We start from the raw sequence: 56048 nt of genomic DNA, 5'->3' as shown, positions 1-56048 counted from the left end.
GGTCCCGTCGTCGGATCCTCCGTCCTGGACGATGATCTCGTCGCCGGCGTGCAGCTGTGCCAACGCACTGCGGGCGGCCTCCTCCACGAACCGTTCTGCGTTGAACGACGGGATGAGCACACTGAACGTGGCCGACGACACGTGTCTACCGATCCTGCGATGGTGCAGCGGACCGGTCGCGGACGATCGACTGCAACCAGGACTCGAACTGGTCTGCTGCACGCTCCCGATCGAGGACGACATCGACGTAGCGACGTGCGTTATCGCCGTATCGCCGGGAAGCAGCGGCGTCCCGGGCGACCTCGAGTACCGCGTCGGCCAGCAGAGCGGGTTGACCGGGGTCGACCCGTACCCCGGCCCCGGCCGCCGCCACCTCCTCGGCGGTGACGCTGTCGGCTGATGTCGCGGCCACCACGGGAGTACCGCTCTCGAAGTACGACGTGAGCTTGCTGGGCAGCGCCATCTCGCGTACGTCGGGGGCCTCGTTGACCAGCACCACGTCGGCCGCCTGCAAAGCCGCCTGGAAGTCCGGGCCCGGCAACGGGTCCCGGAAACTCAACGTCGGCACATCTCGACCCAGTCCCTCGAGTCGTGCACGCTGGTTTCCGTCACCGATCAGGACGAAATCGACCGGCGAACCGCGACCGTGGGACACCCGGGCGGCACTGACCAGGTTGTCGAGATCCTGTTTGGCCCCCATGTTCCCCGCGTGCACCGCGATGTATCTCCCGGCCGCATCCCAGCCGAGAACCGAGCGGGCCGCAGCACGCGAGGCGAACTCGGTCCGATGCGTGTGACACCAGTTCCTGATGATGGAGACCCGCTGCGGGTCGACCCGCAGCGACGACACGAGGATGCGCGCGAACCGCTCATGGATCGCCAGGACCCCGTCGGCGCGTCGAGCGGTGGCCGATTCGACGGATGCGATCAGTCGGGCGCCACGGGTGCCCACTGCGCCGGTCTCGATCCCCGCCCGGCTGTAGACATCCTGGATCCACAGTCCCAGCGCCGGTCGACGTCTGCGGAGCGTCAGCCGCCCGATGACCATCGCCGAGGAGAGCAGTGCCGGCGACACACAGACGACCGCATCTGCTGTTCGCGCCGTTCCGTTCAGGACTCGAAGGCACCGGATGCCGAACACGATCTCCATCCAGGCGCGCCCTCGCAGGGTCGGCACAGCGGGGACGGGATGCGACAGGCGGCGGACGGATACGCCCTCGACGACGGTCGAGCGCGCCGACGGATCATCCGCGGACACCTTCCACTGCGGGTAGTGCGGCAGGCCGGTGAGCACGTGGACATCGTGACCGCGTGCAACGAGAATCCGCGCAATGTCGGATGTGTACACCGCTATACCGGTCGGCTCCGGAAAATAATTGATACCGATGATCACGACCCTCATGGTTTTCCTCTGAGTCGATCAGGTCCGCGCTGCGCCGTAATTCGCTTTTCCCGTTGGCCCCATCGATTAACGATAATTCAATTCGAACGCCCGTGGCCGGGTTTGACGTTTGTGCCACCGGATCACACGGGTCGGCGGCGATGATGAGAACGTGAGGGTCGTCCAGGTGGTCACGATGGCGTCACCGGACGGTTCGTTCGGTGGCCCGATGCGCGTCGCGACCAATCTCGCGACCGAGTTGAGACGACGTGGGCACCAGGTCGTCATCGTCGCGGGACAGCGGGGGTACGACGAGACCCCGACGGCGCTGAGCGGTGTGCCCGCTCGACTCTTCGGTGTCCGACGCGTCCTGCCGATCTCGGGATTCGCGGGGCTGGCGTCGCCCGACATGCTGCGATGGTTTCGCGAGGCATCCCGGGATTTCGACGTGATGCACGTCCATCTCGCGCGGGATCTGATCACACTGCCGATGGCGAGACTCGCGATCGCCCGCGGACTACCCGTGGTGGCCCAGACCCACGGGATGATCCGGCCGCGACGCGACCTCGCCGCTCGCATCATCGACGCGGCGCTCACCAGACCGGTCCTGGCGCGCGCGGACGCGGTCACCTTCCTCACCGATCAGGAGAAGACAGATCTCGTCGGGGTGTCGCGGCCCGGGGTCCGGCTGAGTGAGCTGCGCAACGGCATCGTCATCGGACCCGCCGCGTCCGAGACGCGTCGGTCGTCACCCGAGGCGTTGTTCCTAGGACGGCTCCATCCGCGCAAGCGGGCACCGGTGTTCGTCGAAGCGGCTCTTCGACTTCTCGAGGACGGGGTCGACGCGAGGTTCGCGATCGTGGGGCCCGACGAGGGGGATCTCCCGCAGGTGCTCGCGGCGATCGGGCGGTCGCGCCACCACGGCGCGTTCTCCGTCGAGGGCGCGCTCGACCCGGACGACACCGGGGCACGGATGGCGAGGTCCGATGTGTTCGTCCTGCCATCTGTCGACGAGCCGTATCCGATGGCCGTCCTCGAGGCCATGGCGCTGGGGTTGCCGGTCGTGGTGACCGACACGTGCGGCCTCGCCGGATCGGTGTCCCAGGGCGCGGGGTACGTCGCCGATGACGGCGTCGAGAGCCTGACCGAGGCGATGCGCCGACTTCTGACCGGGGTCGACGAGAGGATCACCCTCGGCGAGAAGGCGCGTGAGATCGTGCGACGTGACCACGACATCGCTTCGGTCGCGACCACGCTCGAGCAGATGTACGTACACGCTGCGCGAGGCGGTACGGCCCGGTAGCCATGCCCTCAGCTGCGTCGAGCGAACACCACGGTGTTGTCGGCGCTCTCCGAGACCGACGAACTGAACGGTCCGCTACAGGTGACGAGGGCGAGATCCGACGTCGGCGCGTTGGCCGCGAGCACCGTCTGCAATGCCGTCTCGTCGTTCTTCGCGATACCACGCACGACGGTGGACACCTCGAACCCGAGACGGGCGGCACCGGATTCCGCATCGACGAGCACGACCGCCCCCGGTGTGAGCTCGCCGATCCGGTTGAACACCGCGTGGCCCCCACCGACCTGGCTGTGGCCGAGCAGAACGGCCATGCCGGGCGCTCCGACTCGCGGTCCGTCAGACCACCAGCCGGCCCGCGCGAGGTCGGGCGGCACCTCGAAAGCGGTCACGTCCCGACCGCCCAGGAACGGGTCCGGTTCGACGACTGTCCCGAGCGTGAGCACAGTGCTGTTGACCGCGATCCCGGGAATGTAGAGATGACCCGGGACGATCGGACGGTCCTCATCGGCCGGGACCACGGGCTTCCGGGTGTCGAGCTCCTTCGAGGCGGCGGCGCTGTCGCCGGCCGGAAACGGCCTCGACGACGGCGATGATTCATTCGAACAGGCCGCCGACGAGACCAACGCCACGGCGAGGCAGCCGAGTACACGGATGCGCCACCGACGATTCACGACGAACGTCGTGTCCGCCCACTCTTCGCCGCCGCGATCACCCCGATGCCGAGGACGCCCCCACCGGCGAGTGCGGCCACGGCTGCCAGAGCGATGTCACCACCGGGTTCATCGGCCGTCGGGCCGGCACCGGTACGCGCCTGCACAGGATAGGAACCGGGAGCGATCACGGTGGTGCCCGCGTTCATCCGGAACCCCGGCGCCACCGGGTCGACGATCCCGGGCGCCGGCACGGTCGCGATGGCCGGCACCTGCCCGATGGGTGGCAGTGGCGGGTACGGATCGGCGGCCGCCGACCCGGGTGAGCCGAGCCAACCCAGAGTGCAGATCCCAGCCACCAGCGTCGTGCGGGTGATCCATCTACGGGAGCCATGTGATGCCGTCACGAGTCGAGCCTTTCGAGATTTGTCTCGCGATTCACCATTCGCGAGCGGCGTTTGTTTCTCGTTCCCCGAAGTAATGAAATGAGACGCCCGAATCTCTTTCTTCATCGGTGCCGCCGACATATTCGTTACCGGCAACGGATTTATTCTATATCCGTCGTGGATCGGCAGATCTGCGAAATCAGGCACCGGTTTTCATACGACCCGGTGAATTCGCCCGATCACCGCGGATTCCGAGAACGAGCCGTGGAACGACCCGCATACTGACGAGCAACCCGACTCACCGAGCGGACGGGAGGAGCACGTGCCGTCAGTACGGTCACGAGGTCTTCGATGGCTGCGACGTCTGCTGGTGGCCGCCCTGTTGATCACGCTGTGCTTCGTGATCTGGTGCTCGATCGAGCTGGTCCGAGCACGCGCGGATCTGTCGTCGGCACGGGGCCATCTCATCGCGGCGCAGGCATCGATCAGCGGCGACAGCAGCCTCCTCGATCGCGAACTCGTCAGCGCGGGAGCCTCGGCACGCTCGGCCCGTCAATCCCTCGACCGCCCGCCGCTGCGGGGGCTGGCGCGACTGCCCTGGATCGGCGACCCGATCGACTCGACCAAGTCCATCGCCGATGTTCTCGACCAGGTCGCCAACACCGCGCTCCCCCCGGCGGCAGAGGCCGTCCGCACGCTGACCACGCGGCCTCTCCTGGACGCCGGGCGAATCGACGTGAATGCGATTCGCGGCTCACAGCCCGCTTTGGGTACGGCCGCGTCGGCAACCGCCGACGCACTGCGTCAGGCCCAACAGATCAGAGCCCGCACCTGGCTCGGCCCCGTCAACCGGGCGCGGTCGGAACTCGTCGACCAGTTGACCCGTCTGGATTCCACCTTGCGCAGCGCCCGCACCGCCACCGATCTCGCGCCGGGCATGCTGGGCGCTGATCGGAAGCGGACGTACCTCGTCGGTCTACAGAACAACGCCGAGGCGCGCGGGACGGGCGGACTGGTCGGTGGCCTCGTATTGTTCTCGACTGATCGCGGAAGGATCACCCTCGACAGGGTCGTGAAGGATCTGGCGTTGCCGCCCGGACGCGGACTGGATCTCGGCGCGGACTATCGGAACCTCTACGGCACGACCGATCCGACACAGATCTGGCAGAACTCGAATCAGAGCCCGCACTTCCCGTATGCGGCGCGGATCTGGCGGAGTCTTGCCCGGCAGCTCACCGGGGTCACGGCGGATGTGGTGATCGGCATCGACCCGCCCGGTCTCCGAAGCATCCTCTCGGCGACCGGGCCCATCACACTGGACGACGGAGAGACGGCCACCGCGGACAACATCGTGCAGCTCACCGAGTCCGCCGCGTATGCGCGTTTCGACACCGATCGATCCGGTCGGAAGACCTACCTCGCCGACATCGCGGAGGCGACGTTCGACCGCATCACCTCGGGTCGGTTCCAGATCAAGGCGCTGGCGGAGGCGTTCGGCGACGCGACGAAAAACGGACGCATCGCGATGTGGAGTCAGGTTCCCGCAGAGCAGGCCGAACTCGCGGCCACGGACCTCGGCCATGAGGTCCCATACGGCCCGGGACCGTACGCGAATGTCGTCGTCAACAACTCGTACGCGAGCAAACTCGACTACTACCTCAGCCGGGCGATCACCTACCGCCGCGGCGCGTGCGCCGACACCACCCAAGAGATCCTCGTCGACGTGACACTGCGCAGCGACGTGCCAGACACCCGACTGTCGCCGGAGGTGCTGGGCACGTTCCTACCGGGGGGTGGGACTCTTCCGCCTCGAAGCAACAAGCTCACGGTGTCGCTGTACTCGTCGTGGGGGTCCCAACTCACGGCTCTGACCGTGGACGGCGTCTCGGTGGGGCTGGGGCGAGGCACCGAGTTGGGTCACCCAGCGCACTACACGGTCGTGACCCTTCCTCCGGGGAAGCCGGTCACGGTGCAATTCGCGCTCACGGTGCCGAGGTCCGATGCCGACCTCGTGGTTCCCGTCCAGCCGCTGACCAATCCGGCCGATGTTCGCGTTCTCGGACAACCCTGCAGGTAGCCGGCGAATTCGGACGCCTCACCGCGATGCCTCCGCTGCCGTGAGTAGATCGTTACGCCTCGACCAGACGGTGTAACCCGAGTGATGCACCCCGCCGGTCTACTGGATGTCGAGCCGGTTCCCGACGATGCGAACCGTCGGTTCCCACGTCCCGCCGAATCTTTCGGAGCCCCCATGCCCAATCTGTTCTCGCCGTTCACGCTCAAAGGCGTCACCCTGCGCAATCGAATCGTCATGTCTCCCATGACCATGTACCAGTCAACCGACGGGAAGATGAACGACTTCCACGTCAGCTATCTCGGCGCCCGGGCCGCCGGCGGATTCGGACTGGTGTTCCCTGAGCAGGTCGCCATCACCCCCGACGGACGCACGTCGACCACCTGCTCCGGCATCTGGGACGACGACCAGATCGAGGGGCACAAGCGCGTCACCGACGCCATCAAGATGTTCGGCGGCGTCGCGGGGATACAGCTCGGTCACACCGGCCGCAAGGGCAGCGAGGTTCCCAAGTACAAGACCATCGACGGGTATCCCGGCGGTTCTCAGCTGCCGCCGGATCATGCGCAGGGCTGGACCTGTCGCGCTCCGTCGGCAATCCCCTACGGCGGCGATCACTCGTTCCCCGTCCACGAGCTCACCAGGGACGAGATCAAGGACCTCTACCGGAGCTATGCGGATGCAGCTCTGCGCGCGGTTGATGCCGGCTATGAATGGCTCGAGATGCACTACGCACATGGCTATCTCGGCGCCAGCTTCTTCTCGCCGCTGGCGAACCAGCGGACCGACGAGTACGGCGGCAGCCTGGAGAACCGAGCCCGGTTCCACCTCGAGGCCCTCGACGCGGTCCGTGCGGTGTGGCCCGAGGAGTTCCCACTCACCATGCGCCTGGGTTCTGACGACCTCAACCCCGACGGAACGCAATTCGAGGACGCGATCACCGCGATCGGTTGGATGACCGAGCACGGGCTCGATCTCGCCGACATCTCACTCGGCTTCAACACCGACGACATGCGCAACAACCCGATGGGAGATCAGGGCTTCATGCTCTCGCGGGCCGAGCGCCTGAAGAACGCGGTCGACATCCCGATAGCCACGAGCTGGAACCTGGGAGTGCCGGCGAAGGCGGACCAGGTGATCAAGGACGGCGTCATCGACCTGGCGTTCCTGGGCCGCCCGGCGTTGGCCAACCCGCACTGGCCGGTCTGGGCCGCGCGAGAACTGGGTTACGACAACCCCTTCGAACTCGTCCCCGACGACTGGCGGTGGTGGCTGGAGAACTTTCGCGGGCATGAACCGAGCATCGGTCTGCCGCCGGCGGCCGACACCCTGTCCCAGGAGGAGTCGGCGGCATGATCAGCCCGGGCGTCGGTCACCGGGGATGTCGTCCGACCAGGACGGCAACGTCACGGTGTCGATCCAGGGTGACGAGTCGTGCCCGAGTGCGGCGATGTCGGCGTCGACCATGATCCGTGCGAGCTCGTCGACAGCCACGGACGATTTCCAACCGAGAATACGTTCGGCCTCGCTCGCGTCGCCGATCAACGAGTCCACCTCGGTGGGACGTAGGTACCGCTCGTCGAAGCGAACATGCTCCTCCCAGTCGAGGTCGGCGTGCGCGAACGCAGCGACCACGAATTCCCGGACGGTGCAGGGAGTACCGGTGGCCAGCACATAATCCGAGGGTTCGTCGGCCTGCAACATCATCCATGCGCCCTCGACGTACTCCGGCGCGTATCCCCAGTCGCGGATCGCATCGAGGTTACCGAGGTACACGTGCTCCTGGCGCCCGGCTTTGATGCCCGCCACCGCTCGGGTGATCTTACGAGTCACGAAAGTCTCTCCACGGCGCGGGGATTCGTGGTTGAACAGGATCCCGTTGACCGCGTACATGCCATACGCCTCGCGGTGGTTACGGGTCATCCAGTAGCCGTACAGCTTTGCTGCGCCGTACGGCGAACGTGGATAGAACGGCGTCTGTTCGTTCTGCGGCGGCGGTGTCGCCCCGAACATCTCAGAACTCGAGGCCTGATAGAAGCGACATTCTTTCCCCGAGAGACGAGTGGCCTCGAGCATGCGTGTGACGCCCATCCCGGTTGCGTCACCGGTGTGTTCGGGTTCGTCGAAACTCACCCGTACATGGGACTGCGCCGCGAAGTTGTAGACCTCATCGGGCGAGATGTCCGAGAGCAGGGTGATCAATCGCGCGCTGTCTCCGAGGTCGCCGTAGTGCAGATGCAGCCGGGTTCGACTCTCGTGCGGGTCGACGTAGAGGTGCTCGATGCGGGCTCGGTTGAACGACGAGGTCCGTCGGATCAGACCATGCACCTCGTACCCCTTGCCGAGCAGGAACTCGGCCATGTACGAACCGTCTTGTCCGGTGATGCCGGTGATCAGCGCCGTGGGCATGCCCCAGAATAGGCCGGACCGGTGTTCCCGGTGCCGAAAACCGACCGCCAGGTCTCCGATCGGACGAGACAGGACTAGCGAGCGGGCTTACCCACCATCTCGGCATAGGCCGCGTACATGCGCCGACCGATCTCGCGTCCCGCCTCGGCGTTGAAATGTGGATCCTCGCCGCCGTTGAGCATGCCGTCGGGCGAGGGAACGAAACGTGCGTGCGGGTGCCGGTTCGGGGTGTCACGGTGCACGGCGTCGATCCCGGCCAGTTTGGGCGGACCGTGACGCATGTACTCGGGGCTGAGCTGTCCGAGGATGAACGGCACCGGGCCGTACCGGACCCTCAACGAGGCGATCAGCAGATCGAACTGCGCCTGATACTCGTCGGCGGGCGTCAACGGGCCGTCGGATTCCCCCTGATGCCACAGGATCGCCGACAACGGCTGACCACTGAACTCCAACGCCGAATCGATCTGGGCGCACGCGTACTTGAAGAGGTTCACCCGCACGTCGGAGTTCCCGGGATCCCACGAGTACCCGTTCTTCGGATAGAACGACGTGTCGCCACGTGCGGTCGGGACCAACAGCACCGGCTCGCCGGTTGCGTCGGCGAGCAGCGACCCGAACTCGGTCGCGAAACCGACACCGCTGGTGGGCACCTCATGGACGAGCGGGTCCACCGCGGCAAGTGGCTTACGTCCGCGATACCGCCCGCAGCCGGGCCACTGGTGCACACGAGGGTTCGGCGGCGTCGGCGTGGTGCCGCCGACCTCGATTCCGGCGCCCGCGGCATTCGACTGCCCCAGGATCGCGACCACCGTGTACGGCTCGGCGAAGGGCTCGACCGGCGTACCGGTCGCGATCGCCTTCTTCACCACCGTCTTCACGCGCATCAGCGCCCGCAGCTTCACGGGGAAGCTGCCGTGGACGACCCGATCTTCTTCGTACGTGCGCAGGACTGGATCGAACGGAGACGGCATCGGGACTCCCGTGACGGTCGAGGGGACGAGCGATCAGGCAATCATCCCTTTGAGAAGACGGATCTGCTCGACGTTCGCCGCGTGGTCGGCAGCCATCGGGGTGGCCAGCGCCATCGTCACGCCGCCGGCCTCGAACGCCTGCACGCGATCCTTGACCTCGCCGGCCGACCCGATCAGGGAGATCTGACGCACCAGGTCGTCGGGAACCGCGTTGGCGGCCTCGTCCTTCTTGCCGTCGAGGTAGAGGTCCTGGATCTCCTTGGCCTCGTCGACGTAGCCGTAGCGCACGGCGAGGTCGTTGTAGAAGTTCTTGCCCCGAGCGCCCATGCCGCCGACGTAGAGCGCGACCTGATGCGCCACCAACGCACGGGCGTTGTCCTTGGCGGTCTCGTCGTCGCTGATCAGCAGCGCAGTGGTCACCGAGATCTGCAGGTCCCCCAGCTCGGCCTCGCGCTTGGCCTTCCCGGCCTTGAGCGGCTCGCCGAACGCGGCGTCGACGTGATCGGGGTGGAAGAAGATCGGCTGCCACTCCTCGAACTTCTCCGCGGCCAACGCGACGTTCTTGGGACCGATCGCGGCCAACGCCATCGGGATGCGCTCGCGAACGGGGTGGTTGATGAGCTTGAGCGGCTTGCCGAGACCGGTGCCGCCGTCTTCCTTGGTGAGCGGGAGCTTGTAGTACTTGCCGTCGTATTCGAGGCGCTCACGGCGCCAGACCTTGCGGCAGATGTCGGCGTACTCGCGGGCCCGGCCGAGCGGGGCGTCGTACTTGACGCCGTGGAACCCCTCGATGACCTGCGGTCCGGACGCGCCGATGCCGAGCACGGCGCGGCCGCCGGAGATGTAGTCGAGACCGGCTGCGGTCATCGCGATGTTGGTGGGCGTGCGGGTGAACAGCGGCAGGATGCCGGTGGCTAGTTCGAGGGTGGTCGACTTCGCGGCGATGTAGCCGAGCTGGCTCACCGCGTCGTAGCTGTAGGCCTCGGGGACCGCGACCCGGTCGAGCCCGGCCTTCTCGAACTCCAGCAGATTGTTGATCGTCTCGCTGAAATCCCCGGCGTAGTTGATGCCCATACCGATCTTCATGCGCGAACCGCCCTTCCTCGACGTCGTCGTCGATGATGCCCGATCAAGTGATCGGGTCCGTCGCCGCCTCGACAATAACTCGACTTATGGTTCCGACCAAGAGTCGGGATGCGATACACAGGGACAGTGGAGATATTGAGCGCCCGAGTCCTTCTCCGGCCGACCGATGCCGAGACAACCCTGCGCTTCTATCGCGATCAGCTGGGGCTGGCGATTGCTCGCGAGTACGGAGCCGGGGTCGTGTTCTTCGCCGGCTCGACGCTGATCGAGGTCGCGTCGCACATGGCCGCCGACACGACCGGTCCCGGCACCGACGCGACGGGTCTGTGGTTACAGGTCCGCGACCTCGATGCCACCGAGGCCTCCCTGCGCGACGCCGGCGTGACCATCGCCCGCGAGGCCCGAACGGAGCCGTGGGGACTGCGCGAGATGCACGTACTCGACCCCGACGGACGAACGTTGATCTTCGTCGAGATCCCGGCGGGCCATCCCCTCCGGACCGACGTCCGTGACGTAACGAACGGGTGAGAATCGGACACCACGCCGAGGAGAGATGAACAGTCGGTAAACAGGGTCTGTAGATAGTCCAAAGGGCCAGGTGAAGCCGTGAGGAAAGGTCACGGACGCTTAGACATTTGCGGCTTCTTGACTCCACAATGATCGCCATGAGCGCAGAAATGTTGATCCTGGTGTTGCTGGTGGTCACAGCACTTGGCTTCGACTTCACGAACGGCTTCCACGACACGGGCAACGCAATGGCCACGTCCATCGCCACCGGGGCTCTCAAGCCCAAGGTCGCGGTGACCATCGCCGCGATCCTCAACCTCGTCGGAGCGTTCCTCTCCGTCCAGGTCGCGGCGACCATCACCAAGGACGTCCTCAAGATCCAGCAGACCAAGGGCCCCGGCGCGGGCGACCTGGTCTCCGGGCTCGACGGTCAGAAGGCGCTGGTGATCATCTTCGCCGGCCTGATCGGCGGCATCCTGTGGAACCTCTTCACCTGGCTGTTCGGTCTGCCCTCGAGCTCCTCGCACGCGCTGTTCGGTGGCCTCATCGGCTCCGGGCTCGCCGCCATCGGCACCTCCGGCGTCAACTGGGAGGGCATCACCCAGAAGATCATCATCCCGGCGCTGCTCGCCCCGGTGATCGCGCTGCTCGTCGCCGCGCTCGGCACCTGGCTGATCTACGCCATCACCTCCAAGATCGTCGACAGCAAGAAGGAGGGCGGGTTCCGCACAGGTCAGATCGCGACCGCCTCGCTCGTCTCGCTGGCACACGGCACCGGCGACGCGCAGAAGACCATGGGTGTCATCGCCCTCGCGCTGATCGCGACCGGCCACCTGTCCGCGGGCTCGGTCAGCGAAGGCCTGCCGATCTGGATCGTCTTCTCCTGCGCCATCGCCATCGCCGCGGGCACCTACCTCGGCGGCTGGCGCATCATCCGCACGCTGGGCAAGGGCCTGGTCGAGATCAAGGCGCCGCAGGGTCTGGCCGCCGAGGCCTCATCGGCCGCGATCATCCTCACCTCGAGTGCCGCAGGCATGGCGCTGTCGACCACCCACGTCGCCACCGGCTCGATCCTCGGATCGGGCGTCGGCAAGCCGGGCGCGTCGGTGCGCTGGGGTGTCGCGGGCCGCATGATCGTCGCCTGGGTCACCACCCTCCCCCTGGCCGGCCTGGTCGGTGCCGCCACCTTCTTCATCGCCAACTCCATCGGCGGAGCGGCCGGGGCCATCGTCATCTTCGTGATCCTGGTGGCGCTGTCGGGCTACATGTACTGGCGCGCACAGCAGCAGAAGGTCGACCACAACAACGTCAACGCCGACTGGGACGAGAAGTCCAACACGATGATCCCGGCGGAAATCGCCGCGGAGAGCCCGTCCACCGTCGGCACTCGCTGAGCTCCACCCCGTAACGGAACCGAGGAAACGTAGAAGATGGAAACCTTCGAAGCCATTCTCAAGGTGCTCGTCATCGGGCTGGTGCTCGGAGCCGGCCTCCCCGCGGTCTTCGCGATCGGGCTGCGGCTCTACGCGGCAGGCAGCGGCGGCATCGGTGACGACGGCTCGACCACCGCACCGAACCCGGCCCTCAAGGCCGCGGGCGCGTTCCTGTTCCTGCTGATCGCGGCGGTCATCGTGATCGGGATCCTCTGGATCACCCGCACCACGATCAACTACCACTTCGGCGTCAACCTGTTCCCGTTCGCGCCGGTGAAGTGACGCGTCGTGGCTGATACGAAAACCTTCGACGCGATCCTCGACTGGGTCCGCGCGGGCTACCCCGAGGGCGTGCCCCCGAAGGACTACTTCCCACTGCTGGCGCTGCTCAAGCGCTCGCTCGACGAGGAGCAGGTCACCCGGGCCATCCTCACCGTCTTCAAGGAGCACGGCACCGACAACCCGGTCACCGAGGACCAGATCCGCAGCGCGATCGCCAAGGTGATCGAACTGGAGCCGAACCCGGAGGAGATCAACCAGGTCGCCTCCCGGCTCGCGTCGGTCGGTTGGCCGCTCTCCTCACCCGCGACCTGAGACCATCGGCCCCGGCGGACGCAGAGCTCGCACCGGCCCGGATGTGCCAAAATCGACCGTACGGCGTGCAACATCGCGCTCCGTGAACAGTTCGCCAGTCCACGCACTCAGGGGAGGCAGCATGGACCGCCCACAACTCATGCGCTCGATCATGAACTGGTTGCGTGCCGGCTATCCCAACGGTGTCCCGACCAACGACTACGTCCCGCTCATGGCGCTGCTGCGCCGTCAGCTCTCCGACGACGAGGTCCACGAGATCTCCGACGCGTTGATCGCCGACGCCGCAGGCCGAGGCGAGACCGAACCCATCTCCCGCGTCGACGTCGGCGTCCTGATCACCAAGGTGACCGAGGAGCTGCCGTCCGAACCCGACATCGCCCGCGTGCGGGCCATCCTCGAGGACGCGGGGTGGACCTTCGAGGCCGGTCAGCGCGGCGGGACGTCGGACGCGTCCTGAGAACCCTCACCACCCTCCCGCTGCGGGCCGGTCCTGCGGTCCTAGACGCCACTGAGCAGCTGGTGGGCATTCTCGACGGGCGAGTCGCTGCCCTTCCCGTTCCAGCATCTGATCAAACCGAGACCGATCGGCTCGTCACAGCTCTCGGTGCCGGTGAACCGATCGACGACGCCGTGTCGCTGGTGGTCGCCACCTCTGGGACGACCGGGGTTCCCAAGGGCGCCATGCACACCCGCGAGACGCTGGCGGCCTCGGCCGCGGCGACCGAGTCCTTCCTCGGCGGTCCCGGTGGTTGGTTGCTGGCGCTGCCGCCGCACCACATCGCCGGACTCCAGGTGCTGCTGCGCAGTCTGCGTGCCGGACACACCCCGGTGATCTTCGACGTCGCGGGCGGATTCGACCCCGCCGATCTCGTCACCGGAATCGACGCGATGACCGGCCCCCGGCGTTACACCTCACTCGTTCCGACACAGCTGATCAAGACCCTCGACGACACCTCGGCCACCGCCGCGTTGTGCGAGGTCGACGCGGTGCTCGTCGGCGGCGCCGCGACCCCGCCCCTGCTGGCACGCCGGGCGGTCGACGCGGGCATCCCGATCGTCCGCACCTACGGCATGAGCGAGACCTGCGGGGGCTGCGTCTACGACGGCGTCGCCCTCGACGGAGTGCACATCGGTATCGACGACCCGAATCCCGACGGCATCGGGCGGGTGGTGCTCTCCGGTCCGGTGGTCGCGCTCGGTTACCGCAACCTGCCCGACCACCCGGCGTTCGCGACACCCGGCGAGTACCGCACCGACGACCTCGGTCGGCTCGATGCCGATGGCGTGCTCAGCATCGTCGGACGAGCCGACGAGGCCATCAGCACCGGCGGGTTGACCGTCGTTCCCCAGGTGGTCGAGGCGGCCATTCTCAGCGACCCGACGATCGCGGAGTGCGCCGTTCTCGGCCTACCCGACGAACGCCTCGGCGAGCGCGTCGTCGCGGTCGTGGTGCCCGCAGGCGGCGCCGTCGTCACGGCCGAACAGGTCCGCGCGGTCGCCGCCGAACAGCTCGACAGAACCGCGGTACCCCGAGAGGTGTTCATCGTCGGCGAACTGCCCCGCCGTGGGCCCGGGAAGGTCGACCGGGCCGCTCTGCGGCGCACCCTGTCCTGACCTGCAGTTCAGTCCACCCCGCCGGCCCGGATACGCAGCACCTCGTCGACCCGCCGGATGACGTGGTCCCGGTCGAATTCGTCGAGCACGGCGATGTCGCCGAACGGCTCGGTCGCGTGCTTGCTCACATCGGCGAAGGTGAGCGCGTCATTCGGTATGACCCCGGCCCGCATCCGGTCGTCGATCGCGTCGATGATCTCCGACGCGTGCTGTTCCACCTGATCTTGTTTCATAATTACCCCCGGCGGAGATGGTAGCCAAGGTGACGGCGCCTCGTCATATTGCCGACGACGCAGCGGCGTAGCTAAAATCTGACCGGCTCGTCGGTACCGGTTCGGGTGAGCCCGTCACCACCCCTGTCCACGAACGGCGCCGACCTTGATGCCCATCTCCGAACAGTTCTTCCACGCGTTGGTCATCCTGAACCTGCTGTTCGTCACCGCCGCGTGGTGCCTCGCCCGACCCAGCCTGCCCGCAGCCGCTGCGGTCACGGTGGTGGCCGTGCTGTGGTCACGCTTCAACGGCCCGATCGAGGGCCGGATCCTGTTCTCGTTCAACGTCGCGCACGGCGTCACCGAGTCGGACCTGCTGTCGGTGGTGGCGGTCCTGATCGCCGTGGTCGGCGTGTGGCGCGCCAGACGATCTCGCTGATCACCAGCGGTCGACGTGCAGGACCTCGTCGAGGGGTGCGCGCGGGGCGGGTTTGAAGGTCTCGCCGGTGTAGTACGCGGTCGGGATCAGGGCTCCCTGGGAGTAGCCGTCGGGGATGCCCAGGATCTCGGCGACCTCGGCCTCACGGGCGAGATGCAATGTCGTCCAGGCAGTTCCGAGTCCGCGGGCGCGGGCAGCCAGGGCATAGCTCCACACGGCGGGCAGCAACGACCCCCACAGTCCGGCCTGATTGCCCTGCGGCAGAGCGCCTCCCGTCTCGATGCACGGGATCAGCAGGACCGGGACGTCGCCCATCGTCTCGCCGAGGTACGCGGCACTCGCGCCCACACGCTGCTGCACCTTCGCGCGCTCGGGGTCGTCGGCGAACAGCGAGGACGCCGACGCACCTGACCCGAGGTACTTCTCGGTCACCTCGCCGTAGATCCGGCCGACGCGGCGTCGCTGCTCGGGATCGGTCACCACCACCCACTGCCAACCCTGCCGGTTCGATCCCGACGGCGCCTGCAGCGCGATCTCCAGGCACTCGCGGATCAGTTCCATCGGAACCGGCCGGTCGAGGTCCAGGCGCTTGCGCACGGTGCGGGTCGTGGTGAGCAGTTCGTCGACGGTGAGATCCGGGAGGGCCATGGCTCTCATGGTGCCACCGTGCCCGCCGTGTCGGTGTCGACGCTGTCCCCCGATCGTCGTATTGAACAACGTTCCCGCTGCTGGCAGCGTTGTCGTCCATGCGACATGGTGACTGTTCACAGTTGCGCACCGTCATCAGTACGTCTGAACGATAATTGCTCGGTGACGAAGCATGTGCGAATACTTCACGCCGAGATGGCTGAGTGAGCACCACCGCCGATCCGCCTCCGCAGTCGGAGAACACGTTCCGCATAGGAGTCGTCGATGATCACGAGACGTCCGTCATCGGGTTGTCGGCCATGATCTCCGGGACCGCCGATCTGACGTTCGCGGGCGGTGCGGGCACGGTCGACGAGCTGCTGGCGATCACCACCGACCTCGACCTGGCCGTCCTCGACCTCCGACTGGGCGACGGGACATCGCCACGCGGCAACGTCGAGAAGCTGCGGGCGCACGGCGTCGAGGCGCTGGTGTACACGTCTGCCGAAGAGGCGTTCCTGGTGCGCTCGGCGGCGGCCGCGGGGGTTCTGGGCGTGGTCCGCAAGTCCACCCGCGCCACCGAGGTCCTCGACGCGATCCGGGCGGCCGCTCGCGGCGAACAGGTCGCGACGATGGACTGGGCCGCGGCGATCGACGCGGACGCGGACTTCGTCGACGTCAATCTCAGTCCGCGACAACGCCAGGTGCTCGAGTTGTACGCCGCGGGCGAGCCCGCCGCGCGCGTCGCCTCGGTCACCGGCCTCTCCGGCGACACCGTCAACCAGTACCTCGGGCGCATCCGCCAGAAGTACGCCGCCGCGGGCCGACCGGCCCCCACCAAGACCGACCTCTACAAACGCGCGGTGGAGGACGGATGGCTACCGATGCCGCGCCGATTCCGGCACTGAGACGGCTGATCCCGGCTCCGTCGACGCGCGAGCCGGGTAACGCCGAGACCCGCATCCTGGGTCAGTTCGCGATCTTCCTCGGGGCCGGCTATCTCGCCTACCTGATCATCACGTCCGGGTACTTCGCCGCCGCGTTCGACGTGTCGGCGCTGTGGTGGTCGATACCCGCCACGGTCGGCGTGTTCGCGAGCGGCATCGCGATCGGGGTCGCCGGACTCATGCGGTCGGTGCACGCCATCCGTGTCACCACGACGGTGGCGCTGCTCGTCTTCCTCGTCGCGATCGCCGTGTGGCCGCTCGCCTGGAACGGCGGACTCATCGATGACCCCCACGGTCTGTGGTTCGTCCAGTTCAACGGTCTGCCCGCACTGGCCGCGGCGCTGGTCTGGCGGGTGCCGCGGTCGATGCTGTACCTGCTGGCGGTGGTCGTCGTGGCGGCGTTCGACAACTATCTCGTCCGCACGCCCGCCGTCTCCAGCCCACTGCTGACCGAGATGGCGTTCGCCTGGGGGTTCTGTCTCGTTCCCGTCGCCGCGGCACTGATGGGGTTTCGTACCGCACGACTGCTCGACCACACCCGCGAGCAGGCCTACGGGGTCGCGCGTGCCGCGGCCGCCGCACAGGCGGTGGCCACCGAACGCGCCCGGTTCAACGCGTTGACCCACGACGGCGTGATGGCGACGCTGCTCGCCGCGGCCCGGCAGGGGAACTCACCGGCGGTGATGGCGCAGGCCCAGTCCACCATCGACAACCTGCACCGGATCGACGCGGAGTTCGTCGTCGACGACGATCTCGACCCGCGCGCCTCGGCGGCGTTGATACGCAACAGCATCGCCGAGGTCGACCAGTCGATCCCGACGACCGTCGACGGCCTCGATCTCACCGCCGACACGGTCGGCTACCCACCGGAGGTCGTCCGGACCGTCGCCGCCGCGGCAGCCGAGGCGGCACGCAACACCGTTCGGCACGCGGCCGCGAGCACCGGTCGGCGCGCGCACGTCACCTTCTCCACCGAGGAGATCACGGTGACCGTGTCCGACGACGGCCCCGGTTTCGAACTCAGGTCGGTGCCCGCGCACCGCATGGGCATCGCCGTGAGCATCGTCGGCCGGATGTCCGGGCTGTCGGGCGGGACCGCCGACATCGTCTCCGCGCCCGGTAGCGGCACGGTCGTCACGCTGCGGTGGGTCGCCACGTGAGCAGCCGTGCAACCGACGAGTCGTTCGCCGTCTCGAGTGTCGACAGCGGCCCGCGTGACGTGCGCGCGCTGCTCGGGATGCACACCGTCGGCGCACGATTCGTTCTTGCGGCGTACGTCGCGTGCATGGCCTATGTCTGTCTCACCTCCACCGAGGGGATCTCGTCGATCTGGCCGCCCATCGTGGCGATCGTCGCGTTGGCCGGCGCCGCGATAGCCCTGATATCGGCACCCGGCGATCCCCTGCCGCTGCGATGGGCGACGCTCATCGCGGCGACGTGTCCGCTGACGGCCGGCCTCACCCTGTGGGTGACCCCGTCGCCGTTCGCGGTCAGCACCCAGGGCTGGGCGCACGGGGCGACGACGGTGCTGCTCTGCTTCCTGTGCGTGCGGGGGCGGACATTGTTCGCCTGGCTGGGCCTGCTGGGGAACCTGGCGGCGCACTCGGCGTGGTCGGTGGTCCACGGCACCGGACTGTTCGGCGGGGCGGCGACGGTGTTGATCGACGTCGGACCGGTCGCGATCGGCGCGGTGTTCGCACTGACCATCCGCCCGGCGGCCCGGAACGTCTTCGAACTACGTGCCGCGGGCGCGCAACAGGTGGCTGCGTTGGCAGCGCGAAACGCCGCGGCTGCCGAGCGCGACCAGCAACTCGCCGAACTCGACGGGCTCGCACGTCCGATGCTCGACCGGATCGCCTCCGGGGTCGAGCTGTCCGCCGACGAGCGGGCCACCTGCGAGTTGCTCGAGGCCCACCTGCGGGACCGACTGCGGGCTCCCGGCCTGGTCACCCCCGACATCGCCGACGCCGCCCGATCGGCCCGTGCCCGCGGCGTCGAGGTGATCCTCATCGACGACCGGGCCGCCGACCCACTCCCCGATCGCGCCCGCGCGGACATCAACGCCGAGATCGTCACGACGCTCGCACGAGCACGGAACGGCGACGTCCGGGTGCGGTTGCTGCCTGCGCATCGTGCGGCCGCGGCGTCGATCTACAGCCGCGGCGCCGACGGCACCGATCGGCGCGAGTTCGACCACACGGGTGCCGAGATGTCCACCGAGCGAACGGTCGTCGATGACTGACGCTTTCTGCAACTAACGGTGACACCAGCTCGGGGGACACCAGAAGTCGCGTCTGTCGCATTGTCGGACCCCCGCCCTACTGTCAGGTATGGCCGGATACGAGACGACGGCCCCTGCGACACGAGGCCCCCGATGACCACCCTGCTCGAACCCGTTACCCTGCCCGCCCGCCCCGATCTGAGCGCCCGTGAGGTGGAGGTCCTGCGCATGTGGGTCCTGTGTGACTCCAAGGACGAGGTCGGTTCGCGGCTGTTCATCGCGGGCACGACGGTCAACACCCACATCTCCCGCATCCGCGCCAAGTACGAGGTGGTCGGCCGCGCGGCCAACACAAAGGCCACGTTGCTCGCACGGGCCCTGCAGGACGGCTACGTCGACCTCGACGACCTCTGAGTCAGTTGACGCAGGGAACGCCCGAGGCCGACGTGGTCACGGGCGCACCCTGATCCGGGGTCGGATCCGTTCCCGTGACGGTCGTGTCCGCCGGCTGATCGGCCGACGGGTGCGCCGTTGCCGCCACCGGTGCGGGCGGGATGAGGCCGAACGCGGTCTGGACCTCGGTTTCGATGGCGGTGGGGTCGATGATGTTGACGTCCTGGCCGTCGATGGTGTCGTAGCGCACGACGGGCAGTGTGGTGAAACGGGTGTGTTGTCCGCTGATGTCGCCGATGCGGTGGGCGTAGTCGACGATGTTCCAGCCCGAGGACAGGGTGACGTCTTGTTGGGCGACCGAGACGAGTGCGTCGAGTTTGTTCAGATCGCCGAACACACCTGATGAGGACAACATGTGGGTGACCGAGAGCAGGAATGCCTGTTGTCGGTGGGTGCGGTCGAGGTCGCCGTTGTCGAGGCCGTGGCGCTGGCGGACGAACGCCAGGGCCTGTGCGGCGTCGAGGGTGTGTACGCCGGCGGCGAAGTGGGCCCCGGAGTAGTTGTCGGAGACGGGGTGGTTGAGGCAGACCTGGACTCCGCCCAACGCTTTGGTGATGTCGTAGAACCCGACGAGGCTGACCTCGGCGAACCGGTCGATGGGGACCCCGGTCAGGGCGCGGACGGTCTGCAGCGTCTCGGCGCGTCCGGCGTCACGGCTGCGTGATTCGAGGGTGGCCTGGTCGGTGACCCCGGCGTCGATGAGGTGTTGTTCGGTCTGGGCTTTCTTCAGTCCGTAGGCCTCTTTGATCTTGGCGTGGTCGTAGCCGTCTATCCCGACGACGGGCACGTAGTCGTCACGCGGGATGGAGAACGCGGTGATGTTCTTTCCGTCGGCGGGGACGTGGATCAGGATCAGGGTGTTGGTGTTGTAGCCGCCCTCCTGGCCGTCGCCGGCGTGGAGTTGGGTGAGGACGTCGGGCGGTAGGTCGTTGCCGTTGCGGTCTTTGCGGGAGTCGAGGCCGATGAGCAGGATGTTCTCCGCGGTCCCGGTCGAGCGTGGCGCACCGGCCAGGGCGTCGGAGGTGTGGAAGGCGTTCTGCACCGTCTGCGCCCCCGACCATGCCAAACCGGTCACGGTCAGCACTCCACACGCGGCCAGCGCGACTGCCGTCCGCCCCAGTGCCCTGGCACGTCGCGGGCGCCTGCGCTGCGGGTCCGGGCGGGCATGCTTGGCGTGCCTGCCGACCCCGGGCGCGATGATCCGGGTGGCCTCCAGATCACCTGCGAACCGCCGCGGACCCTGCCGGGTCGGTCGGCGCGCATGGTCGGGAGGCATCTACGGGTTCTCTGTCGTCGTGGTCGGGCGCCTGCTGGCGGTGCCCAATGTAGCCGAGCGACACCGACTCCGACATCTGCACAAATGCGAGATACGTTGCGAACACGGCCAATCGGACCGCGGCAGCGGCCACGGAGGGATCGGCGGGATCGGACCCACCGGACTCGGATGTCGTCCGATCAGACGACATCCGGTCGTTCGCCGTAACAACGAAGTGGTACTCCGCGATACCACCATCAGATCCGTCGAGGTTCCGACTCGGCTGACACCACCGACCATCAAGGAGCGTGATCTCGATGCACACACGGAAACGACTGACGACGTGGGCGGTGGCGGTGTTGTCACCGCTGATGATCGTGTCCACCCAGGCGGTGGGAACAGCCGCCGCAGACGAGTCATACGGCGAGTACACCCTCGGCGGACGAATCCTCGACGCCTAAAAGGTGGACGCCTCGGCCTTCCCGTCGGCGACGAATACCGCCAGGGCCCCAACGGTTCCCGCTACGCCCAGGATTTCCAGGGCGGACGACTGATCTGGCCCTGACCCGGCCGCACCCCATCACCATCGCGAACACCAAAGGATCAACAGCCATGAGAATTTCTCGGCGCATCATCACCAAGACGGTCGTGTCGTTGACCGCGGCCGCCGCCATCGCGACCACCACCTTCGGCGCAGGACACGCCGTGGCCGCACCGCAACATGTTGCGAGTCAATCGGTTTCGGTCAACATTCCGTCCCGATGGCTCTTCTTCGCCGACCCGTTCCCCTTCGGCGTCGAGAACATCACCGCCACTCGAACCGCTCCCGGCATCCTGACGTTCTCGTTGGGTCCGTACTGCGCGAGCGTCGACGACGCCATCCGGAGATCCCCGTTCCCCCGCTGCGCGGGCCAGATCGATCCCCCTGCGAATGTCGCGTGGATCAACCTGTCGACGGGCGCCAGGGGCACGGTCCAATTGACGGTATCCGGTGGCGACCCAGCGCCGCCGAGTGCCACCGTTCGCACCGGCACCGGACTCATCGCCATCGGCGGCGCGCTCGCGAACCTCGGCGCACCGGCCGTCGCCACCATCAACGCATAGACAGATCTCTTCACACATCCACCAGGAGGTAACAGACATGACCACATTCACTCGACTCACCGCGGCGGTCGTGCTGCCGCTCGCATCGCTCGCCGCCGCAGGCGCCATCACCGCCGGAACGGCGTCTGCCGCGAGCGGACTGCCCGATCTCTCGATCTCCACCGACCGCAGCACCTGCACCACGACCGTCACCAACAAGGGTCCGGTCACCGCGATCAACGCGGCGGTCTTCACCACCGCCTACGGCGGGCTCACGAGCTCCTCGGAGGACATCGCGCCCGGCGCATCACGAAAGATTCGCTACCTCGACTGCACCGGGTTCCCTGCGTTGACCTACACCTACGACACCAACGGCGACTCGAACCGCCTCAACAACATCACCCTGTTCTAGTGCGGCCGCCGGGCTGACGACAGGCGGTGTCAGCGCGGCGACAGGCGCTCGGCGCAGTGTTCGTCCCATGAACACAGCACCCGCCACCGATGCGCCGGCGATCGTCGCCCGCGGATTGGTCAAGCACTTCGGTTCCACCCGCGCGGTCGACGGTGTCGACCTGGTCGTACCCACCGGTTCGGTGTACGGCGTCCTGGGCCCCAACGGCGCAGGCAAGACCACCACGGTCCGCATGCTCGCCACCCTGCTCCGCCCAGACGCGGGCAGGGCCGAGATCTTCGGTCACGACGTCGTCGCCGAGCCCGTCGCGGTCCGGTCCCTCGTCGGGGTCACCGGCCAATACGCATCGGTCGACGAGGACCTCAGCGCCCGCGAGAACCTCATCGTCTTCGCCCGTCTCCTCGGCAAGAGCCGCGTCGAATCGCGCACCATCGCCTCGGATCTCCTCGAGGAGTTCGGTCTCGAGGAGGCGGCCACCCGTCCGCTGAACGAGTTCTCCGGCGGCATGCGCCGGCGTCTCGACCTCGCCGCCAGCCTGATCGCCGCTCCCCCGCTGCTCTTCCTCGACGAGCCGACCACCGGACTCGACCCGCGGACCCGTGCCCAGATGTGGGACACCATCCGCCGACTGGTCAGCCAGGGTTCGACGATCCTGCTCACCACCCAGTACCTCGACGAGGCGGATCAGCTCGCCGACCGCATCGCGGTCATCGACCGCGGCATCGTCATCGCCGACGGCACCGCCGACGAGCTGAAGGACTCGGTGGGCATCAACACCCTGGAGGTCCGCCCGGCCGACCGCACCGACACCGTCGCCACCCTGAGCATCGTCGAACGGGTCGTCGGCGAGAAGGGGACTCTGAGCCCCGAGGCCGGACGCGTCACCATCCCGCTCTCGCGGCCGGAACTCGTCTCCGAGGTCATGTCCGCGCTGATCGCGGAGAACATCGCCATCACCGAACTCACCGTCGCCAAGCCCAGCCTCGACGAGGTCTTCATGACCATCACCGGCAAGCCGGCCGGCGCCGACACCCCCTCCGAGAAGGAGCACGCAGCATGACCACCCTCACCATCGACAGCCCCACCGCCGAACATCCCATCGTGCGGGAGGTCCCCGCCTCGGTCGGCATCACCGACACCGTCAAGCAGTCGCTCACCATGGGCTATCGCGGGATGCTCAAGCTCCGCCACAACCCCGAGCAGCTCTTCGACGTGGTGTTCCAGCCGATCATCTTCACGCTGATGTTCACCTACATCTTCGGAGGCGCACTGGCCGGCAGTGTGTCGCAATACCTTCCGATCATCATCCCCGGAATCCTGGTGCAGTCGGTCATCACCACCTCGGTGGTCACCGGCACCCAACTCCGCGAGGACATGAACAAGGGCGTCTTCGACCGCTTCAAGTCACTGCCCATCGCACGAACCGCACCGCTGGCGGGCGCACTGCTCGCCGACGTCGTCCGCTACCTGATCGCCACGGTGATCACGTTCATCGTCGGTATCGCGATGGGCTGGCGTCCCGATCCGCTCGGCCTGATCGGCGCCATCGTCCTGGTCATCATCTGCAGCTTCGCGGTGTCCTGGATCTGGGCGCTCATGGGCATGCTCGTCAAGAAGGCCTCTGCGGTGCAGGGGTTCTCGCTGATGATCCTGTTCCCGCTCACCTTCGTGTCCAACGCGTTCGTGCAGCCGGAGACCATGCCGGGCTGGTTGCAGGCGTTCGTCAATGTCAACCCGGTGTCGAACCTGGTCACCGCGGTGCGCGAGTTGACCAACAACGGTCACGTCGGGATCCACGTCCTGTGGTCGCTGCTCGGGGCCGCAGTGCTGGTCGCGGTCTTCGCGCCGCTGACCGTGCGGGCCTACATGCGTGACGCCTAGGCCAGAGCCGCACGCATGGTCGGCAGGATGTTCTCGGCGGCGCGCCGTCGGGACATCCTGCCGATCTCGTCGTCGATACCGTCGACGACCTCGTCGGAGAGCCCACTCCGTGCCCGCGCGGTCGTGATCGACCGGTTCAGGATCGGGTAGTCCCGTCGGGCGCGGGCGCGAACACCGAGCGCGTGCAACCGCGCGGCGGCCACCGACCCCGGATCGTGGGCCGCGAGCGCCGTCGCGAATGCGACCGCACACGCACCGGTCTGCGGGATGTCCCGGTAGCCGGGAGGTTCGAACTGCGCGGCCACGAACTCGATGAGCATCGGGAGCCGCTCGCACGCCACGTCGGTCCGTCCGGTCGACGCCGCCATCGCCACCGCGGAACTGATGACGAGCAACGTCGACGGATCCGGCGACGCGGTCGCCGAGTCACCGAGAACGTGATGCAGGACGGTGGCCGCGAGCGCCCCCGCCCCCGCCACATCACCCTCGGCGAACGACACCTCGGCGTGCGCCATGAGCAACGACCCGACCGCCTCGGTACTCCCCGGCGGCACCGGCTGATCCGGGGTCCAGCCGTCGGACATGTCGGCCACGATCGCTCGGGCACGATCGATCTCGCCGACGCCCACGTGGCTGCAGGCGAGATAGATCCGGACCTGTGTCACCTCGTCCACCGCGCCGAGTTCGGCGAGGAGCGCGGCAGCCTTGCGGTAGCTCTCGACTGCCTCGGCGTAGCGAGCACACTGGCCGTGGATGTTGCCGATCTCCATCGAGCCGGTCGCGGTGATCCACAGGTCGCCTCGGTAGACGGCCAACGACTGCGCCTGCAGGGAGTCGCGGAGCGCGCCGTCGAGATCACCGACGTTCTCCCGAGCATTCGACCGCACCGACAGAGCGATCGCGCGCACCAGCACCACCGGCGACCGTGCACCACGTGCCAGGATGCGCAGACCGGCGAACGTGCTCCGCGACAACAGGATCCCACTGGCGAAATCCGCGGGCCGCGTCATCACCTCGGACGGGTGGTACACGGCGCGCAGTGCGGTCATCGCCCGTGCCGACAGTCGTATGTCCGGTCGGATCATCACGAGGTGACCGGCGACCATCAGCAGCGCCACCTGCCACAGTTCGCGCACGTCGTCGGGCAGGTCTCGCGGGGGTCGTCCGAGTAGGCCGAGGATCCTCGGCGCCCAGTTGCGGATCTCGACATGCAACCCGCGAGCCACCCAACTCGAGGTCATCACCGGGAACGTCGCGACCACGGCGGACACCGCGTCGGCGGGGCGGTCGGCGGGGTCGATCTCGGTACAGCGCCGCAGGATCCACACGATGTTGTCGTTGTCGGCGATCACCCGGGCCATCGCCGCAGCCTGCTCACCCCCGTCGTAGAGGGCACGGACATCGCCCGCCCAGCCGATGGCCCACCGGATCATCGCGGCGTCGACCTCGTCGGCCTCACCCGAGGCGACCAGCTGTTCCTCTCCGAACTCCCGCACCATCTCGAGCATGCGGTAGCGGATCCGTCCGTCGACCTCGGTCACCGTGAGCAGGGACTGGTTGACCAGTTGCTCGAGGAGGTCGTCGACCAGGGCGTGATGCCCGGCGCCGGCCACCACCTCACCCGCGGCGGCTACGGTGAACCCGCCCGGGAACCGGCACAGTCGGACCAGTGCGCGTCGCGCATCGTCGTCGAGGAGGTCCCAGCTCCATTCGATGACCGCGTGCAACGTCCGATGCCGCTGTGGCGCAGTGCGATCGCCGGTCCGCAGCAGAGCGAGACGCCCCCGGGCCAGATGCTCGGAGAGCAGCTGCGCGATGTCGGGCACACTCAGCGTCCGCACCCGGGCCGCGGCCAGTTCGATCGCCAACGGCAGACCGTCGAGGTCGCGGCAGAGGTCGGCGACCACCGCAGGATCGATGACCGCGTCGGGGCGGACCGATCGCGCCCGGGTGACGAACAGCTCGACGGCCGGGGAGTCGGCCACGTCGGTGGGCAGCGGCGCCAACCGGTGGATGACCTCTCCGGCCACCATCAGTGGCGCTCGTGACGTCGTCAGCACGGTCACATCGTCGACGGCGGCGATCAGCTCGGCCACCGCCCGCGCGCTGCCCTCGATGATCTGCTCGCAGTTGTCCAGCGCCAGAACCGCGTTGCGTCCCGCGAGGGTGTCTGCGAGCCGATCGTCGAGGTCGCCGACCGGGATGCGCGGTTGACCCGACGGCGTCAGTTCCGACTCGCCGACCCCCAGCGTCGCGGCGATGGCGGCGACGACATCGGCGTCGTTGCGTACCGAGGCCAACTCGACGACGTACAGCGTCCGCGCGGCAGCTGCGAGTCGACGACCCACCGCGTGCACCATCCGGGTCTTCCCCGCACCGCCGGGGCCCGTGATGGTGACGACCCGGTTCTGACCGAGCGCGACGAGGACCTCGTCGATGTCGGTGTCGCGGCCCAGCAGTTCGTTCGGTTCGGCCCGCAGCCCGACGGCCCGCCCGCGACGCGACGGGGCAGGCAACAGAACCTCCGCCGGCGCCACCGGGGCGTCGGCGGCGAGGAGCGCGCGATGGAGGGCCTCGATCTCGGCACCCGGATCCACCCCGAGTTCCGACGACAGCGTCCGGCGCAGGCGGGCATGCACCGCGAGCGCGTCGTTCGGGCGTCCAGCGGCCTGCAGTGCCCGCATCAGCAGCAGGTGGGCCGGTTCGTCCAACGGGTCGTGGTCGCACAGCGACTGCGCCACGCGCCGGGCGGTCTCGTGGTCACCGCTTGCGAGCGCCACCCGGCACCGCCGCTCGTCGAGGCGCCGACGAAGATCGTCACCGACCGCACGCACCTCGGCGGCCAGGTCGTCGTCGCCGAGGTCGTCGCCGGGGACACCACGCCAGAGTCGCGCGGCGTCGTCGAGTGAGCCCGCGGTGCCGTCGTCGATGAGGTTGCGGGCCCGGTCGACATCGACGGTGTGGCCGGTCAGATCGAGGCGGTACCCGGCCGACCCGGCGGCGATCATGCCCTCGGGCAACGCGTGACGCAGCCGGGAGATCTGGGTGTGCAGCGCCGACTGCGGCGACTTCGGCTGCGCGTCGCTCCACACCAGGTCGATCAGCACGCTGGCCGACCGGACGATGCCGGGCTGCAGCGTCAACGCCGCCAGCAGCCTCCGTGCGCGGGTCCCGGCGATCTCGACCATGCCGCCGCCCGTGTCGATCGCGACCGGACCCAGCAGTCCGATCGTCACCGCAGACGAGCCCCTCGCCATCACAACCCCTTCACGCGAACAGATCTACACACTAGTTGCGAGACCGTCTGAGCGGCCGCCGGAGCAGATGGGTAAGGATTGTCGACATGGCAACCCCGAAGCAGTGGTTCGACGGCGCGCGGCCGCGCACGTTCCCCAACGCGATCGCGCCCGTGCTCGCCGGAACGGGCGCCGCCGCCTGGTCGGGCGACGCGCTCTGGTGGAAGGCGCTGCTGGCGCTGGTGGTGTCGGTGTCGCTGATCGTCGGCGTGAACTACGCCAACGACTACTCCGACGGCATCCGCGGTACCGACGACGACCGGGTCGGGCCGATGCGACTGGTCGGGTCGAAGGCGGCATCGCCGCACTCGGTCCGCAACGCCGCGTTCACGGCGTTCGCGATCGCGGGTGTGTCCGGCGTGGTGCTGTCGCTGACCAGCGCGTGGTGGCTGATCCTGGTGGGCGCGGTGTGTATCGCCGGCGCCTGGTTCTACACCGGCGGCAAGAACCCCTACGGCTACGCCGGGTTCGGCGAGGTCGCGGTGTTCGTGTTCTTCGGCCTGGTGGGCGTCCTGGGAACCCAGTTCGTCCAGGCCGGAGGAGTCGACTGGGTCGGGGTCGTCTGCGCGGTCGCGGTCGGGTCGTACTCGAGCGCGGTGCTCGTCGCCAACAACCTGCGCGACATCCCGTCGGACACCGAGTCGGGCAAGACGACGCTCGCGGTCCGACTGGGCGACGAACGGACTCGTGATCTTCACCTCGCTCTGGTGGCCGTACCGTCGGTGCTGTCGGTGGTCCTGGTCGTCGCGACCCCGTGGGCCCTGCTCGGACTGCTCGCGGCGCCGTTGGCCTGGCGGGCCCACGCGCCGGTCCGGGGTGGCGCACAGGGACCCGCGCTGATCCCGGCGCTGGCGCAGACCGGGTTGGCGATGGTCGTCTGGGCGCTGGCCACCGCGGTGGGTCTGTTCATCGCCTGACCCGACGGCACCGTGGAGAACACTGCGCCCACGAGGATCCCCCGTGGGCGCAGCGTCGTTCATGAGAGATCAGGCGGTGGCGCTCAGGGCGTCGCGCAGCTTCTCCGACGTGGTGACCGATTCGATCAGTGCGCGTGAGCGCTTGTCGTCGGTCTTGAGGATGCCGAGCAGGACGTGTTCGGCGGTGAGCCGGTCGCTGCCGTTCTCGCGCGCGATCTGAACCGCGTTGGCGAGGGCCGCCTTGGCGTCGACCGAGAACCGGGGCCGGCCGAAGGGCCCGCCGCGTCCACGGGGTCCGCGCCGACCGCGACCGTGTTCCCAGGGTCCCTCGCCGAACTCGCCTGCGCCGAACGGGGGCCGGCCGAATTCGGGGCCGCCGTGGCCGTGCCGATGGCCCCGGTGTCCGCGCGGACCGAAGTCCTCGCCGCGCTCCGGTCCGCCCCGATGGCCGCGTTCGCCGTGTCCGCGTTCACCGCGTCCACGACGCTCGGGTCCGCGCTTGGACCACCCGTCGGTGATGTCGGTGCCGAAGGCGTTCTTGACGGCGGTGGCGACCTTGTCGAGGTCGATGCCGACCGACTTGAGGGCCTCGCGGTCCTCGTCCACCTGCGACGCGTCCGCGTCTTCGGCGTCGGTGTCGTCGGCGCGGACCTCACGTACGGTCTCGCGGGCGGCATCGAGCGTGAATCCCTCGGCGGTCAGCCGGGAGAAGATCGGGCTGCGGGCGTTGCACAGCATCCCGAGGATCAGGTGATCGTTGCCGAGTTGGGTGTGCCCGAGGTCGGCGGCCTCTTCCATGGCGAACGACAGTATGTGTCGGTTCTCGCGTGTGAATTGTTCGAACATGTTGTGTCTCTTCTCATGTGGTTTCGTGGTGGTGCTCACTTCTCGTGGGCGGTGTGGTCATTCCGGTCGTGCTCGCTCGCGGGCCGAGTGCTTCTGATGAACGGCCTGGCGGCTGATCTGCAGTACCTCTGCGATCGCCTGCCAGCTCCATCCCTGCTCGCGGGCACTGGCCACCTGAACCTCTTCGAGTCGGTCGGCCAGTGTGCGCAGGGCGCGGACCGCGACCAATCCCCGGGAGGGATCGGTACTCGCCGCAGCGGTGGTGATGTCGTTCTGGTCGATGTCCCCGTCGTCCTGCATGATGTCAGGTTAAGTTGACATCTGATTTGTGTCAACATTTATTGACGGCAGATATTCCGGCGGGGTGCGAACTAAGGCCCGACACACACGAATGAGGGCCCGACGCGGCGCGACAACGGCCCAACACGGGAGAACGAGGGCCCAACGCGCGGCGACCGAGCCCGGAGCGGGGCCCGCTACTCGTCGAGGATGGATTCGCTGATGTTCATGCGGGCCGCACGCGCGGCGGGCAGGAAGGCGCCGACGAAGCAGAGTCCGAACGCGACGACCACGTAGAGGATCGTCGAGTACTGCGGCGAGTAGCCGATGTCGACCGACGTGGTCACGCCGAGCACCTTGTCGCTGATGACGTGCAGCAGCTCGCCGCTGAGTACGCCGAGAACCGACCCGACGGCCGCGATCGCCGCGGCCTCGGCCAGCACCATCCGGGAGATGAAGGTCCGCGAGGCACCCATGGCGCGCAGCACCCCGAGCTCGCGCCGGCGCTCGATCACCGACAGCAACAGCGTGTTGAGCAGCGCGACCGCGGCGACCAGCGCCACGATCCACTGAATCGCGATGGTGAAGGCGCCGGACTGCTCGACCGACGCGCGGGTCGCGTCGAGGGTCTCCTCGCCGGTGTAGACGTAGACGGGCTGCGCCCCGGAGGCTTCACCGGTCGTCGAGGTCGCGGCGGCGTCGACCGCGGACCGGACCTGCGCCTCGTCGACCCCCGGCGCGTAGGTGACCTGCAGGAAGCTGTTGCCGGGGCGTTGGAACCACTGCGCCAGCAACGACTCCGACATCGCCGCCGTGCCCGAGTCGAGGGTCACGTAGTCGACGGCCTCGAGGATCTTCAGGGTGTGGAAACCGGTGGGTGTGGCCAGCCGGATCTCGTCACCGACGCCGGCGTCCAACGCCCGACCGAGCACCTTCGAGATGATGATGCCCTGGCCGTCGAGTACCTGCTGCACGACCTCGGGCGAGGCCTTCTTCACGTATGGCGCCTGGATGCCCGGCGCGAGGCCCTGCATCAGGATCCGGGCCTCACCGAGGTTGACCGTCGCCCACTGACCGCCGACGACGCGCTCGACACCAGGGACCGCCGCGACACGGTCGCGGATGGACGAGTCGAGGATCGGCCCGCTCGGGATGTTCTCGACCGGTTGTGACGAGACGTACAGATCGGGATCGGCGAGACCGTCGAGTGCACCGGACACCGACCCGACGAGATCGTTCATCGCGCCCGACGTCCCGATGCCGACCGACACGGCCACCGACACCGTCATCAGCGTCGCCCAGGCCCGGCGTGGGGTGCGCTCGGTGTTGACCGCGGCGAGCTTCCCGGGCCCTCCGAAGCGCGACGCCAGCGCGGTCACCGCGCGGACGAGCGGCTTGGTGATCGCGAAGAAGAACAGCAGCGACCCGATGCTCGAGACGACCGCGGCGCCGAACACCAGGCGGCCCTCCACCGTGTAGGCGATGACCCAGCCGGCCGCCACCAGCGCGACGCCACCGACGCCGGCCGCCCACTCGATCACACCGGGCCCGCGGTCGCGTGCGCTCAGCTCGCCCGGCACCATCGCCTCGATCGGCGAGAGCGCGAACACCGACCGCGCCGCGAGCACACTCGCCGCCACGCACGCCAGCATGCAGGCGAGGACCGCGACGGGCCCGACGTACCAGGGCAGGTGATAGGTCAGCGTCGCGCCGAAGCCCTCCGCCGACACCGACGGCAACCGCCCGATCAGATACCGCCCGGCCAGGATCCCGAACCCGATCCCGATCAGTCCGCCGACCAACCCGAACAGGGCCGCCTCGCCGATGAGGTCGCGCACCAGCGGCCCGCGGCGGCCGCCGATCGCCCGGACCATCGCCAGCATCTTGCGGCGCGACGCGACCGCCATGTTCATCGTGTTGAAGACCAGGAACGCCGCGATCACCAACGAGATGAGCGCGACCAGCAGCGTCGAGTCCCGGGTGACCGCGCTGGCCGTCTCCACCTGTTTCGCACGGAAGTCGGGGTTGTTGACCACGGCCCGTCCGTCGACGACCCGCTCGATGTCGGCGCGCAGGGTGTCGGTGTCGACGCCGGGTGCGGCCTTGACCAGGATCGAGTCCAGCCGCCCGCTCTGCTGCGTGATGCGTTGCGCGAGTGGCAGGAACGCGACGATGAACCGGCCGTTGTTGATGGGCGTGGCGGAATCGGAATCGACGACGCGGGTGACCTCGGCGTCGATCCCGTTGACGCTCACCCGCTGCCCGACGCGGTAGCCGAGCCCGGGACCGACCGCGATACCCGAGGTGAGATCGGACTGCGACACTCCCCCGCCACCGCCCGACTGCTCCGTGAGCACCGACCGGATCGCACCGCCGAGCCCGAGGATCGACAGGTCGGAACCGAGCACCGACACCTGCTCCCCGTCGATCGACACCGACGACTGCACGAGCGGGGCGACCGTGGCGGCCTGCGGGACCTCGCGCCGGATGGTGCCGACGAGCGACTCGTCGAGGCCGCTGTCGCCGATCGCGCTGACGTCGAGGTCGGCCGAACCGGACACGGTCGAGCTGAGTTGTCGCACCGAGGAACTGAGCGACCCATAGGTCCCCAGGACCGCGACGATCAGCATGGACGAGACGGTGATGACCATCAGCGAGGTGATCACCCGGAGCCGGTGGCTGCGCAGCTCGCGGAGGTTGAGTACCCGCAGCCGGGTCCACGCGGGCACGGGATCGAGGCGGGTGAGCGAGAGACGCGACGTCACGGCGTGTCGACGGCTTCTTCGATCCGCCCGTCGCGCACGGTGACCGAGCGGTCGGCGACCGATGCCGCGGCCCCGTCGTGGGTCACCATCACCACGAGCCGACCGGAATCGTCGTGGGCCAGGCCGCCGAGCAGGTCGAGGATGGCCTGCCCGGTGTGCGAGTCGAGGTTGCCGGTCGGTTCGTCGGCCAGCACGATGCGCGGGTTCATCACCAGCGACCGGGCGATGGCCACCCGTTGCATCTGACCGCCGGACAACTCCGAGGGACGGTGGTCGGCCCGGTTGCCGAGTCCGACCCTCTCGAGCAGGTCCACGGCGTCGGCCTTGGACCGCCGCAGTGGCGTGCTGTCGAGCAGCCGCGGCAGGGCGACGTTCTCCCACGCCGACATCGTCGGCACCAGGTTGAAGAACTGGAAGATGAAACCGACCTTGCGCCTACGGAACTCCGACTGCTGATCGTCGGTGAGTCGGCCGATGTCCTCGCCGTCGACGCGGATTGTGCCCGAGTCGGGGACGTCGAGCGCACCCACCACGTGCAGCAGCGTCGACTTGCCCGCCCCCGAGGGCCCGACGATGGACACGAACTGTCCGCCGTCGAGCGTCAGGTTGAGGTTGTCGAGCGCGCGCACCCGCTGCTCACCCATGCGGTACTCGCGAACCAGGTCGACGGCCTCGATCATCGGGCCGGCGGTCCTGCCGGGGTCGGACTGGGTCACCGGCGCCACCGACCGGTCGCGACGAACTCCTCGAGCACGGCCCGCGGGCCGGCGAGTCCCAGGCCCTGCGCGGCGACCCAGTCGTCGTCGAAGTAGGTGTCGGCGTAGCGGTCGCCGCCGTCGCAGAGCAGCGTGACGACGCTGCCGCCGCGGCCCTGGGCCACCATCTCGGCGATCAGCGTGAACGCGCCCCACACGTTGGTCCCGGTCGACGGGCCCACCCGACGGCCGAGGGTGTCGCCGACCAGACGCGCGGTCGCCACCGACGCCGCGTCGGGCACGGTGAGCATGGTGTCGATGACCTGGGAGACGAACGACGGCTCGACCCGTGGCCTGCCGATCCCCTCGATCCGCGACCCGACGGTCGAGACCGTGGCGCCGTCGCCGGAGGCGTAGGCGGGGGCGAAGGCGGAGTTCTCCGGGTCGACGACGCACAACCAGGTGGGGTGGCCGCGGTAGCGGATGTAGCGCCCGATGGTCGCCGAGGTGCCGCCGGTTCCGGCCCCGACCACGATCCAGGTGGGGACGGGGTGCGCCTCGAGGGCGAGCTGGCTGTAGACGGACTCGGCGATGTTGTTGTTGCCGCGCCAGTCGGTGGCCCGCTCGGCCATCGTGAACTGGTCGATGAAGTGCCCGCCGAGCTCGTCGGCCAGGCCGGCCGCGGCGGCGTAGACCTCGCCGGGGCGGTCGACGAAGTGGCACCGTCCGCCCTGTCGTTCGATGAGCGCCACCTTGGCCGAGGACGTGCTGCGCGGCATCACCGCGACGAACGTCACCCCGATCAGGGCCGCGAAGTACGCCTCGGACACCGCCGTGGAGCCCGACGACGCCTCGATCACCGGGGTGGTCTCGTTGATCCAGCCGTTGCACAGGGCGTAGAGGAACAGCGAGCGGGCGAGCCGATGTTTCAGCGAACCCGTGATGTGGGTGCTCTCGTCCTTGAGATAGAGATCGATGCCGGTCGGCGCACCGTCGGCGCCGACGAACCGCGCCCACTCCGGCAGCGGGAACCGCAGCAGATGGGTGTCGGCGCTACGGGTGGCGTCGGCCTCGATGAGGCGGATGGCGGTGTCCACCCACGCACGCGATCCCCGGTGGTCCACCAGCGCCGATGCGCCACCGCCGGCGGTCATGCTCCGCGCTCGGAGCCCGCACCGGGATCGGTTGGGCGCGTAGGCTTCCGACCACCGGACCGGGGGCCGTTCATGCCCTGCATACGCCCCTGCAGCGCGTCGCGCTTGGCCTGCCGGTCCGCGTCGACCTCGGCGATCGCCACGTTCAGATCGGTGCGCAGCCGCTTGAACGCCAGCATGCCCAGCGGCAGGGCGATGACGACGGCGAAGATGCCCGCGACCAGGATCGGGACGTCGACCCCGGCGAGGTGCCCGATGCCGTAGATCAGGGCCGCCACGACGACGAAGAGTCCGAGCCGCGCAGCGGTGTAGAGGGCCAGTCGGATGGCCAGTCGACGTCCGGGGCCGGCGGCGTTGTTCTCGCGTTCACTCACCCCGTCAGGGTACTTCCCGGGACCCGGACGACCGCGATGCCCGATTTTTACCATTGATTTACCAACAGCTGACCGTTCGAACACCTTGCAATCTCGGTGTAATCATGTTGGAGGGCAACGCCAGAGCGGCCACCGGCCGCACCGACCGAGCTCCTGCGATCGCGGTCCCACCCAGGGCCCGACACAGCACGAGGAGACAGAACATGACTGCCATCAACCACAACCCGATCTCTGCGATGACGTCGAGTGCGATGCCCATCACGCCCCGTGCCGCGAGCCAGCACACCCTGACGCCCGGACAGGTTGCCGCGATGTTCAACGTCAACCCCAAGACCGTGGCGCGCTGGGCGAGCTCGGGCCTGCTGGGCGCGATCCGCACCCCCGGCGGACACCGTCGCTTCCGCGAAGCCGATGTCGTCGCGCTGCTGAACCGCAAGACCGACTAGAACATCTCGCACGCAACCTCCCGTACCCTGAATTACCGGGTACATCTGGAGGTTGCTTGTGATCTATCTGTTCGCTCTCATCGGGGCGGTCGCCGTCGGCTACTTGGTCTGGAAGGCATTCGGCCCGCAGCCGCAGGACACCGTGACGCGCGGTCGCGGTCCCATCGGCCCCGACGACGACACCGACTTCCTGCTCGACCTCGACCGCACCGGACGACGCGGCCCTCGCCCCACCACGGGTGGTCCCACGACTCCCACCGACGACCCGACGCCCGACGCGAATCCCCACACACCGCGTCCTGAGGACGACTCGACCGGCGGCGCACCGCACCGTGACGACCCCCGCCCGGGTGCGTCCACGTAGGCAGATCATGCCGCCGCCCGCGTGATTCCCTCTTCGGCATCGCAAATACTTGCGATCGCCTGAATGCGGCATTCCGTTTGCTACCTCAAAAGGTAGAGTCGTCTCGTAACCGGTCTTCGCCTGGAGCAATCCGCGATCACGAAGTGCGGGTGCGCGAGTTCAATCTGCTGTAGGAGTCGGTCGTACGCGGTCGGCTTCGAGAAGTTTGGGGAGCACGAATGACCACGACGACCAATGTGAACACCGGACGTACTTTCGCGATCAGTCTCAACGAGTTGTTCGAGACTGTCCGGGACGAGAACGGTATTCCGTACACGGGCAAGAAAATCGCACTGAAGGCCAACCGCCTGGGCTACACGCTCAGCGACGCCTACATCTCGCAGCTGCGCACCGGGAAGGCCAAGACACCGTCGTTCCGCACGGTGGAGGCGATCTCGCGCGCGTTCGAGATCAGCGTCACCTACTTCCTGTCCGATCCGGACGAGGATCTCAAGCGCGTCGAGCAGCAGCGCGAGTACGTCGCGATGGCCGCCGAGACCGGCGCACACCTGGCCGCGTTCCGCCACGAAGAGCTGTCCGAGTCGACCATCGATGTGATCATCGAGTTGCTCAAGGTCGTCAAGAAGCAGCAGGCCGACCGCGCCAAGGACCAGGCGTAACCGCTACCCGTTCCACGGGGCGCGACAAACCCCAACTTGTCGTCGCACCCGGTTTTTAGTTTCTGGCACGAACGGCCGTCGAGCCCGTCCCCACCGTCGATGCACGGGTCATCGACCGGCGCGGATTACAGCCCCGCGTAGGAGTGCAGTCCCGACACCACCAGGTTGATGATGAACAGGTTGAACAGCATCGCGACGAAGCCGGCGATGTTGATCCAGGCGGCCGAGGTGTTGCGCCATCCTGCGGTTGCGCGGGCGTGCAGATACGCCGCATAGATGATCCAGGCGATGAACGACACCGTCTCCTTGGGGTCCCAGCCCCAGAAGCGACCCCACGCCGACTCGGCCCAGATGGCGCCACAGATGACACCGAGGCCGAACAGCGGGAACGCGAAGACGACGGTCTTGTAGGCCAGGCGGTCGAGGGCCTGGGCGCTGGGCAGGCGGTCGAGCACGCGACCCCACACGCCGGCGCCGGCCTCGGGGTAGCGCAGCTTGATCAGGTAGAGCGCGCTGGCCACACCGGAGACGAGGAACACCCCGGAGCCGACCGACACGATCGATACGTGGATGGCCAGCCAGTACGACTTGAGCGCGGGAACGACCGGCGCGGCCTGGGTGTAGAGCCAGCGACCGGCGATGAACATCAGCAGAGCGACGGGGACGAGGACGAACGACAGCAGCGGACGGTTCTCCGGACGACGCAGCACGACGATTCCCGCGATCACCCCGGCAACGCACGACAGGCTGATGAACTCGTACATGTTGCCCCAGGGCATGCGGTCGGTGGCCACTCCGCGGGTGACGATCGACCCGAGGTGCGCGATCGCCCCGAGGATCACCACCGGGAAGGCCATCTTCGCGATCCGGTCGCCGAAGCCGGTCCGCTCGCGCGCACCGACCTTGCCCGGCGTCCGGTCGATCGCCGCGGGCGGCGGCGTCGCACTGCCCGCGCCCGTCTTGACCAGGACGTTGCTGTTCTGCGCCTCGGCCGGGTTCACGGCACGCGAGCGCGTGGAGGCGAGTGCGGCCAGGAACATGATCATGGCCAGCACGTACAGCGTCAGCGTGGTGCCGAAGAGCAGGTCGGAGTACCGGGACACGTTCTCGTCGATGTTGTTCACTCCGCGGTCACCTCTCGCTGGTCGTGCGTCGTCCGGTTCGCGCTGGTTCGTCGATCTCCAGCAACCGCTTCACCAGGTCACCGAAGCCTTCGCCCCAGCCGGCCTGATCCGTGCGGGCCAGACCCGCCATCTCTACTACTGTATGTCGTTTGTCCCCGGGCCCGTCATCCGCCGGTGTGAGCCGGGCCCACACGCGGCGGCGCTTGATGAGCAGCGACACCAACAGCCCCACCAACATCGCGATCGCCGAGATCAACACGTACTGCTGCGCGGGGTCGTGCGACACCTGCAGCGACACCCACGGCTGGTACCCGTCGAAGCTGACCCTGGTGCCGTCATCGATCGTCGCGGTCTGACCGGGCGTCAGGTTGACCTGATCCTTCTGGATCAGCCGGCCCTGGTTGATCAGGTTCTGATCGAGCGAATAGACGTTCTGCGGTCGGCCGGTGTCGAGACCGGTGTCGCCCTTGTAGATGCGGATGGCGACGGCGGGATCGCGGGCGTCGGGGAACGACGACGACAGCAGGGTGTTGTTGCTGCCCGAGTACAGCGCCGTCGGCGCGAACAGGCCCTCCAGCGCGATCTGGTTCTTCCGGCGCACGTCCTCGTTGGGGTAGAGCCCGCCGGGGGTGTCGAAGCGCGCGGCACCCGACGACAGCAGGGTCACCGCCTCGTTCGGGGTGAACGGGACCGTCTGGGTTCGCTTCTCCCCGTTGGGGAACGTGACGGTGAAGGTGGGCGCGTATCCGTGGCCGAGGAGGTACACCCGGTCCCCGACGACGCGCAGCGGGTCGTTGACCTTCAGGGTGGCCGGCTTCGAGTCGCCGGTGTCGAGATCCGAGCCGGTCTGGTAGCGGACGTCGGCGGAGTACTGGTCGGCCTGACCGTTGGGCAGGTAGTCGGCCTTGAACGAGTCGACCTGCACGCAGAACGGCGCGAGCTGGGTGCCGTCGACGAGGTTGCCGCCGCGGAACGAGTCGTAGACCGCGGTGGAGGTGTTGCACAGGCCCTGGTCGCCGTCGGCGACGAGGATGCGGGTGCCCTCGTAGCCGTAGATCTTGCCCGCGGCGATCGAGACGAGCAGGGCGAGCAGCGCGAAGTGGAAGACCAGGTTGCCGAACTCGCGGAGGTACCCCTTCTCGGCCGAGATCTCGACGACCTCGCGGGTGGTCCCGTCGTCCTGGGTCTGGGTCACCGTCGAGCTGACCTTGCGCCAGCCGCGCAGGTTCCCCATCAGCCGCTGCCCGATCTCGTCCGGGGTGCCCGCGACCTCGTGGCGTTCGTGGCGCGGCAGGCGGGTCAGGTTGCGCGGGGTGGCGACCGGGCGGGCGCGCAGCGACTTGGCGTGCTCGATCATGCGCGGCGTCAGACAACCCACGAGCGAGATGAACAGCAGCACGTAGATGGCCGTGAACCAGATGCTCGAGAAGACCTCGAAGAAGCCGAGGCGGTCCATGATCCGCGCGGGCAGTCCGTGGTCGGCGATGTAGGCGGCGGTCTTCTGCTCGTTGAGCGACCGCTGCGGCAGCAGTGCCCCGGGCACCGCGGCCAGGGCGAGCAGGAACAGCAGCGCGAGCGCGGTGCGCATCGAGGTCAGCGACCGCCACGTGTTGCGGGCCGGCCACCACAGACGACGCTTCCACGTCGGCGCGGGTGGCGGCGTGGGGGCAGCGGGGCGGGTCATCGTGTCGGTCATATCGGCAATTCGGTGTCGGAGACGAAGGCATCGCGCACCCAGGTGATGAACTGGTCCCACAGGCCGGTGACCAGTGCGACGCCCACAGCGATGAGCAGGATTCCGCCGACGACCTGGATGGTGCGCGCGTTGCGTCGCATCCACCCGACCGCGCGCAACGCCGACGCCGACCCGAAGGCGAGCAGAACGAACGGCAGCCCGAGGCCGAGGCAGTAGGCGATGATCAGGATGACGCCGCGGAACGCCGTGGATCCCTCGGTGCCGCTGGCGGTGACGATGACCGCCGAGAGCGTCGGCCCGAGGCACGGTGTCCACCCGAGGGCGAAGACCGCACCGAGCAGGGGTGCGCCGACGAGGTTCGACACCAACCGCGGATGGAACCGCGCGTCGCGCTGCATGAACGGGATGAGTCCGATGAACACCAGGCCCATCGCGATGGTGACGACCCCGCCGATGCGTTGCAGCAGTTCACGATTGAGCACGAACGCCGAGGTGATACCGAAGACGGACGCGGTGGCCAGCACGAAGACGATGGTGAAGCCGAGGACGAACAGCAACGCTGCGCCGGCCACGCGGGCGCGACCGGTCAGCGACCGACGCGACCCGCCCGCTTCGCTCCCCGCGCGGACCGGCGGCGCCTCCGCGCCCACGAGTCCGGCCAGATACGAGAGATAGCCCGGCACGAGCGGGACCACGCACGGGGACGCGAACGACACCAGTCCGGCCAGGGCACAGGCGCCGAGCGCCAGCAGGATCGGACCCGAGAGCACCGTGGACTCGAACGTCGCCCCCACCGACGCGAGATCGATCGTGGAGGTCATGACGGCACGCGTGCCGTCGACGGCGCGGACTGCGCCGTGTACGGCTCGGCCGCGAGCCGCTTCACCAGCGGGTCGAGTTCCTCCGCCGAGACGGTCCGCAGGTAGACCGCGGCCGCGCGGTGATAGCGGTCGAGGACGACGGTGGTCGGGACGACCGAGGTCGGGGTCGTGAGTCGGACCAGGGTGCGGCCCGGGTAGTCGAAGATCGACGGGTACGCGAGGTTCTGGTTGGCGATGTAGTCCTTGGCGTCCTGGCGGTTGTCGCGGAAGTTGATGCCCAGGAACGCGACGCCGGCGTTCTTGTTCTCCTCGTAGACCTGCTCGAGGTCGGGCGCCTCGGCGCGACACGGGGCGCACCACTGTCCCCACACGTTGATCACGACGACCTGGCCGGTGAAGTCGGTCAGGCCGATCCGCGTGCCCGAGACCACCTCCTCGCCGCTGAGGTCGGCGACCTTCTTGCGCGAGGCGGGCGGGTCGTAGGTGATCTGGGTGTTGCCGCCGGGTGAGACGAACTGGAAGGTGTCGCCCTGCACCACCGCGTCGTCACCGGTGCCGCATCCGGCGACGATGACGAGCGCCGCCGACAGAGCTGTCACCAGGGCCGCGCGGGCTCGGGTGCTGCGACCGCGCGACGCGCGTCGCGTGAGGGTCGGGTGCGGGCGGGTGCTCATGAGGTCGGGTGTCAGGCCCCCGTGGCGCGGGGGTCCGAGGCGCCCGCGGGCTCGGAGTAGACGATGTCGACGAGGGCGTCACCGTCGTACATCAGGCTGGTGACCGACGCGAGCGAACACTGCCGACGCCGCGGGTCGTGCCAGAGGCGCTGGCCCTCCAGGAAGCGGCGCAGGGTGTACACCGGCAGCTGGTGGCTGACGCAGACCGCCTCGTGGCCCTTGGCGGTGTCGCGCGCCTTGGTGGCCACGGCCAGCATGCGGTGCGCGAGCTGGATGTAGGGCTCGCCCCACGACGGGGTGAAGGGGTCGCGCATCTTGGGCCAGTTCCGCGGCCGCCGCAGCGCACCGTCGCCCACCGAGACCTTGAGGCCCTCGAAGACGTTGTCGGCCTCGATGAGGCCGTCGGCGGTGATGATGTCGAGGCCGTGGGACCGCGCGATCGGGGTGGCCGTCTCCTGCGCGCGTTGCAGCGGCGACGCGAACACCGCGGTGATGTCGTGGTCGGCGAGGGACTCGGCGACCGTGGCCGCCTGGCGCGCGCCGGTGTCGGAGAGGTGGAAGTTCGGCAGGCGCCCGTAGAGGATTCCCTCGGGGTTGTGGACCTCGCCGTGCCGCATCATGTGCACGATCGTGCGCTGCATCAGTGGAGCTCCTCGGGACACATCAGTGAGCCTGGTCGGGCTCGGGTGCCGCAGCGGCCGCCTGCGCGGCTGCCGGCATGGCATCGGCGATGACATCGAAAGCATCCTCGTCCAGCGCAGCAGACACAAACCACGCCTCGAAGGCGCTGGGCGGCGGGTAGACGCCGCGCGAGAGCAGCGCATGGAAGAACGCCGGGAAACGCCAGGTCTCGCTGCTCTTGACACCGGCGTAGTCGGTGATGGCGGTCTCCGGGTCAGAGGTGAAGAACACACTGACGAGGCTGCCCGCGTACTGCACGCGGTGGCCGACGCCCGCGGTGGTCAGCGCGTCGCCGATGAGGTCGCCGATGCGGTGCGAGTTGGCGTCGAGGGCCGCGTAGACGGCGTCGTCGGCGGCGTTGAGGGTGGCCAGTCCGGCAGCGACCGCGACGGGGTTCCCCGACAGCGTCCCGGCCTGATAGACCGGCCCGGCGGGCGCGAGGCGCGCCATGACGTCGGCGCGGCCGCCGAACGCCGCGGCGGGCAGACCGCCGCTCATCACCTTCCCGAAGGTGTAGAGGTCGCCGGCGACACCGTCGATCCCGAACCACCCCGAACGCGTGACCCGGAATCCGGTCATCACCTCGTCGACGATGAGCAGGGCACCGTACTTCGAGGTGAGGTCGCGCAGCCCCTGATTGAAGCCGGGCAGCGGCGCGATCGCGCCCATGTTGCCCGCGGCGGCCTCGGTGATCACGCAGGCGATCTCGTCGGGATGCGCGGCGAACGCGGCCTCGAGTGCGGGCAGGTCGTTGTAGGGCAGGACCATCGTGTCGGCGGCCTGGGCGCCGGTGACGCCGGGCGAGGTCGGCAGGCCGAGGGTCGCGACTCCCGAGCCCGCGTCGGCCAGCAGCGCGTCGACGTGGCCGTGGTAACACCCGGAGAACTTCACGATCTTGGTGCGGCCGGTGAACCCGCGGGCCAGCCGGACCGCCGACATGGTCGCCTCGGTGCCGGAGTTGACGAGCCGGACCTGCTGCACCGGCGCGACGCGGCCGATGATGGCCTCAGCCAGATCGATCTCGGCCTCGGTCGGGGCGCCGAACGACAATCCGGTCGAGGCCGCCTTCTGTACCGCGGCGACGACCTCGGGGTGCGCGTGGCCCAGGATCATCGGGCCCCACGAGCTGATCAGGTCGATGTAGACGTTGTCGTCGGCGTCGGTCAGACGACATCCCTGTGCGCTGGTTATGAACCTCGGGGTGCCGCCGACCGACGAGAACGCCCGGACCGGCGAGTTGACGCCACCCGGGATGGCCTCGCAGGCGCGGTCGAAGAGTTCACCCGATCGTCGGGTCGAGAGGGCGGTACGGGGGTCGGTCACGGTGTCCAGTGTTCCAAACAATTCTGTGGGCTCCTCGCGGGGAGCACCCACCTGCGGTTTTACGGCCCGGACGGCGATGCGGGTGGCAAAACGGGTCCAGTCGGACACAATCTGAGGTGATCGGTGGTCGCGTCGCGCGACCGCCGGCCCGAGCCTTCAAACCGTGAGGGTTCGCCGCGGATTCACTTCGTCTCCGGGAGGCTGCAGGTGATCGATGCCGGTCGTCGCCTCGACGAGGTGCTGAGCAGTCCGATCGAGCCGCAGTTCCAACCCATCTTCGACCTCGACTCGATGACGGTCGTCGGGTACGAGGCACTCGCCCGCTGGCCGTCGGCACCCGATGTGAGTCCGGCCGACGTGTTCGACCACGCGCGGCTGCACGGACGGCTCGGGGATCTCGACTGGGCCTGTCGGCGCGCGGCCGTCGTGGGCGCGCTCGACGCCGGACTGACGCGGCCGATGAGCGTGTTCATCAACGTGGAGCCGACGACCCTGAGCTCGTCGCCCCGCTGGCCGTTCCCCGGGGAGCGGTTCCGGGAGATCACCGAACGCGATCTGCAGGTCGTCGTCGAGATCACCGAGCGCGACCTGCTCGTCGACCCCGCCTCGGTGCTGGCCGCGGTCGACTGGGCGCGTGACCGGGGGTGCGGCATCGCCCTCGACGACGTGGGACTCAACCCCGAATCCCTCGCTCTGCTGCCACTGGTGCTCCCCGACGTCGTCAAGCTCGACCGCCGGATCCTGGCCGATCCGCTGTCGCCCGAGTTCAACGAAACCGTCTCGGCTGTCGTCGATTACGCCTCCGCCACCGGTGCGTCGATCCTCGCCGAGGGGATCGAGAACGCCGAGGATCTCGGGGTGACGCGGACGGTCGGTGCGACCCTCGGTCAGGGCTACCTGCTCGGCCGACCCGGGCCCGCGCCGACGGGTCCGGTCGGGCCACCGGAGCATCTGGCCATCCCGCTGATCGAGGTCCTGACCGAGCCGTTGGCGAGTCCGGCGGACGTCCTGGAGCGGATGCCGCGGCAGATCACGACCTACGAGACCATCGCGAGCGTCCTGGACACGATCACGTCCTACGGCGAGGACCTCATCACGCCCGGGTGCATCGCGGTCGCGGTGCAGAACCAGTCGTCGTTCATCGACCGGTACGCGTTCCGGTACGAGGAGTTGGCGGCCAAACACACCCTCGTCGGGGTGGTGGGCGCACGCGACCTGAACGTGCCCGACGTGCGCCTTGCCCGACCGGCCGATCCCGGCTTCGACGACCAGTTCGCCGTCGCCATCCTGACCCAGACGACCGCGGCGGCCGTCGTGGCCCGCGACCTCGGCGACAGCGGGCCGCTGGCGCAGCGGCGCTACGCCTGGTATTTCACCCACTCACGCTCGGCGGTCCGCGACGTGGCGCGATGCCTGGTCAGTCGTCTCGCGCCTGCGAGTGCGCCTCCCCTCTGATCGATGACACGTACTCGCCGTCAGTAGTAGACCGGTCCCGGCACACCGCCGCCCGCGGCGATCGCGTCGCCGGTGATCGCGATGCTCCGCGGCGAGGCGAGGAACGCGACGACATCGGCCACCTCGGAGGCGTCGACGACCCGCCGGATCGAGTTGGTCGCCAGTTCCCGTTCGAGGTCGGCCACCGGGACCGACTCCCGGGCTGCGCGTTCGGCGAGCCGGGTCTCGAGTCGTTCGGTCCGGGTCAGGCCGGGGTGCACCACGGTGACGTTGATCCCCTTGGGCCCCAACTCATCCGCCAGATTCTTCGTCAGCGCGGACACACTCACGTTGCGCACCGTCTGGGCGATCGACTTCGCCTGCCGCGCACCGAGACCGCTGATGTTGATGATGCGGCCCCACCCCTGGTCGATGAGATGCGGCGACACCGCACGCGCCGTCCGCAGATAACCGAGCACCTTGATCTCGATCTCCTCGCGCACCACGTCGTCGGTGATCGAGTCGAAGTCCGTGGGCTTGCCCGAGCTCCACGGCGTCGCCGCCGAGTTGACGAGGATGTCGACGCCACCCAGTTCGGCGACGGTCCGCTCGACCAGGCGGTCGACCGACAGCTGGTCGCCGGTGTCGACGGGGATGGCGATCACGTGTCCCCCTGTGTCAGTTGTCAGCTCGGCCGCAGTGGCGGCGAGGGCCTCTTCGCCACGGGACGCGATGACGACGCTCGCACCCTCCGCCGCCAGAGCGCGGGCGATCGCGCGACCGATGCCTCGACTTCCGCCGGTGACGATCGCTCGCTTGCCGTCCAGTTGCAGGTCCATGTCTCTCCCGTCAGTCCACCGATGGTCGTCCGGATGACACTACGGACGCCCGTTCGGCGATCACACTGTGAAGTTGTCAAGGTGCAGGTGCGGTCCCGCGGGGCGGGTGCACGTTGTCGGTTGGTTTCGGTTGCGTCCCGCTGGTTCAGGCGGCGACGGGGTCGTCGAGTCGCAGGGTTCGTCGGTTGTAGGCGGGTAGCGGTCGTCGCTGGGCGTCGACGCACGCGGGTGGGATGAGCCAGGGATGGCGGTCAGGGCCCATGACGATGTCCCAGCCGGCATGGTGGACCGCGGTGTGGCAGGACCGGCAGAGCAGACAACCGTTGTCCACCGTGGTCGGGCCACCGTCGGCGTGATGGACGATGTGGTGGACGTCGCACCACGATGCTGGTGCCCCGCATTTGATGCAGCCACGGTCCCGCAGTAGCACGACCTTGCGGGCAGCCCCGGTGAACAACCGCTCTGGTGTAGTCACCGAGACCGGTGCTCCGTTGAGGTCGAGACCTACACCGGCCAGTCGCGCGTCGCAGGACAGGAGCTTTGCTGACAGGTCGCTGATGGGTCCCATCCACGACAACCACGCCGGACCCGCGATATCCGACGTTGCTGCGTCGGCAGCGATGGGGATGGTCAGCAGGATCTCAGTTCGGGCCGGCCCGTGCGAGGAGTCGGGTGACAGGCCTCGGGTGCCGCATTCGAGGAACTGGGAGAACGCATCGGCACGTCGTCGCGTGGCCGGTCGTGTGTCGTCGGACCCGTCGGGTTCGGGGCGTGGCCGGGATGCGGTGTCGAGTGCGGTGATCAGGCGCTCGCCGGTCAGTGCGTCGAGCTCGAAAGTCCCCCGGAGTCGTCCGTCGTCGCCGGCCCGCCAGTCGAGTTCGTTGAGGGACGAGTCCTCCGCGGGCGGCAATCGGTCCGGATCGTTGCCGCCATCGGAGTCGTCGGCCGTCAGCTCGATCGCGACCGCGCGTGCCCGCTCGACGATGTCTGCCGGTGTGGTGCCGGCGACCGCGTGGCCGATCAAACCGGCCTCCAACTCGTCGATCAAATCAGAGTCCACGGACTCCCCTGTCCGGCGCACAACGTGCTCGACACCCCGGGCGACCGCGTCGAGGTGCTCCGCCGATAACGACGCGTCACGACTGTGGCGCGCCACCCGCGCCAACACCTGCATCGCACGCCCGAGCCGGATGACCCGTGAAGTGACCGCAGGCGCCAACCCGTTCGCACACAACAACTCCCGTAGCGATATGCCGGATCGTTTCGCGGTACCCACACGCTCAGCCTGCGCGCTCAACCGCGCCAACACATCATCAGCCACTGCCCGCAGTGCGACCGCACCCCGGATCGCAGCCACGATCTCGTCATCGACATCAGCGACAACCGTTTCTCTGCAACCGTATTCATCGACCAACCTGTTGGCGATGTCGGTAAGCGTTCCCCCACTCATGCTTCCATCGTACACATGTTCGAACGGAGTGCAACGGTTGATTTTGGTGAATGTTGTTCAATATGAGTGTATTTCGATCCATTGGAGAGTCGGGCCGAGCACCCTACACGCGACCTCCGACACCAGAGCCGGCGTGGCCCGAGTTGTCCACAGGCCGTGCGACATCAAAGCAACGGATCGACCGCCGGTGTCCGCACCGAGGTGAGCACCGATCGTTTGCGCAGCGTGAAGCCAGCGATTCGTAGAGCCGGATCGCCGCGTGATTGTCGCCCCGGGCGTGCAGGAACGGGACCTCTCCGCGCGCCCGGATCCCTTGTCCCGTCGGCTCGGACGAGACGGGCGCTCAGACCGCGCCGACAGAACCTCGGATCGGTACACACCGCGCTGATCTCGCTACAGCCCTGCGGATGCATGCGCTCACCGGCCAGGCGACCAGCTCCTCATCGTGCCGGAACCCGAGATAGGTGCCCATCTCGACGGTGCGCACCCGGAACGGTCCGGGCTCCTTCCGCGCCACCAGGTCGAGCATCGCGGGTACGTCCTCGGGCCCCAGCACCACCACCGCGGGCTCCGGCGCGACCGCCAACCCCGAACCCTCGAGCTGTACCGAACCGAACTCCCCCAGCACCTCCCGGCCAACGGGTGGCGCATACGACCCGCGCAGCGCCACCTCGGCGTGTGCTCCACCCAGCGAGGACCGGATCGTCGAGCGGATGCATCGCGAGGTCACAACGGTGCGTTGCGCCGCCGCGGCGTCCGTCGTCAGCCCATACCCCTGCCGTCCACCGGGTCCAGCCAGGAGTCACCGACGCACGTCAGCCAGCGTTGCGATCAGCCTGATTTCCGACCGACTGCCAGGAATCACGCGGGCGGGCGGTCCCCGCTGAGCAGGATGAGCAGCAACTCGGCACGGGTGCGGGCGTCCGCGAGATCGACACCGAGCAATACCTCGATGCGAGAGATGCGATGCCGCAGCGTATGTCGATGGACACCCACGGTCGATGCGGCCGTCTCCCAGTGACCGTTCGCCTCGAGGTAGCCGCGCAGGGTGGCCACGAGATCCGCTCCCCCGCTCTCACGAACCGCGATGAGCGGGCGCAGCCGGACGTCGTGCAGCCCTCGCAGACCGTCCTGGACCGCGTCGATGGCGAGCACCGAGCCGGTGGTCTCCAGATCGACCACCTCGCCGTCGGTCGCGCTACGCGCTGCCTGGCGGGCCTGGCCGGCCGACGAGACCAGTCCGGCGAGATCGGTGACCGGCCCCAACCCGGCCCGCATCCGACTCCCTCCGGCGAGACCACGCACCACGGCGACGTCGTCGTCACCGCGCACCAGCACCACCACCTCCCGATCGCGCTGCAGCACGAAGACCGGTCGCCACCGCGCGGCAAGCTCGGCACCGATGGTCTCGACGGCATTCACTGCGACTGCGCTGGAGCGGAACTCGTACACGACGACCCGGACGAGTCCGGCGGTGTCCGCGGCACGTCCGAGGAGCACGGCTGCGGACGGTGACATCGTCCCGTGGAGCGCCAGGCCGAAGATCTCCGTCTGCAACGCGGCGCGATCGACGGCGACGTTGCCGGCCTCGGCGTGCTGCAGAGTCACCAGTGACGCGGCGTGCCCGACCAGGACACGGTGCACGTCACCGAGCGGGTCGGTACCGATCACCGCCAGATACCCGACGACCCCCACGCCGGCGTTGATGCGCTGCACGGTGATCGTGTGCTCGGCGGTGATCGTGACCCCCGTCGTCGACATCGGCCCATGAGCGATCAACGCTCGAACGTGGCGCAGCGCAGCCCGATCCCGTTCTGCACCGGCGTCGGCGGACGCGCGCGACGTCGTCGACACGACTTTGCCGTCGCTGTCGATGAACGCGACCGACCGGTCCAGTGCCGCGGACAGTTCCGCGACCAATGCGGGTACGCCACCGGTGATGATGGCGCGGGTCATGGCGGGCTGACTCCGGGTGGCGCGCGTGAACTGGGCGTAGCGCTCCTCGGCGAGACGATCGAGGAGCATCCGGGCGATGGCGGAGAACGGGATGGGCCGGGGCACCTCCAGCAGCGGCAGACCCAGTGCATCGGCGATCTCCACGAGGTCGGCGGGCACGGTGTCGTAGCCCAACCCGGTCCCGAACCCGAGGCCCGCGATCCCCACGTCGGCCAGACTGCGCAGGTAGTCCGTACGTCCGGCGGTGTCCGGCGGCAGCCGCATGCCGGTGGTGAGCAGGAGTTCACCGCCCGACAGCCACTGGGCGGCGTCGACCAACTCCGAGGTCAGCGCGCAATCGATCTCCCGATCGAGCCCCGCGACCCCGCCGCGACACCGCAACGAGAGCGACGGCTGGTCGAGCAGCCAACCGACAGTGGTTCCCACCGCTCTCACCCCCGCCGACGTGCGCGAACACCATGTCGAATGTCCATTGTGGACAGTCTGGCACGCGCGTGTGGACAAAGTGTCAGGGTCCGACGAAGCGGACCAGCAGAAAGACTGTTGAGCACGTCACATCACCGATGGAAGGCACGCGGCGCCATGACCTCCCCCACCGTCCTGCGGAACTACATCAACGGCGCCTTCGTCGAGTCCGAGTCCACCGAGACCATCGACATCGTCAACCCGGTGGACGAGTCGGTGGTGGCGTCCTCCCCCATCTCGACTGCATCCGACGTCGACGCCGCGATGGCCGCCGCGACGCAGGCGTTCGCGACCTGGGGCAAGACCACGCCCAAGACCCGTCAGACCGCACTGCTCAAGCTGGCCGACGCCATCGAGGCCAACTCGGATCGGATCGTCGCCGCGCAGGCACGCAACACCGGTCAGCCCGAGCAACAGATCGCCGACGAGGAGGTCACCGTCGGCGCCGACCAGATCCGCTTCTTCGCCGGCGCCGCCCGCCTGCTGGAGGGCAAGGCCGCCGGCCAGTACATGGAAGGGTTCACCTCCTACGTCCGCCGCGAGCCGGTCGGCGTCGTGGGGCAGGTGACGCCGTGGAACTACCCGCTGATGATGGCGCTGTGGAAGATCGGGCCCGCACTGGCGGCAGGCAACACCATCGTCCTCAAGCCCAGCGACACCACGCCGGAGAGCACGCTCGTGCTCGCCGAGATCAGCAAGGGCATCCTCCCGGACGGCGTCCTGAACGTGGTCCTGGGCAACGGTGAGACCGGCGCCGCGGTGGTCAGTCACCCGACACCGGCAATGGTCGCCATCACCGGATCGGTGCGCGCCGGGATCGCGGTCGCGGTCGCGGCCGCCCAACAGCTCAAGCGCGCACACCTCGAACTCGGCGGCAAGGCCCCCGCGGTCGTATTCGCCGACGCCGACCTGGGCAAGGCGGTCGAACCCATCGCCGACGCCGCGTTCTTCAACGCCGGTCAGGACTGCACCGCGGTCACCCGGATCCTCGTGCACAGCTCGATCCACGACGCGTTCGTCGAGAAGCTGGTCGCCTACACCGCCTCGGTCGATGTCCCGCCGCTCAACAACGTCAACCACTTCTCCAAGGTGACGTCGATCCTCGACTCCATCCCACCGCACGCGACGGTCGCCACCGGCGGCAAGCGCAAGGGCGACAAGGGCTTCTTCGTCGAGCCCACCGTCATCACCGGCGTCGCGCAGGACGACAAGCTGGTGCAGGAGGAGACCTTCGGCCCCGTGGTCACCGTGCAGTCCTTCGACGACGAGGCGCAGGCCATCACGATGGCCAACGACGTCAACTACGGCTTGGCATCGAGTGTCTGGACCACCGATCACGGCACAGCCAATCGTCTGTCGGCCGCACTGGATTTCGGCTGCGTATGGATCAACTGCCACATCCCGCTGGTGGCCGAGATGCCGCACGGCGGCTTCAAGAACTCCGGCTATGGCAAGGACCTGTCCTCCTACGGGGTGGAGGACTACACCCGACTCAAGCACGTGATGAGTTCGGACGAGTGACACCCCACATACCCCGCCTGCGCGGTCGTAACCCGGCCGCGCAGGCGTGTTTTCCTCCCCGAGAGAAGTGAGTCGATGCCGCAGACCGCACGCCACCCGCTCGATCCGCTCGACTCCGACGAGTTCACCGCGGTGGCGCGCCTTCTCGGTGACGCCCACGGCGTCGGGACCGGTTGGCGGTTCTGCTCGATCGAGATGGCCGAGCCGAGCAAGCCCGAGCTCGCCGCGTTCGAGACCACCGGCGACCCACCCGCGCGACGGGCCCTGGTGACCTGTCTCGACAGTGCGCGCAACGCGACCTACAAGGCCGTGGTGTCGCTGACCGACTCCGCCGTGGAGTCGTTCGACCACATCCCGGGCGTGCAGGCCAACTTCACCGTCGACGAGTTCGAGGAGTGCGACCGCGTCCTGCGGGCGCACCCGGACGTCATCGCCGCCCTGGCCCGTCGAGGGATCACCGATCTGGATCTGGTGTTCATGGACACCTGGACCTACGGCGCCGCGGTGATGCCCGATGAGTACCGCGACCGCCGGCTCGGCTGGTCGGACACCTGGCTGCGGTCAAAGGCGGGCGCGAACCCGTACGCACACCCGGTGAGCGGTCTGCACTGCGTCATCGACGTGAACGCGATGGAACTGCTGCGCATCGAGGACAGCTTCGACTCCGCCGACGGGGCGATCGATCCGCCCGAGGTGATGGGTGAGTACGTGCCGTCGCTGATCCCCGAGCGCATCCGCAACGCGTCGCGCCGGGAACCGTTGAAGCCGCTGGAGATCACGCAGCCAGACGGTCCGTCGTTCACGCTCGACGGCAACCGCCTGGAGTGGCAGAACTGGTCGCTGCGGGTCGGCTTCAACCACCGTGAGGGCATGACCCTGCACACCGTCGGTTACCGCGACGGTGACCGTGTCCGTCCGATCGCGCACCGGATGTCGTTCGCGGAGATGATGGTTCCCTACCGCGACCACTGCGACGACCACTACCGACGCACCGCCTTCGACATCGGAGAGTGGGGGCTCGGGTTCATGACGACGTCGCTGGAGCTGGGGTGCGACTGTCTCGGCGAGATCCGGTATCTCGATGCGACACTGCACAACAGCGCCGGCGAGCCCTACACGATCACCAACGCGATCTGCATCCACGAGGAAGACGACGCGGTGCTCTGGAAACACGTGGATCACGATGCCGGCGCCGAGGTCCGACGGATGCGGCGGCTGACGGTCTCCACCCACGTCACCGTCGCGAACTACGAGTATCTCGTCTACTGGCGCTTCTACCAGGACGGCAACATCCAGTGCGAGGTACGCGCCACCGGCATCATGGTGACCACGCCGATCGCCTCCGGAGCCGATCACCCGCACGGCACCCTCGTCGACGAGCGCACGTACGCCCCGTTCCACCAACACTTCCTGGTGGCCCGTCTCGACCTCGACGTCGACGGCACCGACAACACCGTGGTGATGAGTGAGACCGAGGCCGAACCGATGGGTCCGGACAACCCGTACGGGCTGTCGCTGGTGCAGCGCAACACGCCGCTGCGCACCGAGTCGCAGGGACGTCAGGACATGAACTGGGCGTCGCAGAGGGCATGGAAGGTGGTCAACACCAACACGGTCAACGGCCTCGGCACCCACCCGTCCTACAAGTTGGTGCCCGGCGACGCGATCCCGCCGATGTTCGCGCCGGAATCACCGATCTTCCAGCGGGCCACCGTCATCGGTCACACCCTGTGGGTCACGCCGAACAGCGCCGAGGAACGTTGGCCGGCCGGCGAGTTCGTCAATCAGTCGTCGGTGGACACTGGCCTCGGCGAGTGGACCAAGGCCGATCGCTCGATCGACAACACCGACGTCGTGCTCTGGTACGTGTTCGGCGTCCACCACATCACCCGTCCGGAGGACTGGCCGGTGATGCCCGCCGACACGGTCTCGTTCTGGCTCAAACCCTTCGGGTTCTTCGACCGCAACCCGTCACTCGACGTCGAGGCCTCGCCGCACGCCTGTCACTGAACGGCCTGACCTCCTACGGCAACTCAGTCCATCCGCGGACGCAGTGCGGCAAAGGCCGCGTCGAACAACGTCGGCAGGGAGTCGGCCCCGTCGGTGGCGACCCAGGCCCTCACGGCGGCCAGGTACGCGCCCATGCCCGCCGCCGCGATGACCGCAGCCTGCAGGTGGGTGGCGGACGCCTGCCGCGCGTGCACGACGTCGGCCAGGCTGGCCCGCCACCGGTCGACGCGGTCGAGGTAGCGCGCGCGCAATGACGGCGAGTCGTCGATCAGACGCAGCATCGCGACCGCACGGACCGGGTCGTCGTCTGCCCACCGCGTCATCGGAGTCATGCTGTGCCGCAACGCGGTCCAGACGTCCTCGCCGGCCGGCCGGGCCACGAAGTGTGCGCATCCCTCGACGGCGAACGTCGAGAACAGCGACACGACGACATCTTCCTTGCCCTTGAAGTAGCGGAAGAAACTGCGCCGGGACAATCCGGCGGCCTCGCAGATCTGGTCGACGGTCGTCTCGTCGAAACCGTTGGCGACGAACAGCGCAACGGCGGTCTCGGAGACCTCGGACAGCACGCGATCCCTGATCCGCTGCTGCAACGGTTCCGCAGAGGAAGGAACACCGGTCATCCGATCACCCTAGCCAGCGACGCCACCCGATGCTACGTTGGCACTCGAATTCAATGTGGCACTCAGTGCCACCATGGCATCGGAGGGTGAACATGCGGGCAGTGCTCTGTACCGGAACGAACGGATCGGAGGGCCTCACGGTCGCCGACGTCGCCGACCCGACGCCGGAGGCGGGTCAGGTGATCGTGGCCGTCCGGGCGGCGTCGGTCGATTTCGTCGACACGCTGATCATCAGCGGGCGATATCAGGTTCCCGTGCCCAGACCGTTCGTCCCGGGGAACAACGTGGCCGGTGTCGTCGTAGAAGTGGGCCCCGACTGCAGCCGGTTCGCGGTCGGCGATCGCGTGCACGGCATGGCGTTCATCGGAGCGTTCGCCGAGAAGGTCCCCGTCGCCGAGCAGCAGCTTCGTCCGACTCCCGATGGCCTGGACCCCGGTACGGCATGTCTGACCGGTGCCCCATGGCGCACCGCCTACGACTCGATCGTGTCGAGAGGGGAGCTACGTGCCGGGGAGGACCTCGTGGTACTGGGCGCGTCGGGCGCGGTGGGCAGCGCAGCAGTATTGATCGGAAAGGCGCTGGGCGCCCGCGTCATCGCGTGCGCATCGACCCAGGAAAAGCTCGACTTCTGTGGGACTCTCGGCGCGGACGCGGGCGTCCTGTACTCCGCACCGGGCTTCAAGGACGCGTTGAAGGCGGCATGCCCCGGCGGCGCCGACGTCGTGCTCGACATGGTGGGCGGCGAATACTCCGAACCCGCACTGCGTGCGACCGGTTACGGCGGACGCTTCGTCGTCGTCGGTTTCGCCGCCGGGGCGCCGGCGCGGGTACCGCTGAACCTGCCGCTGCTCAAGGGATCACGCGTCATCGGTTACGAGATCGCGGACTTCGAGAGCCGGGAGGCCGAGGAGGCCGCGCGCAACCGCGACGCCCTCGAGACAATGCTCGTCGAAGGCACATTCATCCCGCCGATCACCGGCCGGATGTCACTGGACACCGCGATCGATGCCATCCGACTCGTCGGAGGTCGCGACAAACTCGGCGCGACGATCCTGGAGATGTCGTGACCGAACCTCGCCCCGACATCCGGTCCGTCATCGACACGCGTCGGTCCGACCGCATCCCCGACGACGCCGCGGACACGCTGACGCAGCTGCTGGCCGTACGCGTCAGCTGTCGCGCGTTCCACCCCGAGCCGGTTCCGCGGGAAACGATCACCGAGATACTCACCACCGCGCAGCTCACCGCGTCATGGTGCAACAGCCAGTCCTGGCAGCTGGCGGTCACCAGTGGCGCAGGCACCGAACGGCTACGGGCGGCATTGAACGCGGCCGCGGCGAGTGGCGAGGCGCAGACGCCCGACTTCGAGTTCCCGCGTGAGTACCGCGGCGTACATCGAGACCGTCGCCGCGCGAGCGGCTTCGCGCTGTACGAGTCGCTCGGCATCGAGCGCGATGACCACGCCGGCCGCCTGCAGCAGACGATGCAGAACCTCGACTTCTTCGGCGCACCGCATGTGGCGATCGTCCACGTCGACGAGGCGCTGGGCCCCTACGGCGCGGTCGACTGCGGCGGGTTCGTCAGCAACGTCCTGCTCGCCGCCACCGCGCACGGGGTGGGCAGTGTGGCGCAGGCCGCGCTGGCCATGTATCCGGACACCCTGCGTGCGGAGTTGGGTCTCGGTGACGACCGACGGATCGTGTGCGGCATCTCGTTCGGCTATCCCGACGTCGATCATCCGTCCAACGGGTACCGGACCACGCGGGCGCCGATCGACGAGGTCGTCGACTGGGTGACCGACTGACCCGATCCGGTGATCCTCCGAAAAGCACGGGCGAGCCGCGCACGACGCGTCTCAGGGCCTCGGGGTCTTCGTCGCCGGCAGCCGCGCGATTCAGCGTACGAACCACTCCTCGTTCGGGTCGCTAGTGTGGCCGTGTGCCCCGTCCGAGCAAGCCGCTGCTGTCGGTGGAGATGATCGTCGACGCGGCACTGCGCGCCGTGGACGCGAACGGGGATTTCACGATGCCCGGGATCGCGGCAGCTCTCGGCGTCCGGCCGTCATCGTTGTACAACCATGTGGGCGCTCGCTCCGAGATCGTCGAACTCCTTCGTGATCGCGCGATGTCGGCGGTGCTCGTTCCCGCTGAGACGGACGGCGATTGGGCGCACAGGGTGGCGGCGATCGCTCGTTCGTACCGCGATGCCTACGCAGCGCACCCACGACTCATCCCCCTGTTGACGACTCACACCGTCCGCAGCCGCCCGGCACTGGCGATGTACGAGACGCTGGCTCGGGCGTTCGACACCGCCGGGTTGCTGCCACAGGAGGTCCTCGACGCGATCACAGTGCTCGACGCGTTCGTCCTGGGATCGGCGTTGGACCTGTCCGCACCGGAGCAGGTCTGGGAGGCCGCGGGCGACATCGATCCCGCATTCGCCCGGGCACTGGGCCACCTGGACTCCCCCGACCGTGCGCATCGCGCCTTCGAGGCAGGGCTGGCAGCACTGCTCGTCGGCTGGGGTGCCTGAGTGCCCGCGTCGCTTCGCCGCCCGGCCCTCGGGATCGCCGACACGCGCGACACCCAACCGTCGGCGTCACACGTCAGGGGGTGACGAGCACCTTCAGGGCTTCCCGGTCGGCCATCTGCTGATAACCGGTCGGGACCTCGTCGAGGCTCATGGTCACGTCGAAGACCTTGCCGGGCTCGACCTTTCCGTCGAGCACATCGGGCATCAGTTCCTCGATGTAGGCGCGGGCCGGCGCGACACCGCCGGTGAGCGTGATGTTGTTCATGAAGAACTGACTCCCCGCCGTCACCTTGTCGTACTGCGGGACGCCGACGCGGCTCACGGTGCCCCCGGAGCGGACCGCGCCGAGCGCCATCTCCATCGCGGCCTCGTGTCCGACGCACTCGAGCACCTTGTGGGTGCCATCGCCCCCGGTGAGCTCGCGAACCTTCTCGATGCCCTCGTCGCCACGCTCGGCCACGACGTCGGTGGCCCCGAACTCGCGGCCGAGATCGGTGCGCGCGGTGTGCCGACCCATCAGGATGATCTGTTCGGCTCCGAGGCGCTTGGCGGCGAGGACGGCGGACAGGCCCACGGCACCGTCGCCGATGACGGTGACGGTGTTGCCCTCGGCCACGCCGGCGGTCACCGCGCAGTGGTGGCCGGTGGAGAACACGTCAGACAGCGTGAGAAGCGACGGGAGCAGAGCGGAGTCCTCGGCGACGGGGAGCTTCACCAGCGTGCCCTGGGCCTGCGGCACGCGGACCGCTTCACCCTGTCCGCCGTCGACACCGTCCATGCCCCAGCCACCGCCGTGACGGCAGGACGTCTGGAGCCCCTCGGCGCAGAAGTCGCAGGTGTTGTCGGCCCAGACGAACGGGGCGACGACGAGGTCACCACGTTCGAGGCCGCTCACCTCCGAGCCCACGTCCTCGATGATGCCGAGGAACTCGTGTCCGATTCGAGCGCCTTTGTCGGACGGCTTCTTCGAGCCGTACGGCCACAGGTCACTGCCGCAGATGCAGGAGCGGACGACCCGGACGACCGCGTCGGTGGGGTCCTTGAGTTCCGGGTCGGGGACGTCCTCGATCCGGATGTCGCCCTTGCCATAGATCAGCGTTGCCTTCATGCGTGTTCTCCTTGAACGTCTTTCGCCAGGCGATGGCCGACATCGCCCGAGGCCGGCGACG

General features: G+C 68.3%; 59 protein-coding genes (1 of these 59 cut by a window edge). 29 read left to right on the top strand and 30 right to left on the bottom strand.

Annotation, left to right across the window (positions count from 1 at the left end):
* Together IEV93_RS09185 and IEV93_RS09180 are read right to left on the bottom strand one after the other, a co-directional pair.
* Positions 1-141, bottom strand: partial view of a glycosyltransferase gene (locus IEV93_RS09185; RefSeq protein ID WP_229704994.1) — the 5' portion only. Its footprint begins 675 nt before the window's first position; 141 of the gene's 816 nt are visible here — the first part of the coding sequence; its start codon is at positions 139-141; the stop codon falls past the left edge of the window.
* 4 nt (positions 142-145) lie between these two features.
* Positions 146-1402 carry a glycosyltransferase family 4 protein gene (locus tag IEV93_RS09180; protein ID WP_188488969.1) on the bottom strand — a complete coding sequence of 419 codons (1257 nt, stop codon included), beginning with the start codon at positions 1400-1402 and terminating at the stop codon, positions 146-148.
* A gap of 151 nt (positions 1403-1553) precedes the next feature.
* Here IEV93_RS09180 and IEV93_RS09175 point away from each other — a divergent pair, with 151 nt between their 5' ends.
* Complete coding sequence (locus IEV93_RS09175; RefSeq protein WP_188488967.1) at positions 1554-2684, top strand: glycosyltransferase; 1131 nt, start codon at positions 1554-1556, stop codon at positions 2682-2684.
* An 8-nt stretch (positions 2685-2692) separates the two neighbouring features.
* Here IEV93_RS09175 and IEV93_RS09170 read toward each other — a convergent pair whose 3' ends face one another.
* Positions 2693-3352: a class F sortase gene (locus tag IEV93_RS09170; protein WP_188488965.1), complete on the bottom strand. Its 660-nt coding sequence runs from the start codon at positions 3350-3352 to the stop codon at positions 2693-2695.
* A complete protein-coding gene (locus IEV93_RS09165) occupies positions 3349-3738 on the bottom strand; it encodes a hypothetical protein (RefSeq protein ID WP_188488963.1) in 390 nt (129 codons plus the stop codon). The genes IEV93_RS09170 and IEV93_RS09165 overlap by 4 nt, the downstream gene beginning before the upstream one ends.
* Before the next feature lie 301 nt (positions 3739-4039).
* Here IEV93_RS09165 and IEV93_RS09160 point away from each other — a divergent pair, with 301 nt between their 5' ends.
* Together IEV93_RS09160 and IEV93_RS09155 are read left to right on the top strand one after the other, a co-directional pair.
* Positions 4040-5794: a DUF4012 domain-containing protein gene (locus tag IEV93_RS09160; RefSeq protein WP_188488961.1), complete on the top strand. Its 1755-nt coding sequence runs from the start codon at positions 4040-4042 to the stop codon at positions 5792-5794.
* 174 nt (positions 5795-5968) lie between these two features.
* The gene (locus IEV93_RS09155) at positions 5969-7147 is read left to right on the top strand and encodes an NADH:flavin oxidoreductase/NADH oxidase (protein ID WP_188488959.1); all 1179 of its coding nucleotides are present in this window, start codon (positions 5969-5971) and stop codon (positions 7145-7147) included.
* On the opposite strand, the gene gmd is transcribed toward IEV93_RS09155, so the two are convergent.
* The 3 genes from gmd to IEV93_RS09140 all read right to left on the bottom strand — a co-directional run bounded on the left by gmd (position 7148) and on the right by IEV93_RS09140 (position 10257).
* Positions 7148-8200, bottom strand: coding sequence for a GDP-mannose 4,6-dehydratase (gene gmd / locus IEV93_RS09150; RefSeq protein WP_188488957.1), 1053 nt, complete (start codon positions 8198-8200; stop codon positions 7148-7150).
* 74 nt (positions 8201-8274) lie between these two features.
* Complete coding sequence (locus tag IEV93_RS09145) at positions 8275-9171, bottom strand: sialate O-acetylesterase (RefSeq protein WP_188488955.1); 897 nt, start codon at positions 9169-9171, stop codon at positions 8275-8277.
* Between the two features lie 33 nt (positions 9172-9204).
* Positions 9205-10257, bottom strand: a complete 1053-nt coding sequence (locus IEV93_RS09140; protein ID WP_188488953.1) for an LLM class F420-dependent oxidoreductase — start codon at positions 10255-10257, stop codon at positions 9205-9207.
* A 126-nt stretch (positions 10258-10383) separates the two neighbouring features.
* Here IEV93_RS09140 and IEV93_RS09135 point away from each other — a divergent pair, with 126 nt between their 5' ends.
* The 6 genes from IEV93_RS09135 (at position 10384) to menE (ending at position 14405) form a co-directional block, all read left to right on the top strand.
* Positions 10384-10785 (top strand): VOC family protein, encoded by a 402-nt coding sequence (locus tag IEV93_RS09135; RefSeq protein ID WP_188488951.1) that lies wholly within the window; start codon positions 10384-10386, stop codon positions 10783-10785.
* A 137-nt stretch (positions 10786-10922) separates the two neighbouring features.
* Positions 10923-12158, top strand: a complete 1236-nt coding sequence (locus IEV93_RS09130; RefSeq protein ID WP_188488949.1) for an inorganic phosphate transporter — start codon at positions 10923-10925, stop codon at positions 12156-12158.
* Positions 12159-12194: 36 nt separating this feature from the next.
* Positions 12195-12479: a hypothetical protein gene (locus IEV93_RS09125; protein WP_188488947.1), complete on the top strand. Its 285-nt coding sequence runs from the start codon at positions 12195-12197 to the stop codon at positions 12477-12479.
* Positions 12480-12485: 6 nt separating this feature from the next.
* Positions 12486-12791, top strand: a complete 306-nt coding sequence (locus IEV93_RS09120; RefSeq protein WP_188488945.1) for a DUF3349 domain-containing protein — start codon at positions 12486-12488, stop codon at positions 12789-12791.
* Between the two features lie 121 nt (positions 12792-12912).
* Positions 12913-13248 carry a DUF3349 domain-containing protein gene (locus IEV93_RS09115; RefSeq protein WP_188488943.1) on the top strand — a complete coding sequence of 112 codons (336 nt, stop codon included), beginning with the start codon at positions 12913-12915 and terminating at the stop codon, positions 13246-13248.
* The gene (gene menE / locus IEV93_RS09110) at positions 13245-14405 is read left to right on the top strand and encodes an o-succinylbenzoate--CoA ligase (protein ID WP_188490480.1); all 1161 of its coding nucleotides are present in this window, start codon (positions 13245-13247) and stop codon (positions 14403-14405) included. Before IEV93_RS09115 ends, menE begins: the two co-directional genes overlap by 4 nt.
* 8 nt (positions 14406-14413) lie before the next feature.
* Here menE and IEV93_RS09105 read toward each other — a convergent pair whose 3' ends face one another.
* A complete protein-coding gene (locus IEV93_RS09105; RefSeq protein WP_188488941.1) occupies positions 14414-14638 on the bottom strand; it encodes a hypothetical protein in 225 nt (74 codons plus the stop codon).
* 148 nt (positions 14639-14786) lie between these two features.
* On the opposite strand from IEV93_RS09105, the gene IEV93_RS09100 reads away from it, so the two are divergent.
* Positions 14787-15056: a hypothetical protein gene (locus IEV93_RS09100; protein ID WP_188488939.1), complete on the top strand. Its 270-nt coding sequence runs from the start codon at positions 14787-14789 to the stop codon at positions 15054-15056.
* Here the strand turns inward: IEV93_RS09100 and IEV93_RS09095 are convergent, their stop codons facing one another.
* Positions 15057-15704 carry a nitroreductase family protein gene (locus tag IEV93_RS09095; protein WP_188488937.1) on the bottom strand — a complete coding sequence of 216 codons (648 nt, stop codon included), beginning with the start codon at positions 15702-15704 and terminating at the stop codon, positions 15057-15059.
* Between the two features lie 203 nt (positions 15705-15907).
* Between IEV93_RS09095 and IEV93_RS09090 the strand changes: the two genes are divergently transcribed.
* From IEV93_RS09090 to IEV93_RS09075, 4 genes are all read left to right on the top strand, one after another.
* Complete coding sequence (locus IEV93_RS09090) at positions 15908-16591, top strand: response regulator transcription factor (RefSeq protein WP_229704992.1); 684 nt, start codon at positions 15908-15910, stop codon at positions 16589-16591.
* Positions 16558-17790 (top strand): sensor histidine kinase, encoded by a 1233-nt coding sequence (locus IEV93_RS09085; RefSeq protein ID WP_188488935.1) that lies wholly within the window; start codon positions 16558-16560, stop codon positions 17788-17790. The genes IEV93_RS09090 and IEV93_RS09085 overlap by 34 nt, the downstream gene beginning before the upstream one ends.
* Positions 17787-18872: a DUF8320 family protein gene (locus IEV93_RS09080; protein ID WP_188488934.1), complete on the top strand. Its 1086-nt coding sequence runs from the start codon at positions 17787-17789 to the stop codon at positions 18870-18872. Before IEV93_RS09085 ends, IEV93_RS09080 begins: the two co-directional genes overlap by 4 nt.
* Positions 18873-19004: 132 nt before the next feature.
* Positions 19005-19265 carry a LuxR C-terminal-related transcriptional regulator gene (locus IEV93_RS09075; RefSeq protein ID WP_188488932.1) on the top strand — a complete coding sequence of 87 codons (261 nt, stop codon included), beginning with the start codon at positions 19005-19007 and terminating at the stop codon, positions 19263-19265.
* A 1-nt stretch (position 19266) separates the two neighbouring features.
* Here IEV93_RS09075 and IEV93_RS09070 read toward each other — a convergent pair whose 3' ends face one another.
* The gene (locus IEV93_RS09070; protein ID WP_188488930.1) at positions 19267-20580 is read right to left on the bottom strand and encodes an LCP family protein; all 1314 of its coding nucleotides are present in this window, start codon (positions 20578-20580) and stop codon (positions 19267-19269) included.
* 296 nt (positions 20581-20876) lie between these two features.
* Between IEV93_RS09070 and IEV93_RS09065 the strand changes: the two genes are divergently transcribed.
* The 5 genes from IEV93_RS09065 to IEV93_RS09045 all read left to right on the top strand — a co-directional run bounded on the left by IEV93_RS09065 (position 20877) and on the right by IEV93_RS09045 (position 23935).
* Positions 20877-21020, top strand: a complete 144-nt coding sequence (locus IEV93_RS09065) for a hypothetical protein (RefSeq protein ID WP_188488928.1) — start codon at positions 20877-20879, stop codon at positions 21018-21020.
* A gap of 151 nt (positions 21021-21171) precedes the next feature.
* A complete protein-coding gene (locus IEV93_RS09060) occupies positions 21172-21663 on the top strand; it encodes a hypothetical protein (protein WP_188488926.1) in 492 nt (163 codons plus the stop codon).
* Between the two features lie 37 nt (positions 21664-21700).
* Positions 21701-22054 carry a hypothetical protein gene (locus tag IEV93_RS09055; protein ID WP_188488924.1) on the top strand — a complete coding sequence of 118 codons (354 nt, stop codon included), beginning with the start codon at positions 21701-21703 and terminating at the stop codon, positions 22052-22054.
* A gap of 67 nt (positions 22055-22121) precedes the next feature.
* Entirely contained in the window at positions 22122-23114 is a 993-nt protein-coding gene (locus IEV93_RS09050) for an ATP-binding cassette domain-containing protein (RefSeq protein WP_188488922.1), read from the top strand.
* Positions 23111-23935, top strand: a complete 825-nt coding sequence (locus IEV93_RS09045; protein ID WP_188488920.1) for an ABC transporter permease — start codon at positions 23111-23113, stop codon at positions 23933-23935. Before IEV93_RS09050 ends, IEV93_RS09045 begins: the two co-directional genes overlap by 4 nt.
* On the opposite strand, the gene IEV93_RS09040 is transcribed toward IEV93_RS09045, so the two are convergent.
* Complete coding sequence (locus IEV93_RS09040; RefSeq protein WP_188488918.1) at positions 23932-27192, bottom strand: AfsR/SARP family transcriptional regulator; 3261 nt, start codon at positions 27190-27192, stop codon at positions 23932-23934. The two genes, IEV93_RS09045 and IEV93_RS09040, sit on opposite strands and share 4 nt — an antisense overlap.
* Positions 27193-27278: 86 nt before the next feature.
* On the opposite strand from IEV93_RS09040, the gene IEV93_RS09035 reads away from it, so the two are divergent.
* Positions 27279-28148 (top strand): 1,4-dihydroxy-2-naphthoate polyprenyltransferase, encoded by an 870-nt coding sequence (locus IEV93_RS09035; RefSeq protein WP_188488916.1) that lies wholly within the window; start codon positions 27279-27281, stop codon positions 28146-28148.
* A 69-nt stretch (positions 28149-28217) separates the two neighbouring features.
* On the opposite strand, the gene IEV93_RS09030 is transcribed toward IEV93_RS09035, so the two are convergent.
* From IEV93_RS09030 to IEV93_RS09005, 6 genes are all read right to left on the bottom strand, one after another.
* Positions 28218-28994, bottom strand: coding sequence for a Clp protease N-terminal domain-containing protein (locus IEV93_RS09030; RefSeq protein ID WP_188488908.1), 777 nt, complete (start codon positions 28992-28994; stop codon positions 28218-28220).
* 57 nt (positions 28995-29051) lie between these two features.
* Positions 29052-29294 carry a helix-turn-helix domain-containing protein gene (locus IEV93_RS09025; RefSeq protein ID WP_188488906.1) on the bottom strand — a complete coding sequence of 81 codons (243 nt, stop codon included), beginning with the start codon at positions 29292-29294 and terminating at the stop codon, positions 29052-29054.
* Positions 29295-29470: 176 nt separating this feature from the next.
* A complete protein-coding gene (locus IEV93_RS09020) occupies positions 29471-32038 on the bottom strand; it encodes an FtsX-like permease family protein (protein ID WP_229704991.1) in 2568 nt (855 codons plus the stop codon).
* On the bottom strand, positions 32035-32718 hold the full coding sequence (locus IEV93_RS09015) for an ABC transporter ATP-binding protein (protein ID WP_188490477.1): 684 nt from the start codon (positions 32716-32718) through the stop codon (positions 32035-32037). The genes IEV93_RS09020 and IEV93_RS09015 overlap by 4 nt, the downstream gene beginning before the upstream one ends.
* A gap of 32 nt (positions 32719-32750) precedes the next feature.
* Positions 32751-33887, bottom strand: a complete 1137-nt coding sequence (gene cds1, locus IEV93_RS09010) for an L-cysteine desulfhydrase Cds1 (protein ID WP_188488903.1) — start codon at positions 33885-33887, stop codon at positions 32751-32753.
* On the bottom strand, positions 33884-34261 hold the full coding sequence (locus IEV93_RS09005) for a DUF4229 domain-containing protein (protein ID WP_229704990.1): 378 nt from the start codon (positions 34259-34261) through the stop codon (positions 33884-33886). The genes cds1 and IEV93_RS09005 overlap by 4 nt, the downstream gene beginning before the upstream one ends.
* Positions 34262-34464: 203 nt before the next feature.
* Here IEV93_RS09005 and IEV93_RS09000 point away from each other — a divergent pair, with 203 nt between their 5' ends.
* The 3 genes from IEV93_RS09000 to IEV93_RS08990 all read left to right on the top strand — a co-directional run bounded on the left by IEV93_RS09000 (position 34465) and on the right by IEV93_RS08990 (position 35730).
* Positions 34465-34707 carry a BldC family transcriptional regulator gene (locus IEV93_RS09000; protein ID WP_296391512.1) on the top strand — a complete coding sequence of 81 codons (243 nt, stop codon included), beginning with the start codon at positions 34465-34467 and terminating at the stop codon, positions 34705-34707.
* Between the two features lie 58 nt (positions 34708-34765).
* Entirely contained in the window at positions 34766-35071 is a 306-nt protein-coding gene (locus IEV93_RS08995; protein ID WP_188490610.1) for a hypothetical protein, read from the top strand.
* A gap of 218 nt (positions 35072-35289) precedes the next feature.
* Positions 35290-35730 carry a helix-turn-helix domain-containing protein gene (locus IEV93_RS08990; protein ID WP_188488899.1) on the top strand — a complete coding sequence of 147 codons (441 nt, stop codon included), beginning with the start codon at positions 35290-35292 and terminating at the stop codon, positions 35728-35730.
* Between the two features lie 125 nt (positions 35731-35855).
* Here the strand turns inward: IEV93_RS08990 and ccsB are convergent, their stop codons facing one another.
* From ccsB to hemL, 6 genes are read right to left on the bottom strand one after another with little or no spacing between them, the layout of a single operon-like run.
* On the bottom strand, positions 35856-36854 hold the full coding sequence (ccsB, locus tag IEV93_RS08985; RefSeq protein ID WP_229704989.1) for a c-type cytochrome biogenesis protein CcsB: 999 nt from the start codon (positions 36852-36854) through the stop codon (positions 35856-35858).
* Between the two features lie 7 nt (positions 36855-36861).
* The gene (gene resB, locus IEV93_RS08980) at positions 36862-38550 is read right to left on the bottom strand and encodes a cytochrome c biogenesis protein ResB (protein WP_188488897.1); all 1689 of its coding nucleotides are present in this window, start codon (positions 38548-38550) and stop codon (positions 36862-36864) included.
* Positions 38547-39371: a cytochrome c biogenesis CcdA family protein gene (locus tag IEV93_RS08975; protein WP_188488895.1), complete on the bottom strand. Its 825-nt coding sequence runs from the start codon at positions 39369-39371 to the stop codon at positions 38547-38549. The genes resB and IEV93_RS08975 overlap by 4 nt, the downstream gene beginning before the upstream one ends.
* The gene (locus IEV93_RS08970) at positions 39368-40045 is read right to left on the bottom strand and encodes a TlpA family protein disulfide reductase (RefSeq protein ID WP_188488893.1); all 678 of its coding nucleotides are present in this window, start codon (positions 40043-40045) and stop codon (positions 39368-39370) included. Before IEV93_RS08970 ends, IEV93_RS08975 begins: the two co-directional genes overlap by 4 nt.
* A gap of 11 nt (positions 40046-40056) precedes the next feature.
* Complete coding sequence (locus tag IEV93_RS08965; RefSeq protein ID WP_188488891.1) at positions 40057-40686, bottom strand: histidine phosphatase family protein; 630 nt, start codon at positions 40684-40686, stop codon at positions 40057-40059.
* A 22-nt stretch (positions 40687-40708) separates the two neighbouring features.
* Positions 40709-42049 carry a glutamate-1-semialdehyde 2,1-aminomutase gene (hemL, locus tag IEV93_RS08960; RefSeq protein WP_188488889.1) on the bottom strand — a complete coding sequence of 447 codons (1341 nt, stop codon included), beginning with the start codon at positions 42047-42049 and terminating at the stop codon, positions 40709-40711.
* A gap of 207 nt (positions 42050-42256) precedes the next feature.
* Here hemL and IEV93_RS08955 point away from each other — a divergent pair, with 207 nt between their 5' ends.
* The gene (locus IEV93_RS08955) at positions 42257-43504 is read left to right on the top strand and encodes an EAL domain-containing protein (RefSeq protein WP_188488887.1); all 1248 of its coding nucleotides are present in this window, start codon (positions 42257-42259) and stop codon (positions 43502-43504) included.
* Between the two features lie 20 nt (positions 43505-43524).
* On the opposite strand, the gene IEV93_RS08950 is transcribed toward IEV93_RS08955, so the two are convergent.
* The 5 genes from IEV93_RS08950 to IEV93_RS08935 all read right to left on the bottom strand — a co-directional run bounded on the left by IEV93_RS08950 (position 43525) and on the right by IEV93_RS08935 (position 48154).
* Positions 43525-44322 (bottom strand): SDR family NAD(P)-dependent oxidoreductase, encoded by a 798-nt coding sequence (locus IEV93_RS08950; protein WP_188488886.1) that lies wholly within the window; start codon positions 44320-44322, stop codon positions 43525-43527.
* 145 nt (positions 44323-44467) lie between these two features.
* Positions 44468-45772, bottom strand: a complete 1305-nt coding sequence (locus IEV93_RS08945; RefSeq protein WP_229704988.1) for an HNH endonuclease signature motif containing protein — start codon at positions 45770-45772, stop codon at positions 44468-44470.
* Between the two features lie 164 nt (positions 45773-45936).
* Complete coding sequence (locus IEV93_RS22655) at positions 45937-46185, bottom strand: GNAT family N-acetyltransferase (RefSeq protein WP_308690966.1); 249 nt, start codon at positions 46183-46185, stop codon at positions 45937-45939.
* Complete coding sequence (locus tag IEV93_RS22650; protein WP_308691191.1) at positions 46116-46502, bottom strand: hypothetical protein; 387 nt, start codon at positions 46500-46502, stop codon at positions 46116-46118. Before IEV93_RS22650 ends, IEV93_RS22655 begins: the two co-directional genes overlap by 70 nt.
* Before the next feature lie 131 nt (positions 46503-46633).
* A complete protein-coding gene (locus IEV93_RS08935) occupies positions 46634-48154 on the bottom strand; it encodes a PucR family transcriptional regulator (protein WP_188488882.1) in 1521 nt (506 codons plus the stop codon).
* A 156-nt stretch (positions 48155-48310) separates the two neighbouring features.
* Here IEV93_RS08935 and IEV93_RS08930 point away from each other — a divergent pair, with 156 nt between their 5' ends.
* Positions 48311-49714 (top strand): aminobutyraldehyde dehydrogenase, encoded by a 1404-nt coding sequence (locus IEV93_RS08930; RefSeq protein ID WP_188488880.1) that lies wholly within the window; start codon positions 48311-48313, stop codon positions 49712-49714.
* A gap of 75 nt (positions 49715-49789) precedes the next feature.
* Positions 49790-51724, top strand: a complete 1935-nt coding sequence (locus IEV93_RS08925; protein WP_188488878.1) for a primary-amine oxidase — start codon at positions 49790-49792, stop codon at positions 51722-51724.
* A gap of 23 nt (positions 51725-51747) precedes the next feature.
* Here the strand turns inward: IEV93_RS08925 and IEV93_RS08920 are convergent, their stop codons facing one another.
* Complete coding sequence (locus IEV93_RS08920) at positions 51748-52347, bottom strand: acyl-CoA-like ligand-binding transcription factor (RefSeq protein ID WP_188488876.1); 600 nt, start codon at positions 52345-52347, stop codon at positions 51748-51750.
* Positions 52348-52439: 92 nt separating this feature from the next.
* Here IEV93_RS08920 and IEV93_RS08915 point away from each other — a divergent pair, with 92 nt between their 5' ends.
* The 3 genes from IEV93_RS08915 to IEV93_RS08905 all read left to right on the top strand — a co-directional run bounded on the left by IEV93_RS08915 (position 52440) and on the right by IEV93_RS08905 (position 54879).
* A complete protein-coding gene (locus tag IEV93_RS08915) occupies positions 52440-53414 on the top strand; it encodes an NADPH:quinone oxidoreductase family protein (protein ID WP_188488874.1) in 975 nt (324 codons plus the stop codon).
* A gap of 53 nt (positions 53415-53467) precedes the next feature.
* Positions 53468-54151, top strand: a complete 684-nt coding sequence (locus IEV93_RS08910; RefSeq protein WP_229705145.1) for a nitroreductase — start codon at positions 53468-53470, stop codon at positions 54149-54151.
* Between the two features lie 134 nt (positions 54152-54285).
* Positions 54286-54879 (top strand): TetR/AcrR family transcriptional regulator C-terminal domain-containing protein, encoded by a 594-nt coding sequence (locus IEV93_RS08905; RefSeq protein ID WP_188488872.1) that lies wholly within the window; start codon positions 54286-54288, stop codon positions 54877-54879.
* Between the two features lie 73 nt (positions 54880-54952).
* On the opposite strand, the gene IEV93_RS08900 is transcribed toward IEV93_RS08905, so the two are convergent.
* Positions 54953-55987 carry a zinc-dependent alcohol dehydrogenase family protein gene (locus IEV93_RS08900; RefSeq protein WP_188488869.1) on the bottom strand — a complete coding sequence of 345 codons (1035 nt, stop codon included), beginning with the start codon at positions 55985-55987 and terminating at the stop codon, positions 54953-54955.
* Positions 55988-56048 lie beyond the last annotated feature (61 nt).

It is taken from the genome of Williamsia phyllosphaerae (genome assembly GCF_014635305.1).
Lineage (GTDB): Bacteria > Actinomycetota > Actinomycetes > Mycobacteriales > Mycobacteriaceae > Williamsia_A > Williamsia_A phyllosphaerae.
This window is presented reverse-complemented; position numbering and strand designations above follow the sequence as displayed.

Bases quoted from the DNA above. Each gene is read 5' to 3' on its own strand.
- IEV93_RS09180 (WP_188488969.1), bottom strand. From the start codon at position 1,402: ATGAGGGTCGTGATCATCGGTATCAATTATTTTCCGGAGCCGACCGGT.
- IEV93_RS09155 (WP_188488959.1), top strand. From the start codon at position 5,969: ATGCCCAATCTGTTCTCGCCGTTCACGCTCAAAGGCGTCACCCTGCGC.
- gmd (WP_188488957.1), bottom strand. From the start codon at position 8,200: ATGCCCACGGCGCTGATCACCGGCATCACCGGACAAGACGGTTCGTAC.
- IEV93_RS09145 (WP_188488955.1), bottom strand. From the start codon at position 9,171: ATGCCGTCTCCGTTCGATCCAGTCCTGCGCACGTACGAAGAAGATCGG.
- IEV93_RS09140 (WP_188488953.1), bottom strand. From the start codon at position 10,257: ATGAAGATCGGTATGGGCATCAACTACGCCGGGGATTTCAGCGAGACG.
- IEV93_RS09130 (WP_188488949.1), top strand. From the start codon at position 10,923: ATGAGCGCAGAAATGTTGATCCTGGTGTTGCTGGTGGTCACAGCACTT.
- IEV93_RS09125 (WP_188488947.1), top strand. From the start codon at position 12,195: ATGGAAACCTTCGAAGCCATTCTCAAGGTGCTCGTCATCGGGCTGGTG.
- IEV93_RS09115 (WP_188488943.1), top strand. From the start codon at position 12,913: ATGGACCGCCCACAACTCATGCGCTCGATCATGAACTGGTTGCGTGCC.
- IEV93_RS09105 (WP_188488941.1), bottom strand. From the start codon at position 14,638: ATGAAACAAGATCAGGTGGAACAGCACGCGTCGGAGATCATCGACGCG.
- IEV93_RS09100 (WP_188488939.1), top strand. From the start codon at position 14,787: ATGCCCATCTCCGAACAGTTCTTCCACGCGTTGGTCATCCTGAACCTG.
- IEV93_RS09095 (WP_188488937.1), bottom strand. From the start codon at position 15,704: ATGGCCCTCCCGGATCTCACCGTCGACGAACTGCTCACCACGACCCGC.
- IEV93_RS09085 (WP_188488935.1), top strand. From the start codon at position 16,558: ATGGCTACCGATGCCGCGCCGATTCCGGCACTGAGACGGCTGATCCCG.
- IEV93_RS09075 (WP_188488932.1), top strand. From the start codon at position 19,005: ATGACCACCCTGCTCGAACCCGTTACCCTGCCCGCCCGCCCCGATCTG.
- IEV93_RS09070 (WP_188488930.1), bottom strand. From the start codon at position 20,580: ATGCCTCCCGACCATGCGCGCCGACCGACCCGGCAGGGTCCGCGGCGG.
- IEV93_RS09065 (WP_188488928.1), top strand. From the start codon at position 20,877: ATGCACACACGGAAACGACTGACGACGTGGGCGGTGGCGGTGTTGTCA.
- IEV93_RS09060 (WP_188488926.1), top strand. From the start codon at position 21,172: ATGAGAATTTCTCGGCGCATCATCACCAAGACGGTCGTGTCGTTGACC.
- IEV93_RS09055 (WP_188488924.1), top strand. From the start codon at position 21,701: ATGACCACATTCACTCGACTCACCGCGGCGGTCGTGCTGCCGCTCGCA.
- IEV93_RS09050 (WP_188488922.1), top strand. From the start codon at position 22,122: ATGAACACAGCACCCGCCACCGATGCGCCGGCGATCGTCGCCCGCGGA.
- IEV93_RS09045 (WP_188488920.1), top strand. From the start codon at position 23,111: ATGACCACCCTCACCATCGACAGCCCCACCGCCGAACATCCCATCGTG.
- IEV93_RS09040 (WP_188488918.1), bottom strand. From the start codon at position 27,192: ATGGCGAGGGGCTCGTCTGCGGTGACGATCGGACTGCTGGGTCCGGTC.
- IEV93_RS09035 (WP_188488916.1), top strand. From the start codon at position 27,279: ATGGCAACCCCGAAGCAGTGGTTCGACGGCGCGCGGCCGCGCACGTTC.
- IEV93_RS09030 (WP_188488908.1), bottom strand. From the start codon at position 28,994: ATGTTCGAACAATTCACACGCGAGAACCGACACATACTGTCGTTCGCC.
- IEV93_RS09025 (WP_188488906.1), bottom strand. From the start codon at position 29,294: ATGCAGGACGACGGGGACATCGACCAGAACGACATCACCACCGCTGCG.
- IEV93_RS09015 (WP_188490477.1), bottom strand. From the start codon at position 32,718: ATGATCGAGGCCGTCGACCTGGTTCGCGAGTACCGCATGGGTGAGCAG.
- cds1 (WP_188488903.1), bottom strand. From the start codon at position 33,887: ATGACCGCCGGCGGTGGCGCATCGGCGCTGGTGGACCACCGGGGATCG.
- IEV93_RS09000 (WP_296391512.1), top strand. From the start codon at position 34,465: ATGACTGCCATCAACCACAACCCGATCTCTGCGATGACGTCGAGTGCG.
- IEV93_RS08990 (WP_188488899.1), top strand. From the start codon at position 35,290: ATGACCACGACGACCAATGTGAACACCGGACGTACTTTCGCGATCAGT.
- resB (WP_188488897.1), bottom strand. From the start codon at position 38,550: ATGACCGACACGATGACCCGCCCCGCTGCCCCCACGCCGCCACCCGCG.
- IEV93_RS08975 (WP_188488895.1), bottom strand. From the start codon at position 39,371: ATGACCTCCACGATCGATCTCGCGTCGGTGGGGGCGACGTTCGAGTCC.
- IEV93_RS08970 (WP_188488893.1), bottom strand. From the start codon at position 40,045: ATGAGCACCCGCCCGCACCCGACCCTCACGCGACGCGCGTCGCGCGGT.
- IEV93_RS08965 (WP_188488891.1), bottom strand. From the start codon at position 40,686: ATGCAGCGCACGATCGTGCACATGATGCGGCACGGCGAGGTCCACAAC.
- IEV93_RS08950 (WP_188488886.1), bottom strand. From the start codon at position 44,322: ATGGACCTGCAACTGGACGGCAAGCGAGCGATCGTCACCGGCGGAAGT.
- IEV93_RS08945 (WP_229704988.1), bottom strand. From the start codon at position 45,772: ATGAGTGGGGGAACGCTTACCGACATCGCCAACAGGTTGGTCGATGAA.
- IEV93_RS22655 (WP_308690966.1), bottom strand. From the start codon at position 46,185: ATGCATCCGCAGGGCTGTAGCGAGATCAGCGCGGTGTGTACCGATCCG.
- IEV93_RS08930 (WP_188488880.1), top strand. From the start codon at position 48,311: ATGACCTCCCCCACCGTCCTGCGGAACTACATCAACGGCGCCTTCGTC.
- IEV93_RS08925 (WP_188488878.1), top strand. From the start codon at position 49,790: ATGCCGCAGACCGCACGCCACCCGCTCGATCCGCTCGACTCCGACGAG.
- IEV93_RS08920 (WP_188488876.1), bottom strand. From the start codon at position 52,347: ATGACCGGTGTTCCTTCCTCTGCGGAACCGTTGCAGCAGCGGATCAGG.
- IEV93_RS08915 (WP_188488874.1), top strand. From the start codon at position 52,440: ATGCGGGCAGTGCTCTGTACCGGAACGAACGGATCGGAGGGCCTCACG.
- IEV93_RS08900 (WP_188488869.1), bottom strand. From the start codon at position 55,987: ATGAAGGCAACGCTGATCTATGGCAAGGGCGACATCCGGATCGAGGAC.